The following is a 57671-nucleotide window of genomic DNA, read 5'->3' as shown; positions in this document are numbered from 1 at the left end:
TTAACTCCATGCCCTGGAAATTCGTGCTGTGAAGCTTGGGCATCATGGTATTAATCTGGCCTCCGTAAAGGATTCCCATAAGAATGGTCTCAATCACGTCGTCAAAATGGTGTCCCAGCGCTATCTTATTGCATCCCAGTTCCCTGGCGTGGGCGTACAGATACCCTCTTCTCATTCTGGCGCACAGGTAGCAGGGGGACTGCTCCACATCCACCACAATGTCAAATATATCCGAATCAAAGATACGCACCGGTATATTCATGAGGGCTGCATTATCTTCAATCAGCTTCCTGTTGTCCGGATTGTATCCGGGGTCCATGACAATGAACTCCAGCTCAAAATCCGTCTGGCTCTGCCGCTTTAACTGCTGAAGGCATTTGGCCAGAAGCATGGAATCCTTTCCGCCGGATATGCAGACAGCCACCTTGTCGCCGTCTTTTATCATCTCATAATCCTGAAGCCCCTTCACAAAGGGGCGCCATATTTCCCTGCGGAACTGTTTTATGATGCTCCGCTCTATATTTACATGGGGTGCTTCCTGTTTCATGTGCCGTGTGTCTTCTCCTGGGTAGGTTATTTTTCCGGATTGGGCCGTCAGCCGGGCTCATGTCCGGGCATCTTTTAAGGCGCCCTTAAGGAATTCAATCTCCTTCTCCATCTGCTCCATCCGCCGTTTCATTGTCTCGTATTCCTCCAGCGTCAGGCTTTTCTTTACCTTTGGTATGGTAACGCCATCCTTTTTGATTGGACGGGCAGGTATGCCCACAGCGGTCACATTATCCTCCAGCGGCTTCAGCAGAACGGCATTGGCCGCAATGGAGCAGTTATCGCCCACCTCAAAAGCGCCCAGAATCTTGGCGCCCGCGCCTACCATCACATTATTGCCCAGAGTGGGATGGCGTTTGCCTTTCTTGGTTCCCACGCCGCCCAGGGTAACTCCCTGGTAAATGGTACAGTTATCTCCCACAACCGTGGTCTCGCCGATAACCACTCCGCATCCATGGTCAATCAGGATGCCGTGGCCCAGCTGGGCGCCGGGGTGAATCTCGATGAGGGTGAAAAACCTGGCAATCTGGGAAATCAGCCTGGCAACAAAAAACATCCTGTGCTTATAGAACCAGTGGGCAAACCGGTGCCATATAAGGGCATGGACTCCCTGGTACAGAAGAAGTACCTCCAGGGCATTGCGGGCAGCGGGGTCACGTTCCTGTACGGCCTTTATGTCAAGCCATATGTCCTTGAATATCATATTTACTCCAGCCTTTCTTTAACAAGTTAACACAATGCTACGGTAATACGACATTTTCCTAAAAAGGTTAAATATCGTATAGTATAGCATATGATATTCAAATTAAAAAGAGCTTTTTACACTTTGGGGCCTGTTTCATAACTCTTTTCAGGCTTTTGCCTCCCCCTTGCCCCGCCCATGCTACTGGAATACCACAGGATTTTCCAGATACTCTGTCCTGATTACAATATATGGAAATGACTGTTCCGTACCGGCATTCTCCCCCTTTTCGGGGCCCTTTAACTCTGTATTGACCACAATGGAGTTGTCAGTCAGATAGAGCTCATTGACGCTGATGCTGTAGCCGCCTGTGGGCTGTACGCCGTATCCCACCGCTATGTACAGATTCTGCTCATCGCTGTATGTGAGCTTAAACGACTGCTGCTGTTTCTCGGCAATCAGATTCTTAAGCTCATCCGGCACATCCATATCACCCACCACTGAGAAATCCAGGTCCCTGACCTTATCCCCGCTGTCCTTAGACGCGGAGCAGCCGGCCAGCCACAGAGTCATGGCAAACAGCATCATGAGCCCAAGGTACACTTTACCCTTAATAGTTCCTTTCATGTTAAAACCTCCCGGAATATATGATACAATTACTATCAATATATTCCGGGAGGCCCTGATTATGCGTTTAAACGCATGTTTGCGCATATTCAGACCTTATAATACCCAAACCGCTGTTATACGATTTTCCGAATCCATCCCTCAGGCGCTTCGATGGTTCCCATCTGAATGCCTGTAAGAGTATCATACAGCTTCTTTGTAACAGGTCCCATGGCGTCCATGCCGCTTGGGAAGCAGATTTCCCTTCCATGGTCCACAATCTTGCCCACAGGGGAGATAACGGCTGCTGTTCCGCACAGTCCGCACTCTGCGAAATCGCCCAGTTCAGAAAGCTTCACAGGCCTCTGGGTCACCTTAAGGCCCAGATAATGCTCTGCCACGTGCACAAGGGAGCGCCTGGTAATGGATGGGAGGATGGAATCAGACTTAGGCGTCACCACCTCGCCGTCCTTTGTGACAAACAGGAAATTGGCTCCCCCCGTCTCCTCAATATAGGTCCTGGTACCGGGATCCAGGAACACGTTCTCGTCATATCCCGCTGCATGGGCTGTGACAGAAGCGTGAAGGCTCATGGCGTAGTTCAGTCCGGCCTTTACGTGGCCGGTGCCGTTGGGCGCCGCCCGGTCAAAGTCGCTGACGCAAAGGGTCAGAGGTTTTGCTCCTCCCTTAAAGTAAGGCCCTACAGGCGTTCCAAAAAGCCTGAACTGATACTCCTGGGAAGGCTTAACACCGATGACAGGACCTGAGGCAAACATATAGGGCCTGAGGTAAAGGGTGGCTCCGCTTCCGTACGGAGGTACCCATGCTGCGTTGGCCTTCACCACCTGGTCCACTGCCTCCAGAAATCTCTCCTTGGGGAAGGGCGGCATCTCCAGCCTCCTGGCGGAATCCATCATACGCTCCGCATTCAGGTCAGGACGGAATGTGACAATGCTTCCATCCTCAGTGGTATAAGCCTTAAGTCCCTCAAAAATCTCCTGGCAGTACTGAAGGATGCCCGCGCATTCATTAATCACCACATTGGGGTCAGAGGTCATCGCTCCCCCGTCCCATGCTCCGTCTTTATAATTCGCCACATAGCGCTTGTCCGTCGGCATATAGGAAAATCCGATATTTCCCCAGTCCAGGTCTTTCTTTTCCATAGTCTGTTCCTCCATTCGGGTAGATATAAGATGTATTTTGAACACAATTATAATCGTATTAATCCTCAAAATCAATGGGTTCCCTGCAAATATACTATACAATTCCTGCATATCAGCCATAACCTCGGCCGGAATTCATACATGCATAAACGCCCTCAGGCCGCATTGCGAAACCAGCAAAACTGTGTTAAGTTATAAAATAGGAATAAACGAACACAAGGAGATGTGCATACATGGCCAAGAAAAATGCCCGCAACACCCGGGGGAAGATTGTAAACGCAGCATGGAAGCTGTTTTATGAACAGGGATATGAAGATACCACGGTGGAGGAAATCATTGAGCTCTCCCAGACATCCAAGGGCTCATTTTACCACTATTTCGACGGAAAGGATGCTCTCCTCAGTACCCTGAGCCTGCTCTTTGATGAAAAATACGAAGAACTCATGGATACTCTTACGCCCAAGATGTCAGCCATGGACAAACTTCTCTTTCTAAACAGCGAGCTCTTCGGCATGATTGAGAACAGCATATCCCTGGACCTTCTGGCCCGCCTGCTCTCCACTCAGCTGGTCACCACCGGTGAAAAGCACCTGCTGGATCACAACCGCACCTACTATAAACTGCTCCGCAGGATCATCGCCCATGGCCAGGAATCCGGGGAGCTGAACGCAGAAACCAGCGTCAATGAAATGGTCAAGCTTTACGCCCTGTCCGAACGCGCCCTGTTATACGACTGGTGTCTGTGCGCCGGCGAATATTCCCTGCGCAGGTACAGCGCCTCAGTCATGCCCGTGTTCCTAAGCCATTTCCTGCCCGGGCGGGGATGATTGCGGCAGTACCCTACTGCCATACTGCCACTGCTATACTGCCGCTGCCATCACCATATTCAGTCCCATCTCCGGCCCCGGCCTTAAACGGCCGGGACCGCGTTCTCTATATGTCTAAATATTTCTTCTCATATATATTCCAATTATCGTCTAGAATTTTTTTCTTATAAATACGTTGTTTTATTCATATTTTATAATAATTATTCTAGTATGTAGTCTATACTTCGTTCTGTATTGCGTTCTCCTCATCCTCATGCTATAATGTCAGCATTATGTCGGTTTTCCGCAAAGGAACACATAACAGGAGGGTAAAATGAGTACTGGACAAATAGGAATCCTGGCAGCCATCACCGTGTATCTGGCGGCCATGGTATATGTAGGTTTTTATTTCAGCAAAAAGGGCGGCGGTGATTCTGCCGACGAATTCTATCTGGGAGGCCGCAAACTGGGCGCACTGGTAACTGCCATGAGCGCCGAGGCTTCGGATATGAGCAGCTGGCTTCTCATGGGCCTGCCGGGAGTTGCATACCTGACCGGCATCGCGGATGCGGGCTGGACCGCCATTGGTCTGGCCGTGGGTACATATCTCAACTGGCTGATTGTTGCCAGGCGCCTGCGCCGTTATTCCGTTGCATGCGGGGCCATCACCATACCCGACTTTTTCTCCCGCCGCTACCGGGATGACAGGAACATACTGATGTGCATTGCCGCCATCGTAATCCTGATTTTCTTTATTCCCTATACCGCGTCGGGCTTTAAGGCGGTGGGAACCCTGTTCAACAGCCTGTTCGGCGTAAATTACCATGTGGCAATGATCGCAGGCGCTGTGGTCATCATCGGATACACAGTCATGGGAGGGTTTATGGCAGTGTCCACCACGGACCTGATTCAGAGTATTGTCATGAGCATTGCGCTGGTTATCATTGTATTCTTTGGCATCCAAGTTGCAGGCGGCTGGAATGCCGTGGCTGACAACGCCCGTTCCCTGGCAGGATACCTTAGCATGACCCATGTCCACAACATGGCTGACAACACAGCGTCCCCTTATGGTATTATAACCATACTGTCTACCATGGCATGGGGATTGGGGTATTTTGGAATGCCCCATATCCTTCTTCGCTTCATGGCCATCAGCCATGAGGATAAGCTTAAGACGTCACGGCGTATTGCCTCCATTTGGGTTGTCATCTCCATGTTTGTAGCCATCCTGATCGGCATCATCGGAAACGGCGCCTCTGTGGCAGGAGGGATTCCCATGTTCTCATCCAGCTCTGAATCCGAGACCGTAATCATCCGTCTGGCGGATTTGCTGGGACGCCACGGAATCCTGCTGTCCGTTGTGGCAGGAGTGGTGCTGGCAGGAATCCTGGCCTGTACCATGTCCACGGCCGACTCCCAGCTGCTGACAGCCGCGTCAGGCGTGTCCCAGAACCTGCTCCAGGATTTCCTGAAGATTAAAATGGATACAAAAGCGTCCATGACAGCGGCCCGTATCACCGTGGTTGGCATTGCCCTGGTAGCCATCCTTCTGGCCTGGAATCCCGACAGCTCCGTATTTACCATTGTCTCCTTTGCCTGGGCCGGTTTCGGCGCGTCCTTCGGGCCGGTGATGCTCTTTGCCCTGTTCTGGAAGCGCAGCAATCTGAAGGGCGCCCTGGCAGGCATGATTTCCGGAGGCGTCATGGTGTTTGTATGGAAATACGGCGTGCGCCCCTTAGGCGGCGCCTGGAACATCTATGAACTGCTTCCCGCCTTCATCGTGGCCTGCATTGCCATTGTGGCCGTGTCGCTTATGACAGAAGCTCCATCCGTGGAAATCTGCGATGAGTATGATTCCGTGGGAAGATAGGGCTGAATCAAATACCAAAACCGCAATTTTCAGATAAGACTGTTTCCATCTGAAAACTGCGGTTTTTCATTTTCCTATTGGCTTCTCATTTGCGGCTTATCCGCCTGGTACAGGCTTCTCTCCCGTACGTTCTTACTCCTCCTGCTTGCTGCAGATTGCCAGCCTGTGCTGGTACTTCTCCCTGGTAGCCAGCCCTCCCCGGATATGGCGCTCTGACTTATTCACATCCAGCACGATTCTGGCCTGGGCCGCCAAGGTCGGATTGATGTGCTCAAGCCTGTCAGTTACATCCTTATGTACCGTGGATTTGCTTATTCCAAACTTCTTCGCCGTCTGCCTTACCGTGGCATTGTGGTCTATGATGTAATTGGCGATGGCTACCGCACGTTCTTCAATATACTCCTTCAAAATGAGTCTCCTGAGGATTTTTTTACATCATATGCAGAAAATCCCGGGATTAGCACACCCTGTACGGCTATTGAGGGAAATATTTTATCTTGTTCCTGAATATTTTTTATTTATCTGCGCCAAGCTCCTGTCCCAATGATATTGTCCAGCCCGTCTTCATCCATACCGGAAAAATACGCTTCTACCTCTTTCTCATATTTCTTCATGGCCTGGGACACTCCTTTCTCTGCCTTCTTGTTCCCGCTTACCTTGTAGAGCAGTTCCGCCGCCATATAGACAATATCATTCTCATCTGTACAGGCTCCGTCCTCCGATATGTACTGCCTCACGATCTGCTCCGCTCCCTCAAAATCGCCCACGCCGGTCCTGGCATAAATCAGTGCCGTAGCCCCCATAATATTGCCGCTCTCCTTTTTATACCAATCCTCACAAAACTCCAGGGCCTCTTTCTTTTTTCCTTCCGCCCCAAAAGATGATGCTATATAAAAGCGGAAATCAGACGGCTTTTCCTCTTCCCACGAAAACATGCTTATAAGCTCCCCGCAGATTCTGCGAATCTTCTCGTACTGTTTTCCCGTATCCAGATAATCCAGATAGTCCTGCAGCCAGCCGCATACATCGTACTCATAATCCGTCCCGTCATCCAGCAGGTACAATTCCTTCGCGTAATTGCTGTTTTGGCTTCTGCCTTCACGGACAATCTCAACCAATACTTCATATGCCTTGTCCCAGGCATCCTCATTTGTTACATCTCCCGCCAGATAAGTATAACACTTCGATGTCAGGCGTTCAAATTTTTCCATAAGCCTTTCATAAATAAAGTCCTCCTTAGCATAAGTACTGAAATCACAGTTTTCTTCATCATACCATATCTTGTCTCTTTCTCCTACTCCCAACTTTATTATGTCCATATCCTTCCAACAGAAAAATGCTGTTTCTGCCGCGAAAACGCGAAGAAACAGCATATCCCGATTCTCCTTTGCCCTTATTCCCTGCCTTTATTTCTTACTCCTACCCCTTACTTCCCATCAATATCTCAACCGTTTCCTTAAGTGTCTCCGCTTCCCCCACATTACCCGGGAATATGACATAGGGTATCCCCGGGAAACGGCTCTCAGCACCCGTACGCCACACCGGTATACCAGGGCGTACCTGCCCCAAAACAGTGGCCTTTTTTACCTTAAGGGCCTTTGTTCCCACATCGCTGGATGTGATTCCCCCTTTTGCCACCACAAACCCCGGCGTCACCTTAAGTCCGCCCACCAGGGACTGGACTGCGTCAGATATCTTTACAGACCGCGTAAGGGCTGCCTCCGGGCTGTCATTTTCCAGAGACAAAAGCTTTCTCTTGGTGTATACCGCCACGGTAACGCCCTGCTCCAACAGTTCTTCCTCCCTGCGGACAACCGATTGAATCTCTTCCTGAAATTTTTCCTCATCCAGCACCAGATCCGAATTAAATTCCAGGAACCGGATTCCGGGCACTGCCTTCAATTCCTCCAGCTGGCTGGTTGTCTTTTTAGTATGGGAGCCAACCACAATAATGCCGCCTGTCTTCCTGTCTCCAGCCACCATCTCTTCCCTGGAAAGCAGCGGTCTGTCACTGACCGCCCCAAACTCCTTCACAAAGCCCGCGGCCGTGCGGAACATAAACCTGCGTCCCTGCTTCATGGCATCATAAAGGGCAATGCAGAACACCTTCAGGTCACAGGCATCCACTGCGTTTACCACGATTTTCCCAAAATCATGGAGCGCCAGTAGTTTATCCGTAATGGCGGAATAATCCAGGCTGCGCAGCTCCTCCAGGGAAATATCCAGCACTTCCCGGGCCGGATATCTGCCTCCTGTCTTTTCCTCCACGTAATCCTTTAAATTGGAGCAATGGTATCCAAAGGTCTTATCTTGTGCAAATTCAGTCTCCCCCGCAGGGACAAGCTCATTTCCATACTTCACATAATGCACATTTCCAATGGTAAAGCGCCCGCCCTCCTTAAAATAGGGACAAATGATTTCCCCGTCAACAGCCCTGTTCCTGTGCTTTTCCTCTGCCCGGGCCAGCAGCTCTGTCTCCAGAGGATAATGCCCCCTCAGGGTGGAATCTCCCCTGCTGACAATCACATAATCAATTCCTGTTTCCTCCGACACCTTTGCCGCGGTTTCCCCGATTTCCAGGTGGGCCCTGGTGGTGTGTTCCACGGTAAATCCCCTGGAATTTGTCAGTATGTAAAACAGCTTTCCCTTCTCTTCAAAGCCTCTCTTAATGCTGTCATAGGACCAATCTGTGTACACGGAAATATCATGGACCGTCTGCACTCCGGTGGGGTCATCGTCCAGTACTATGATTTTATGTCTGTCTTCCCGGCATTTTTCTTCCAACAGGGCCTGCACGGCTGCTATATCCACTTTGGGGTACCGGTCTAATACAGATGCATTCAACATGGTCTGTTTCTCCTCTCTCTCTTATCTTCCAATGCCCAGCAGAGCCCTGGCCTCCTCAGGCCGCATGGGCTCTTTATCCATGGCCCGGAGAAGCTTCACAGTCTTTTCCACAAGGGGAGCATTGGAGGTCACCTGGGTCTGTGGGTTCAGATAATTGCTGTCCTCAAATCCAATCCTCACGGTCCTGGCCCCCATGCCCACGGCGCCGGCCAGCAGCGAAAAATCCTTTCTGTGGGCCTGTGTGATGCCCCACATGGCATTGGAAGGAATCATCTGTATCATGGCTGCCAGCGCCTGAGGCGTTGCCGGGGCTTCCCCCTCATGGCCCAGCACGATACTGAACAGAACCGGGTCCGCGAAGTCATACTTTTTCATCAGCTGCGTCATGGTCCATGTGTGGCCTATCTCAAAGGTCTCCACCTCCGGAGTCTTTTTCTGCTTCAGGATTTCCTGGATACAGTACTCCACGTCGCCGATGGGATTACAGTACACATCCCTACCCAGATTCGTGGATCCCACATTCAGGGAGCAGGCTTCCACCATCTCAGAATACAGAGGAGCGCAGCGCTCCTGTATATTCAGGTCAGACACTCCGCCCGTGGACACTTCGATGATGATATCCGAATCCCGGCGAATCATGGCCAGCGTCTCCTCCAGCAAGGACATATCCGGCGTCAGACGGCCTTCCCTGTCCCTTACATGGAGGTGCACCATGGCAGCCCCTTCCTTATAACACTCATACACATCCTCCGCTATCTTCTCCGGTATAATGACCTTGTCCGCTGCCGCTACCGGAGCAACGTTTACCAGAACCTTATTATCTGTACATGTCATTTATCTAATCTCCTTTTTTACAATTTCTTATGTCCTGCCATTTACGAAAACAGAACCTGTGCAATCAGCACCAGCGGTTCTTCCCCTGCCTGAGATATTTCATGGGTATCTCCTGGCTGGGCCGCGATGATATCCCCCTCTTCCAGGTATTGCTCCTGCCCGTTAATGGTGTGCAGGGCCTGTCCCTTTACAATGACCATTGTCTCCATCTCATTTTCGTGGGTATGAGTACCGATTGATACTCCCCGGTTCAGGGTATGGCGCACATAGGCCCTTCCCTTTCCCCGCATTTCCTCTGGTCCCAGAAGAAGCTTCTCCATCCAGACCGTTCCCTTTCCGCCCATACAGCCCTCTATAGGCGTTTTCTCCAAATCACATTTTCTTCTATATATCATAATCATCCTCCTTCCAATCCCAAAGAACCGGGGACCGCGCCCCTGGATAGTCTGTTGTAACAAAAAATGGCTGCCGCATCCTTGCCCCGGACATATGATCTGTCCTGTACAAAACGTCATGCAGCAACCACCTTCATGTGCCGCGCCGTTGTCTGCCAGGCGCGGCACATCGCTATTCATCTTTTTACTTTTGCCCAATACTGGTAATGTTCCTCTACAATCGCATATATGCCGGCCGAATCCCTGTCCTGCAAAAGCTTTACGATTCTGCGGTGAAGGTCCAGGAAGTTTTCCACTTCCCCGTCCAGGAATATCCGGTCTATGGTTGCCATACGGGAACGGCGGGTGATTTTGTCCACATAGCTGCAGATGGACTGAAGCATCACATTTTCTGTGATTCCCACAATGGCCATATGGAACTGCACATCCGCCTCATAGAGGCTGCGCGCCTGGGGCTTCTCCATATATGCCTGGTATTCCAGCTCCTCCATGGCCTTCTCTATGGCTTCCATCTGAGTCTGCTCCAGGGATTTGGACTTCAGTTTATCCACAGCCAGCTGAAGAAGGCCCACGTCAATCACCTTTCTCAGCTCCACAATCTGGCTGGTGGAGTCCTTCTGCAAAATAATACCGTAAAGCACCGGATAAATCATCCTGCTGTCATATTCCTGGCTAACAAAGGTGCCCTCCGCCCGCTTGATATGTACCACGCCATATGCCTCTAACACCTTAATGGCTTCCCGGACCGAATTTCTTCCAACCCCCATTGACTCCGACAATTCTGCTTCTGTAGGGATCTTATCCCCTGGGTTTAGCTCTCCATTTATGATAGCGTTGGTAATGTTGTCTACAATTTTATTAACTACTGACTGTCCTCCGACAGGTTCCTTTAAAAAACTGGTCTTTTCCATGCTGAACCTCCTTGCTGTGAACACTTATCTATAAGTATACATCATATGTTGGTTCAGCGCAATCTTCTGTTCCCTGCCTATGAAGGAATCAGGCACAGGGACAAGGCCGGTATGTATGTGATGCACAGCAGAGCCAGAAGGGACATTAGAAGCAGCGGCACCATTCTCCGGCATATTTCCTCAAACTTAACCTTTCCGATATCAGCCGCGACATACAGATTGGGTCCTACAGGAGGCGTTACCTGGCCAATGGACAGGTTCAATACCAGGATGACACCCAGCTGAATCATGTTGATATCCAGGGCCTTGGCAATGGGCATGATAATGGGAACCAGGATATAGAGAGCGCTGGTGTTATCCATGACGCAGCCGGCGCACAGGAATACGATGTTGATGATAAACAGCATGATGTACCTGTTGTCTGTAAGGGCCAGGGCCATTTCCGTAAGGGAGGCCGCAATCCCCTGCTGGGTCAGAACCCAGGAGAAAATGCCTGCGTTCATGATGATGAGAAGAATCATGCCCGTTGTCTTGGCAGTGGAGAACAGTGTCTCCTTAAGCTCTGTCAGACGCAGCTCCTTATAGATGAAGATTCCCACAATCAGGCTGTAAACAACGGCAACCGCCGCTGCCTCCGTAGGTGTAAAAAGTCCCGAATAAATACCTCCCAGAACGATGACCGGGCTTAAAAGTCCCCATATTGTATCCAGGAACAGCCTGCCGATTTCCTTTAAGGACGCCCTCTGGGTATCCCCCTTCCATCCGTTCTTCTTAGACTTTATGAACACCATAATACAGAGCATGAAGCCAAATATAAGTCCCGGTACAATACCTGACAGGAACAAATCGCCGATGGATTCCCCTGTAATCATGCCATAGATAATGAATGTAATACTGGGAGGAATAACCGTTCCCAGAGAGCCCGATATCGCGGAAAGGGCGCTGGAAAATCCTGCGTCGTATCCCTGGGCCGCCATGGCCGGAATCAGAATGGATCCCATGGCTGCAACGGTTGCTGTGCCGGATCCGGAGATGGCCGCAAAGAACAGGGCTGCCACCACTGCCACATAACCCAGTCCGCCGTGGACCGGTCCGATGATGCTGTCCGCCAGGTTGATAAGGCGTTTGGAAATACCTCCCTTGTCCATAATTGCGCCTGCAAGGACGAAAAGCGGTATGGTCAGAAGGGAAAACTTCTGAACGGTGGCCTGCATCATGGATGGAATAACACCCAGCGGAGCGCCTGAAAATATCAGGGTCAGCGCGCTGGACACGCCCAGGACAATGGCAATGGGAATGCCGAATCCAATCATCACTGCCATGGAACCAAATAAAATCGCTGCCGGCATATTAGTTTCCCTCCTTTGCTAATCTGATTTCATACTGTACCATACGGGCGATGGAGAAAACCGCTGACAAAGGAATGGCGATTCCGATGGTCCACTGAGGCATCTCCAGAACACCTGTAAGCAAATGGTAGTGATACTGCCTGTAAACCATCTGCGCCCCCCATATAATCCAGATTCCATAGTTGGCAGAGCATAAAAGAAGCCTGCAGATACGGTAAACCTTACGCCCCGTTCCGGTGAATTTATCAGTCAGGTAATTAAAGCCCATGTGGGAATCGGTCTTAAACACACTGGCCGCGGCCAGGCAGCAGACCCACACAAACATAGTGGTCACCAGCTCCTGAGTAAATGACATGTTGAACCATGTAATCTTTCTTGAGAACACATTCATAAATGTGACAAAGGTCATAACAAGCAATGCCGCTGAACAGAGATATTCCTCAAGATTCTCCCAGAAATCCTTTAAAAATCCTTTTTCCTTCATAACACCCCTCCTAATTCTTATAACCGCCGGTAAACAAGTCGATTACATCCTGTCCCACAGACTTGGCATAATCATCATAGATTCCGGCGCAGGCCTTCTGGAACTCAGCCTTCTGCTCCTCTGTCAGCTCCGTGATGACGGTGCCGCCATCCTTCAGCTTCTGGATGATGACAGCCTCGTTGTCAGCCAGATAATCATTTCCCCAGTCCAGGGCTTCTGCCGCGCACTCCTTTACCAGTTCCCGGTCCTCAGGGGACAGCCTGTCCATGGTCTTACGGCTCATGACCCAGATGGTGGTATCCCTTACCCCGTCCCACAGGGTAACGTACTGCTGGACCTCCGCGAATTTGGAAGAGTCAAATACCGCGATGGGATTCTCCTGCCCGTCTATGGTCTTCTGCTGGAGGGAGGTGTACACCTCTGAGAAATCCATGGCAGTGGGATTGGCCCCAAAGTAATTCCTGTACAGGTCAATGAAAATATTGGCGCCCGGCACACGGATATTCATGCCCTTTAAATCCTCAGGCTTTGTGATCTCCTTTTTGCTGTTGGATATCTGCCTGGAACCGGCGTTATTGATACCCAGCATTTCCATCTCCAGGTCATTGCACCAGCCGTTTACCACCTCATGGACCTTATCGCTGTGGCAGAACGCCAGCAGGTCGTCTGAATTAGGGAACAGAAACGGAAGCCAGAAGGAATAAAACTTCTTATCATAATTGGCAATGTTTGGCGGTGCGCAGGAATGGATGTCAATGTTGCCGGCCTGTACCAGCTCAATGGCCTTAGTCAAGTCTCCCCCTGACAGTCCGCAGTTGGAATAAATATTGACTTCAATCCTTCCGCCGCTTTTCTCCTCCACCAGCTTCTTAAACTCCTGGGCAGTCAGGTCACTGATGGACCCAGGACTCTGTGTATGGGTAAAATGAAGCACGACCTTCTTATCCCCGGCAGAACCGCAGGCCGTCATGGACAATACCATGGCCGCAGCGCATATGACGGCTGCCGCCTTTCTTAACCTTTTAAACATACTTCCCTCTCCCTTCGTTGCGTGCACCCGGCCTATGTGCTTCAAGTGCCTGTGCGCCATATGTTCTTTATTACATTAGTCCCTTCTTAACAAGTGCGTCCTTCAGTGCAGCAGCGCCGAATCTCGGGCTGGATAATACTGCTTTACCATACTTTTCATGAATATACTCCTCACAGTAGGCCATGGAGCCCTGGGCAAAGAGAATCACATCCACCTTGTCCGCAATGGTTCCCGCGTACTCACTCATAAGGTCCTTAAACTGTTCCTGGTCCAGGCCAAAGCCGCCGTCCACCAGCGCGTCCACCAGCTCCACCTGGCGGTTCATCTCCCTGGCAACCCTTAAGATGGTGTTCTTCGTGGGATTCAGTGTGGTGGGAAGAGTTGCCATGACCCCGATTCTCTTTCCCTGTCTCACTGCTTCCCGGCACATCTCCTCATCCACACGCACAATGGGAATTCCCGTGTATCTGGCTATATCCTGGGCAGCGTCCGCCACCTCGCCTACGGAGGAACAAAGATTTAAAATAGCGTCCGCTCCTTCTGAAACAGCTGTCATATACATGCCCACCAGCCTGGCCGCCAAAGGAGCCGTCACATAACCTGCGTCCCTGACCTCTGCCAGAATGGAAGGATCCTGGTAACTGGCCACCTCAGTCTCCCGGGGAAGGACATCCCCCACTTCCTTTTCTACTAATTCAATCAACTCTGGTGTGGTGCTTGTGTAAACCAATGCTACTTTCATGAATTATCCTCCTGTTATACTTCCATTATAACCAACGTTCAACATCCTATGTTTTATGTTTAAAATATACTACATCCTACGTTGGTTGTAAATTGTGAAAATGCACATGATTATAACACCTCTTTTATGCAGTTTTACTTATTAAAAATGCAAAAAACATGGAAAGAACCTGCAAATCAGGATCTCTTCCATGTTTTTTCAACCTACAATGTGTTTGCCAATCATGCATTAAGATATTTTTTAAGCACTGCTCTCACTGCTCCCGGCCCTGCGGCCTCCTCCCTGAACATTTCCTCTACCGTCTCTCCGATTCCTGCCTCATAAAGGTCGATTCCAAAAATATTAGCATTGGACAGGATACTCTTTAACTGTCCCCTGTATGTTTCCGGCCGGCCTACCACAATTCCCTCCAGAGCTTTTGTCAGCTCCGGCACCATGGGATCCGCCGAGAGTTCAAATTTCTTTCCCTCATCATCCACAGCCAGAAGGTACCTGCACCAGCCGGCAATGGCAAGCGGAATAGCCGTAAGCTTCCCGGCATCTCCATACTTCGACACATAAGCCTTGATGGTCTCTCCATAGCGAATTCCTACCTTCTGGGACGTGTCTGTGGCAATCCTTTGCGGCGTGTCAGGCATGAAGGGGTTCGGTATCCTCACATCTATAACCTCGTTCACAAAATTCTCCGGGGATAGTATACCCGGATCAGTCACAACCGGCATCCCCTCTCCGGGACCAATCAGGCGCACCAGTTTATTCAGCAGCGGATCCTTCATTTCATCCGCAATCAGGGTATATCCCAATACACATCCATATACTGCCAGGGCGGTATGAAGCGGATTCAGACATGTGGTAACCTTCATTCGTTCCACCTTATTGACCGTATCCCGATCCGTCATATAGACCCCTGCCTTCTCCAGAGCCGGCCTTCCATTGGGGAAACAGTCTTCTATGACAAGGTACTGGGGACCCTCTGCATTTACAAAGGGCGCAATATACGTGTTTCTGGAAGTAATGACCGGAGTCATATCTTCCACTCCTGAGTTCTCCAATTCAGCCAGAACGGAGTCAGCCGGGCGCGGCGTGATTTTATCAATCATGGACCACGGAAAGGATACCTGCTCGCGATCGGACAAATATGCGATAAACCCGTCCTCCACATACTCTCTCCTGTTCCATTCCTTTGCCATGGTGGTAACGGATTCCTGAAGCTTTTCTCCGTTGTGGGAACAATTGTCCATGGATACCACTGCCAGAGGCGCTTTTCCGGCTTTATATCTTTCGTATAAAAGGCTGCACATGACAGCCATGGCCGATATGGCATTTTCCGGCCCATTGTCAATATCCGCCTGGATAAATGGAAAATATGCTCCATCCGCCCTCTTTAAAGCGTATCCCTTTTCCGTAATGGTAAAAGAAGCAATCTGAAGCCCCGGATCAGCAAAAATATCCTTCAGCCGCTTCCAGTCCCGCGTCTCCCCAGCCTGGGCTTTCAGGGCCTCTGTAAGAGAGCCGATGACCTTCTTGTCCGTGGAACCGTCCGCCTTCAACGCAACCCCCAGCACAAGGTTGTCATATGGCTTGTAAATTTTTTCGATGACGTCAAAGTCAAAGGTTTCGGCACATGTAATTCCTTTGCCGCTCACCCCTTCTGAAATCAGCACATCCGCTATGCCGCCGATAAAAATGCGGAAAATGTTGCCCGCACCAAAGTGCACCCACACAGGTTTTTCGCGAGTCGCTTCTGCCACAGCCTCCACATCATAGGAAGGGAGGCTGATGCCGGCCTCCTCCCACACCTTCCTGTCCTTAATTCCTTCCAATGTCAGCTTCATGAGTATATCCTCCTTTCTGTTATTTCCCTAAGAAAAATGCAGCCGGTACTGTTACCAAAGGCGGGAACAGTATCAAAAGAAGAAGGATGATAACCTCCGCCAGCAGAAACGGCCACACTGCCTTTACGATCCTCTCCATATTAATCTTTCCGGCACTGCACGCCACATTCAGCACAGTCCCTACAGGAGGAGTAAGAAGTCCCATAACAGTATTCAATATGAACACCACTCCGAAATATACTACGTCAATGCCTGCTGCCCTAACCGCCGGCAGCAGAACCGGGGTCAATATCATAATAGTGGGTGTCACGTCCATAGATGTGCCTACCAGCAGGACAATTCCTGCAATAACCAACATAAGAAGGGTTGGATGGGCTATAAATGGAGCCAGGATTCCTGTCACGATAGACGGTATATTTCCCACTGTCATAAGCCAGGAGGATACCATGGCTGCAGCGGCCAGGAACATAATCACGGAAGAGGACTTAGCCGCGGATACCAAACAGTCCATCAGCATGGATAACTTCAGTTCCCTGTACACAAACAGTCCTATAATCAGGGCATACACTGCTGTTATGACTCCTGCCTCTGTAGGCGTAAACTTACCGCTCCTCAATCCAACCAAAATGAATACGGGAAGAAGCAGAGCCCAGAATCCGTCTGTCAGGGATTTTACTACCTGCCTCCGGCTCTGCCTGGGAGCTGTTGGCAGTTTATCCTTCTTAGCAACGAAAAACCACAAAATGCACAGTGAAGCAGACAGGTAGACTGCCGGTGCTATGCCTGCCATAAAGAGGCTTGTCACTGATACACTGGCCTGTACACCGAAGATAATCATGGGAACGGAGGGCGGCATGATAGGAGATAAAATATTACCTGCTGCGATAAGCCCGGTGCTCTTATCCCTGTTATACCCGGCCCTTACCATCATAGGGATGAGGATAGCTCCAAGCGCAGCCGTGGATGCCACGGCAGACCCAACCATGCTGGCAAAGAGAAGGATGGCCAGAATGGATACATATCCAAGTCCGCCTCTTACGTGTCCTACCATAGCATTGGCGGCATTGACAATACGTTTGGTAATCCCTCCCCTGTTCATAAATTCTCCTGCCAATATGAAGAAAGGAACTGCCATCATGGAAAATGAATCAGCACCTGAGAACAGGTTCTGGGACAGAATCTGAGAATTAAAGCCGTTCATGAACAGCATCATGCAGACGCCGCTGAACAATAATGAAAAACAAATGGGCAGGCCGATTGCCATGGACCCAACCAGTGATGCCAGAAATACAACCAAAGTCATGTTTATTTACCTCCCTGCTCATTAAGACGCTTCACATATTCTTCATCAGACAGTTCCTCCGCCTGTTCCATTGCCTCGGTGGCAATATCATCGTCATCATTGTGCATGGTAACGATGTCCGTTATCTCCTCAGGATGCTTCAGGGCATACACTATATTAGTGGCCGCCAGGATGGCAATAGAAATACCGGTTATGATGCCTCCAAAGTAAAGTACAGAATAGGGAATACCAAGAGCTGCGGTCCTGGACTGTGTATTCTGGAGAACCATCTTAAATGCCCCATGAACCAGAATGCACATGATAGCAGCAATCAGGAGCCTGGACACAAGATACAAGGCCAGCTGAACCTTTGGGCTGACCCTGGACAGCAGGGTATCCACTCCCAAATGTGCATTGGAATGCATGGCGCTGATAGCGCCAATATATGTAACATATACAAAAAGGTATCTTGCCAGCTCTTCCGACCATGTAAGTCCGGAGTTAAAAAAAGTCCTCAGTACCACGTTCAGGAATACAAACAGCACCATAAGGCCGGTCAGAATCCCTGTAAAGCAGTCAATCGCGTGAAACAGCTTATCAATTAATCGGTTCATAGTCCTCTCCTTACTTGATTTCTTCAATCATTTTTCTAATATCTCCGGCCCATTGGTACTTTTCGTCCAGATAATCATATACAGGCTGTATCTTTACCTTCATGGCCTCCCGGTCCTCATCAGACAGGTCTGTAACTGTCAGACCGTTATCCTCCATAAATTGCTTATCGCCAGCCAGCTGAGCTATGTATAGATCCCATGCGTAGTCCGATGTCTCATCTGCCACCTGACGAAATATCTCCCTGTCAGCCTCATCTATACTGTCCCAGAACTGGTCCCCTGCAAAAAGCTCCAAAGATGCCACTATGTGATTGGTATCATAGATATAATCCTGAACCTCATACCATCCTTCATTCTTAACCGTTGACAGAGGATTGTCCTGACCATCCGCAACTCCTTGTTCCAGAGCCGTAAACACCTCTCCCATATCCATGATGACCACGTTGGCTCCCAGGCTCTCAGCCAGCTTCACATGAATTGGATTATTCGGCATCCTCAGCTTCTGTCCCTTGAAATCATCCAGCCCCGCCAGCTTCTTATTAGAAGAAAATGCCCTTGCTCCGTTTGGGAACCACGACATCAGAGTCACCGGCTGCTCTGCCTCCAGCTCTTCTGCAATATAACTTCCCAGCTGCCCCTGGTAACATCTTCTGGCATGCTCCACATCCCGAAACACAAATGGAAAATCAGGGATAGCCATTACAGGCGTCTCAGACCACATAGGAGTCCCCACCACACACATCTCGATGATTCCGCTTTTGGTATAGTCGTAGGTGACCTTCTCACTTCCCAGTACTCCGGAGTCATATATCTGGATATCATATTTTCCCTCTGTCAGTTCCTCCAGTCTTGGTTTAAATACCTCCCTCATCGCCATGGAAGCCGGTGTCTGGCTGGAAACGCAGACTGCGATTTTCACCAATTTTCCTTTATTCATACTTCCAGCCTGACCGCCGCAGCCCGCCAGGGTACCCATTACTGCTATAGAAGTAAAGATACACAATCCATGCTTCACAAACTTAGCAAGCTTCATAAATGAAACCCTCCTGAATATAATTAATTAAAGTTTCCGCACACGTCATTTGATAATTATACTAGTAATTCTGATTTTGCGGGATACGATATCTTTTGTGTATCGAGTCCTTACTTGTATGGTAGTATATAAGGCAAATTCTTGCAATATGTAAATTTGTCCAATATTTATCTTTAATTATTGTGCATATTTTATATCTTAATTCTATTTCAACAAAGTACTTGACATTTTACCGGCGCTAAACTAGTATACAAGTATGTAAGTTCTTCACACACGTCAATCAAAAAGGAGAATAAGCAGCTATGAAAGCAGTACAGATTTTAAAACCCAAGTCATTACATATAATTGATCTTGAAAAACCATCCGTAACTAAAGATAACAATGTATTAGTACGTATGACAGCCGCCGGTATCTGTGGTTCAGATATGGGCATCTACCACGGCACAAATGCGGCTGCAGCCTACCCCAGAATCATCGGACATGAGATGGTCGGCGTAGTAGAGAATACATTTTCTTCTGTCACCTCTCTGCGTCCGGGTGATCGTGTTATTGTCAATCAGGTTACAAGCTGCGGTCACTGTTATCCCTGCCGCATAGGAAGAGGGAATGTCTGCGACAGCCTGGCTGTAAGGGGCGTGCATATCGACGGAGGATACCAGGAATATATGGCTGTGCCGCAGGAGGACTGCTATCCGCTTCCTGACTCCATCTCAGATACGGACGCCGTGATGATCGAACCTGCCACCATTGCCATCCAGTCCTGCACCAGAGCGGAGCTTAAAAGGGATGATATGCTTCTTATTTTTGGATGCGGCGCTTTAGGGAGCTCCATCTTAAAAATTGCCCGGCTGCTCTGCGACTATATCATAGTAGCAGATGTGGTGGATGAGAAATTAGAAGGAGCGAAATCTGCAGGAGCCGCCCACACCATCAATGTATTAAAAGAGGATTTGGAGGAGAAGGTAAGGGAATACACACACGGGCACGGCGCCACCGTATCCATTGACGCGGTCTGCGGAAGTGATTCCCTGATTCGCCTGCTGAAAGCCACCGGCAACGCAGGCCGGGTCATCACTATGGGCTTTTCCACATCCCCTACTGAAATCAACCAGTTCCTCATCACCTCAAAGGAACTGGATGTACGGGGTTCCCGCCTTCAGAACAAGATGTTTGGCAGAGCCATTGAATTAATCAACGAAGGAAAACTTGACCTGACAGGAAGCGTTTCCCACACCTTCCCCCTGCTAAAAGCCCAGGAGGCCTTTGATTTCGTTGACTCCCACGATCCATCCATCCGCAAGGTGGTTCTGACTTTTGGCTTTTAGCAGTGTCCTGAATAAAAATTAAAATGACAGTTTTCAACTAAATAATGATAGCCTATCCGTTCTTTCGGTAGTATACTAGTACATAATATATAGTTTGCTGGTATATAAGGAGATTTAAGAAACAAGGAGGAACATATGAAAGTACTGGACAGGCTGTCTGCTGAAAATGCCCGCACCTATGCCCTGAGGGTTCTTCAATATAATATCATTAATCTGGAACTGGTACCGGGAAGCGCGGTGAGCGAGAATGAGCTTTCCGCCGTTCTGCATCTCTCCCGCACTCCGGTACGTGAGGCTCTCATTGAACTGAGCAAAGTAGGTTTGGTGGAGATCCAGCCTCAAAGAGGAAGTTATATTGCTAAGATTGACTATGAACTGATTGAAGAATCCCGGTTCATGCGCCTGGTGCTGGAGAACGCCGTGTTAAAGCTGGCCTGCGAAGGTATTTCTCAGGAATACATGGACAAACTGAAAGAAAATCTCAGGATGGAGGATAATATACTGAAAGAGGAGAAAGCAGAACGGCTCTTTGAGCTGGATAACGAGTTCCACAAACTTCTCTTCCATTCCGTTGACAAGGCACGCACTTATGAAATTATCCGTGCCCAGATGGTACACTTCGACCGTCTCAGGGCTCTTTCGCTAAAAACCGTTAAGCCTGATAAGACCGTGGAGGACCACGAAAATATTCTCTATGCCATTGAGCGCCGCGACGCAGAGCTGGCAGAGATGTTAATGACCCGGCATTTGACCCGCCACAGGGTGGAGAAGTCGGAGCTGGTAAAGGCATATCCTGAATACTTTGTAAAATAAAGAAGAATTCTCCCCAGAAGATACGGATGAAATATACCGGTATCTCCTGGGGATATTTTTATTCTCCTGCTCCCTGCTATTACATCCAATCGCTGCAAAGTCTTTATAATGTAATAGAACATTATATTATATTCTTATTGACTATTTTTATATAACGTTATATAATGTATTTATCACACAAATAAAAACTACATATCTCTCAAAGGAGGCCCTATTTTTATGGAACTAAAAAAAATTATCGAGGAAATCAAAGCAGAGCGCCCGGAAATCACCTCAGTCATCTTTGTAGGATGCGGCGCATCTCAGGCAGAGCTTTATCCGGCCAAGTACTTCTTAGAGGGCAATGCAAAAAAGCTGAGGACCAGTCTTTACACAGCCAATGAATTTGTACATGCCACTCCTGCCTGCGTGGGCAAAGAAAGCATTGTCATTACCTGCTCCCTTGGAGGCAATACCCCCGAGACAGTGGAAGCCTCCAAAAAAGCCATGAATACGGGCGCTAAGGTAATTGCCATCACACATACCCCCGGTTCACCACTGGCTAACAGCGCACACTATGTGGTACTGCACGGATTTGAGAAGAATTATGCGGCCAAACTGGAAAAAATGACCTTCTGTCTGCAGCTGGCAGCAGAAATTCTCAACCAGTATGAAGGGTACGAGCATTATGAAGATATGATAACCGGATTCGGCAAGATCTTTGACTTAATAGAAGACGCAGTTTCCTTCGCAGTTCCTTCCGCAAAGAAGTTTGCAGAAAACTACAAGGATGCTCCTGTTATTTACGTTATGAGCTCCGGAGCTACCCATATGGTGGCCTATGCCTTCTCCATCTGCCTCCTAATGGAAATGCAGTGGATCAATTCAGGCTCCTTCCATGACGGTGAATTTTTCCATGGTCCTTTTGAAATCGTAGATAAGGATGCGCCCTTCCTTCTGCTGATGAACGACGGCAGTACCAGAGCATTGGATTCCAGAGCCCTGGACTTCCTGAACCGCTTCCAGGCCAAAACCACCCTGATTGACGCGAAGGATTTTGGATTAGGGTCCGTAATACCATCCACGGTCAAGGATTACTTCAACCCGATGCTGATTACCGCCGTACTGCGGATATATGCAGAGCAGCTGGCAATCCTCAGGAATCATCCTTTGACCCAGAGAAGATACATGTGGAAACTGGAATACTAATTATCTTTCACATCGGATAGGGGAGATTTTAACCTCCCCTTCCACACCACGTAGCGTACCGTTCGGTACTACGCGGTTCAATAGTTTACTCGGACTTTCAGATAGTGGGCAGTCATATCGGGATAACCAAGTCTGTCCACTATGATTCTTTTGGTGAGTGCCGAGTTGAGCATTCCCGCCGCTCTCCACACTCCCTTTCGGCAGTTCGCCATCTCATGCACCTTCCACTCTGGTAAATGTAACGCCCGCAACATTTTATATCTTGTGCGTACCTTCTTCCATTGTTTCCAGTACACCGCTCGGATTCTGTGGCGCAGCCACTCATCCGTCTGTTCCATCAGGCTTTTCATGTCTGCATATCGATAATAGTTAATCCATCCCCTTGCATAGCTTCGGCGTTTTTCTTCCCTCTCCTGATTGCTCCATTTGTTCCCTCTGGTTGTCAGCTCCCGTATCCGGTTCTTCATTTTTGCCACCGACTTCGGGTGTATCCTCATGCGGCATTTCCCTTTATGCCGGTAAAAGCCGTAGCCCAGGTATTTTATCTTGCTGACGTGGCTCACTGTCGTTTTCTGAAGATTGACTTTCAGAAACACTTTTCCTGTGATGAATGGCACAATGTTTTCCATCGTCCTCTCTGCGCTTTTCCTGCTTTTGCACAGAATCAGGCAGTCATCCGCATACCTCACATACTTGTGTCCCCTGCGCTCCAGTTCCTTGTCCAACTCATTCAGCATGACATTTCCACATAAGGGACTTAGCGGGCCTCCCTGCGGCACGCCCTCGGTCGTTGCGTGAAATCCTCCGTCCTCCATTACTCCGGCTTTCAGGTACTTGTGTATCAGCGAGATTACCCTCCCGTCCTTCACCGTCCTCGACAGCACCTCTATCAGCTTGCTGTGGTTCACCGTGTCAAAGTAGGATTGTAAATCCATGCTGACCACGTAGACATATCCTTCGTTGATATATTTCCTACATCTTTCCAGTGCGTCATGCGCCCCTCTGCCGGGACGGAATCCGATGCTGTTGTCAGAGAACTGTTCTTCATATAAGGGCGTCAGTTCCTGTGCGATTGCCTGTTGGATTACCCTGTCTACCACTGTGGGTATCCCCAGTTTCCTTGTTTTTCCTTTCTCCTCTTTGGGTATTTCTACCCTTCGGACTGGGTTTGGCTTGTATTTGCCTTCCCTCACCTGCTCGACCAATTCGGACTGGTGTTCTCTCAGGCAGGGTAGAAGTTCATCCACCTGCATTCCGTCAATCCCACCAACGCCTTTGTTCGTTTTGACCTTCTTATAGGCGGCATTTAGATTGTCGCTTCTAAGAATCGTATCTAGCAGGTTGTCCGTCCGAAAGTCCGTGTTGGTGTCGGGGTTCCCGGTAATCCTTTCATGGGCGTACTCTCCTGTTTCCCTTCCCTGTTCCGCAGGTATCTCTCGCAGGTAGTCCTCAATATGAAGTTGTCTGTACTTAATTCCATGTCCGGTTTCCATTTGGTAACGACACCTCCTACTGTTCAGTCCTTCCCGGTGCGTTTGCGACCGCCCGGTACTATGACCTCTGCTGACTTCTCACGGCAGGCTTTACTCCGTGACTGCGAATGTTTTATCGCCACTTTCACGTCCGTGAGACCTCCCCGGGTACTCACACGTTCTTTCCCACTTATACCTGCCCCGTTTACTGCTGGCGTTCCGTGCAGTTATTGGACTTTAGTTTGTTAGGCAACCTCATCCACGCTTCACAGCCTATCCGGACAACTTTTACAGGCCAGTGGTTTGCCTCCGGCTTCCTTCAGACCCCACCTCACGATGACGCCCTTGCCATTGGCTGCACCCTTCCCACTGCCGGGCGGGTCAGGGACTTTCACCCGTTAGAACGTGCGCCCGCCGGGCGCACCTAAAAGGGCTTCCGTCAGCTGATGCTTTGCCGGAGGCCCTTCTTATGGAGGTAGGACTATGTCTATATGACTGTCATTTCCAAAACGGAACCAATGAGATAGTCAAAGGGCCATTATCTAGCCCTTAACCGCACCAGAGGTAAGACCTCGCACAAACTGTTTCTGCATACATAGATACAGTATGATCATTGGAAGGGATGCAATGGTGATGCCTGCAAGCATTACCACATAATCTGATCTCATATCGCCTTTAAACGTCATCAAACCGATAGGAATGGTCATAATACTCTTACTCTCCAGGAACACATTGGCAAACAGAAACTCGTTCCACACGAAATTCAGGTTCACAATGGCGCAGGATGCAAAAATCGGCTTGCTGATAGGGACTATAATTTTTCTGAATATCTGAAAGCTGTTGTAGCCGTCAATGACTGCCGCTTCCTCCAGTTCCTTTGGTATACACATAAAATAAGCACGCATCAGAAATACAGTAAATGGTATCCTGAATGCCACATACGGCAGGATAACCGCCCAATACGTATTATACAGGTGTGCGGCCTGAAGTATCTTATACAGAGGAACCAGTGCCACCTGCTCCGAGAGGGCCATGCCCCCTAATGTAATCAGGAATATCAGATTTCCGAATCTGCTGTTGAATCTGGTTATGCCATAGGCCAGCAGGGAGCTTAGAAACAGAATGGATATAAGGGAAATGGAGCTTACAATGACAGAATTTCCAAAGTACTTGTAAAGTCCTTTATTCCATGCCGATATATAGTTGGCAAACTGTACCTTCGCAGGCAGCGCCAGAGAATCGGTAAACAGTTCCACATTGGTCTTCAGCGAATTCATAATCAGCCAGGCTGCCGGCAGTATAATCACAAGCACCAACAGTATGAAGAATATATTCAAAAGTACGGTTACTGCTGTTCGTTTCTTCATATGCCGCTCCTTTCTACACTTCGCCAGACCTGGTGATCTTCATCTGAATCAGTGACAGCACCATGGTTATCATAAATATAAATACACCGGTTACAGCCGCCATTCCCAAGTCGTCGTGAAGGAATGCGTTCTGATAAAGGAACACCCCCAATACCTGCGTACTGTTTCCTGGCCCTCCTCCCGTGGTGGAATATACCTCGGTAAACAACTTGAACGCTCCAATTACCGTAATGACTGAGCATACCAGAAGCTGCTCCTTTGCAAGAGGCAGTACGATATGGAGCGCGCGTTTTACAGGCCCCGCGCCATCAATAGACGCTGCCTCAATATAATCATTGGGCACATTCTGTATGGCCACTACCATGAGAAGAGTGATATATCCGGTAAACTGCCACTGACTCATGGCTATGATACAGTATATGGCAATCTTGGAATCCCCCAGCCATGAACGAGCCATATCCCCGTGTCCTATAGCTCTCAAAAATGAGTTCAGCATGCCCAGGTCCGGCTGATATATGAAGGTAAACAGAATACCTACTGCTGTCAGTGAAATCAGGGCCGGTATATAATATATATTCCTGTACACATTACGGAACCGTCCTGTAGCCTTACTCTCAAGAAGAAGCGCAAGCAATGTTCCGAAACCCACCTGAACGACGAGGGAAATAATACAGTACAGTCCGTTGTTCTTCAGCATGATAGGGAGGGTATCCTTAGTAAAAAAACGGATGTAATTACTGATACCCACAAATTTTGCCGAAGATGAGTAGGATGACAAGCTGAAAAAGCTGTATACAATATTCGTTATGACCGGTATGTATACAAATACAAGTACCATAATAAGACCGGGAATCATATACAAATATGGAGTGAATTTCTTCGTTCTCATAGCTTTTACCTACTTTCTTATGTTGCAGGGGGATGTTTCCACATCCCCCTATAGATTACTCTGACTTGGTCTGCCCGGATACAAGACTCTGGGCTTCTTTAGCGACTTTCTGTACTCTTGCCATTGCCTCCGCAGGTGTAATATCTCCATTTGTAAGGTCGGAAGCTGCTGTGAGATATTCATCACATGTTGTTGAATAAAGAGCGTTGTCAAACCATGGTCCCATGATTTTGGCTTCATTTACAACCTTATAGCCGTCCAGCAGTTTCGTATCATTGACTCCTTCTGTCACATTTTTTGATGCGTTGAACCAGCCGATGGTCTGTGCCTGCTCCCTGCCTACTTCCGGTCCCAAGAACCATTTCAGGAACTCGATACATTCGTCCGGATACTGTGTTTTGGACGAAACCACAAATCCTTCCGGAACGCCGGTTAATATATCAGGATTGCCTGGACCTTCCACTACAGGAAATTTGAACATACCGTAATCCAGGTCGGCGTTCAGGTCTGTAATATATGGAATCTCAATGAGTTCTGCATAGTACATTGCTGACTTGCCCATTGCAAAATTGGTTCTGGCCATGTCTGCTGCTGTACCATTCACTGCATCGTTGCAATAAGGAATCAGCTGCTGATAGCATTTTAATGCTTCTTCATAACCAGGATCGGTGAACTCTCCCTGGGCAGGATCAAAATCTTTCTCTCTCACCTCATCGCTTACAAGCATCTGGTTCAAGCTGCCAATATAGTGCGCTGCCGGCCACTTTTCCTGGTTTCCATAAGATATGGGAGTGATACCGGCCGCTTTCAGCTTATCACACACTTCAATGAGCTCATTCCATGTAGCCGGTGCCTTCAGGCCGTTCTGTTCAAATATTTGTGTATTGTAGAAGAAAAGCTTGCAGTCAAGTCTGAATGGAATACCGTATGTAACACCGTCCTTCGTATAGTTTACCAGCTGGGACTCCATGAGAGAATCCTTCCACTCCTTATCTGCTTCAAGGTACGGGGTAAGATCCATAATCAGGTTTTCTCTTAAAAACCGTTCCGAAAACTCGCCGCACCAGCTAAAGAAAATATCAGGAGCATCATTACCGCCAACCACTACCTTAATTTTTTCTTTGTATGGATCATTCTGGGCACTCTCAACTACGATGTCGATATCGGGACGCGCCTCCGCATACTCAGCAATCTTGCTTTCGATAAAGCCATTGAACGGCTCATCAGGAAACCTGTGGAAAAACTTTATGGTTTTTCTCTCTCCTGGTGTCTGAGCAGCCTGAGCAACACCTGTGTCAGCTCCTGCCTCCGACGAAGCCGGCGCGTCCTTCTTGCTGTCACCGCCGCTGGGGGTAAATCCCGCACAAGCTGTAAGTGACATTGCCATGGTTCCTGCCAACAGGGCAGCCGCCGCTTTCTTAACAAACTTTCTCATAATAAACTCCTTTCGCCTCTTCATAATACTTTTTGTATAATGCTTTACTCATCCTGAAACACTTTGCCAAATCCGAATGATCCATCCTTCTGGCAGTTGCCTGCCGAGTAAACGGCTGCGCGGTACAGACTGGTTCTGACTGCCAAATCCTGATAGTCTGCAGCTGTCACTGTTCCTCTGGCTCCCGATGCTGCCGGGAAGTCCCTGGAGTCCTTCATGGCATCCACATAATTTATCAGGAAACAGGTAATGAAGGAATCTCCCGCTCCCATGGTATCCACCGCCTCTACCAAACATGGGGACTGTTCGTAGAGACGCCCGTCTACCATTACCAGCGCTCCCTTGGACCCCCTGGTAGCAATAACAATATGTCTGCATCCGAATTTCCGAATCAGAGCCATCTTTTTCTCAATCTCATTTCTGGGCATATCGCCGCAGGAGATACTGGCACAGTCAATATATGGCGCGCATTGTCTCAAATACTCCTTGTCTGCACTGTCCGAAAAATCCATGGATACAAAGGATGATGCCTGACGGATTAACGGAAGTTCATCTTCCACATAACTGAAGATACTGGTATGTACAATGTCATAGCCGGCTATATAAGCCCTGTCCATTCCAGTCAGCTCCAGAGGATGTTCCTTTGATACCCCGCCTTTGTTGGAGCCGATGAACACCCGGTCCCCGTCGTCCAGACGCACCTTAGCGTATCCGTTCTCTCCCGGATAAAAACGGCAGTGGGAGAGATCCAGCCCAAGACCACGGATCGTATCATATACATGGGCGGCAGCCTCATCATCTCCGAACACTCCCAGATAGCCGGCTTCAATTCCGAACATCTTTGCATAGACTGCAAAATTCAATGCGTTTCCGCCGGGGTACATGGTACGGATATGCATATACTTATCCACCACGTTATCGCCCAATCCCAGTACTCTTAACATGTCCTCACCTCTTTGTCAATGTGTTTTAATTATCATGTAATCATTATATGACGTTATGTATATTTTGTAAACATAAAATGTGGCCGCAATCTGATTTTCGTATAATTTTCACATCTATCTCATGCCGTTTTTGTGCCTTTTGCCAAAAAAGCGAATTCCAGTTGCCTATACGCAGGGAATCCGCTTTATTAGTATATTTGCCGCTCGCTGTTTACATCAAATCAACACGTCATATAACCTCTTAACACTTTGTAAAACAGAGAATGTAGGGTCCACTCTGTATCTTCCATCTGTTATCTCCAGGGACAGGCCCCTTTCCTCAATCTGTTTCCTGACACGGCACACATCTGTGTACGTCATATCTTCCAAATGAAAATGTGGAGCTGCTCTCCACAGCTCCACATGCTCTACGCCAGCCCTGGCAGCGTCATCTAAGAATTTCTCCAGTGGATAATAGCCATATTGGATATTCATTACCGTCACCTGGGATTTACTGATTGTTATCACTCTCTGTCCGCCTTTTCTCAAGCATTAACCATGACCGTCATTTTATAGCGGTCCGGATTAATCACACTTTTACAGTTGTGGACAGGATTTCCCTCCCGATCATAGCTGACATCCTTCACATAGAGCAGGGGTTTGTCAAGATCCACGCCCAAATACTTGTGTTCAATCTCATTGGCCTGGCATATTCCAATCCTCTTAATGCCATTCTCCATAATTGTCCCATTCTCCGCCAATATCTGATAGAGGGATCCTGTGAGATCATGGCCCAAAAGGTATGCGAAACGGGCCGGAAAATGATTTTCCTCCAGCATAACGGGAATCCCGTCACAGGTTCGCACCCGCACAATCCTAATGATTTTCTCATGCTCCTGAATCTTCAGTTCCTCTGCGTCCACCATGGTGGCCTCTGCCAGTTCCGCAGACACCAACTGTGCCCCGGCCGTGTTTCCCTCCGCCAGACAGCTCTGAGTAAATCCCATGAAACCATTGATATTGCGGCAAAGCTTTTTCTGCGACACAAAGGTTCCTATGCCCTGGCGCTTTACCAGTATCTCCTCCTCCACCAATAATTCCACGGCTTTACGCACTGTTATCCTGCTGACGTCATACTCCCTGCTCAGCTCTATCTCAGTAGGTATCCTGTCATTTTCTTTTAATTCTCCGTTGAGTATCTGATTCTGGATTACCTCCATCAGCTGCTGATACAAAGGGACGCTTGATTCCTTGTTCAGTTTTCCCATGATTCCGCCTCCATTGATTATGTCTGTATCATTATTATACGATACATGACCATACATAGCTTAAGTATACCATTGGGAAAGTATTCGCGCAACCGTTTCAAACATCCCTTTTCTCCTTGATTTCAATGCATCTTTGGAACTGCCGGCATGCTTTCCGAAGGACCTGGTATGTTTAGTAATCCAGTCTCCTATAATATCTCCTGATGGCCAAAGGATGCCGTCTGTTATGCTCCAGATGGGTGGATACCCTCTGGAAGGCAGAACGCATGATGATTGGGCAGAGCATTCCCCTGAACTCATCGCTAATCCCCTTAAGCTCAAAATCCTTGCTGTCAAACACAGTCACCTTAGCGCTGATCTTGTGGACAAAATTTTCCACCCTGTCCATAAGCGGACGTGTCTTATCCTCACCCTTGATTAAAATTACAGAGGTATCCTTGTCAATAACCTCCAATGTCCCGTGGAAGAAATTAGAGGCCGATATGGGTCTTGTACGCATCCACTGCATCTCTTCCATGATACACATACCATAGCAGACAGCCCAGTCCTCCAGATTGCCGGAACCAACCAGATACTGAATAGGTTCATCCTGATATGCTTTCGCGTATTCCGCCGCTTTGACATCTGCCTTCTTATAAATCTCCACCACATTTTCAGGCATATTCTTAAGCTCCTCAAAAAACTTCCCGTACCGTGGGAACTGGCCTGCATGATACATGAAGCGCAGGGTCACGGTGTACCAGAAATAGTATCCGCCGCCTGTGGTGGTTATGAGATAATCTGATTTTTCATAGAGCGGACTGCCTTCCTTCTCCACATACCCTATAACCGTTGCTCCGATTTCATGGGTCTTATCCACCGCAGCCACCACTTCCTTCGTATCACCGGAAATACTCTCAATGACTACCACCGAATCTTTGGAAAAATGGGGATTGTCCACCACACAGAAGTCCGCTGCGTTTTCGATGAACAGCGGAATGGTAGAACCTTCTTCCCTTACTATGTGGGCCATCTGGTTGGCATAAAGCACGGTTCCCCCAATTCCGATGTAGAAAATATTTTTATATCCTCTCCTCACTACCTCATCTACTGCTTTCTCTGTTGCTCCCACAATGCCGAGTCCGTTTTTGTGCTCCTGCAGAACCTTTGCCTCATCAAAATTAAACATAACAGCTCCTCCTTGACGTCATATATTGTTATGTATAACATATCATAACATTATGCAAAATACAAGATGAATTTGCTCATTATGCGTAAAATAATATTTCAACAGGGCATAAAAACATCCCCGCCTGGACATCAAAAAAAGAGCTGCCCGTCCGGACACGTCATCACATGACCCGCCGGAACAAAAACAGCTCTCTTATTTCAAACCTACTCTAACGCAAACATCCCCATAGCATTCAGCACATCCTGCTCCATCGCATCCACTGCCGCATTAGCCAAATCATGGAAATATTTGACTTCCTTCTCCTCCAGCAGTTTCTTCACTGCCTTCACGCCCGCGTTAGACATGTAGGAGAAATAGTTGATTTTACGGATACCGCAGCGGATCGCCCTCTGGGTATCCGCCGCGCTGATGCCGGATCCCCCGTGCATTACCAGCGGAAGCCCTGTCAATTCCTTAATTTTCACAATCCGGTCAAAATCCAGCTTTGGCTTGGTGGCATAGAATCCGTGGACGGTTCCCACCGATGCAGCCAGGGCGTCTATTCCCGTATCCTTTACATATCTGGCCGCCAGCTCAGGGTCCGTATAAGCGTCGCTCACATCGTTGATGGCAAAGATTTTTCCCTCATGGCCTGTGACAATGCCAATCTCAGCCTCCACGTCCGCATTGCAGGCCTTTGCCATGACCACTACTTCCCTGGTCATAGCCACATTTTCCTCGTAAGCAAGGGATGAGCCATCATACATAACAGCGGAAAAGCCTAAATCCAGGGCTTTTCTCACATAGTCCAGGTCCTCGCCGTGGTCCAGCATGACGCAGACAGGAACCCTGGCCTCCTTCGCCATACGCACCATGATGGGGCCGATGATATGAATAGGCATCTCGCACTCGTGAAGCTGTGCGTGCTGGATAATAACTGGTTCCTCACGTTTCTCTGCCGCCCGTATGACCGCCATAAGAATTTCCAGATTCGGCGTGTCAAAGGCGCCTATACAGCATTGCTTCTCTTGCGCATACCGCAGAACATGGTTCATATTTACTAACATCCGGCATTCTCCTTACTTTTCCTCATAGAGTTCAACGATAGCATCATCCCAGATTACAAATGCCAGGCGCACGCCAGGGCCGCAGTCAGCCGGCCCGAATATGATTCTCTGAGCCTGGGCGGCATAGTGGTCCAGATCGTCCACCTTGTAAGCCACATGGGGCTGCTTGGAGAGAATCTCCGGGAAGGGCGTCCCCTCCTCGAATTTCAGGTACTCTATCTTAAAATCATAGTCATCCACATTGCTTACCCAGAACTTCATGTCCTCGTTATATGTCATGCCCTCTTTTTTGTTCAGGACCGGGATTCCTATATGCATATATTCTGTCGCCATGACCGATATCCTCCTCATCTTTCTCTCAAACTGATTTTTCCTTGTGCCATCAGAACGTTCTTAAACACCCTCTTATTTCTTCATATACGGCGTATTGCACGGCGCGTTCCAGTAGTGCAGAAGCTCATCGTCCATCTTTGCCATGAACATCTGGAAGCCGGCCTGCTCCTGTACGGTAAGAAGCTCTCCCACATAATTGGCCACAATCTCGACGTTCTTCTCCTTCAGGCAGGATACGCACCTGCGGTAAATGATGAACAGCTCCATCAGTGTAGTGGCGCCGGTTCCGTTGAGAATCAGCATGATTTTCTCGCCTTCCTTGATATCCAGGTCAGCCAGAAGGCCGTCCAGCATGATCTTAGCTGTTTCATCGGCTGACTTCATGGTCTGGCGTCCGCCGCCCCCTTCTCCATGCTGTCCCATGCCGATTTCCATTTCATCCTCGCCCAAGTCGGCAAGCAGGCTTCCTGTTGCGGGATGGGTCGCTCCAGATACGGCTACGGCCAGGGTAGCCATGTTATCTGCAAACCGCCGCGCAATGGCAGCCACTTCCTCCAGGCTCTTTCCCTCGGCAGCCGCTGCTCCCGCTATCTTATAGGTGGGAATACATCCCACCAGTCCCCTCCTGTCGTCGGCGTTGGAGCGGGGCGCATTGGCGATATCCTCCTGGGTCACTACTTTGATGACATTTAATCCTTCCTTTGCGCATTTCTTCATGGTCAGGTTGCCGGTAAGCATGTCGCCTGCATGGTTTAAGACTATGTAGAGAACGCCCTTGCCCTTGTCTGCCAGCTTTATGGCGTCCAGGCAGGCCTGCGGTCCGGGAGCCGCGAAGACATCTCCCACCACGGAGATATCCACCATTCCCTCTCCCACAAATCCGCTGATAGCCGGCTCATGGCCGGATCCGCCCTGGGTCACAATGGTAACCCTGTCGGCTTCAGCCAGCTTATTGTTAATGATCATGCGGTTTTCGCCCAGGGTCACCAGCTCCTTGTGCGCCTCGGCAAAGCCTTCTAACAGCTCAGGCGTCAGATTCTCAGGATTGTTTATAAATTTCTTCATCTTCATAATTTTTACCTCTCCCATTTTATTTTATTGACCGCATCCGTATGCCGTCTACTTCCGTATGCCGTCTACTTTCGTATGCCGTCTACTTCAGTCCGTCGCAAAGTCCCGCAAAAAACAGGGATGTGCTCACTGCCCCCGCGTCCGGGGTGCCGATGGTCTTCTCCTTATAGCTTCTGGCCCTGCCATACTTGGACACATACTGCTCGCTTTCCTTTGCGCCCTTGGCCGCTGCCTCCTTCGCAGCCTCCAGGACAGCCATCACATCGTCTTCTGCGCTTTGAGCCGCTTCCACAGCAGGAATCAGGGCGTCCATCATAGTCTTATCCCCCACGCCCGCGTTGGTGATGTCTTCCATGGCCGACAAGCATTCCGTAAACATTTCCTTCAGAGTCCCTGCATCAATGGGCTTATTTCCTTCCAGGGGACCTGACAGTCCTCCTATCATGGTTCCGTATAATGGACCTGCGCTTCCGCCTCCGATTTCCATGGTATTATCTCCCAGGTCCTCCAAAAAAGTCTCCACGTCATCATCATCCCAGCCATCAAGGCTCTTCTCAATCAGACCGGCAATCTTGCCAATGGCGACGCCGTGGTCCCCGTCACCGAATCTGGAATCAATCTCGCTGAGATAATCCTTGTTCTCATTCCAGACCTGGGCAGCTTTTCTGAGCATCTTTGTAATTTCCGCTTTTGAAAGTAACATATGTAACCTCCTCTCATGCATTTTCCCAAAATTATCCATGATTTTAGATTAACATTTGTTAGTTTATTTGTCAATTATTCATCGTGCCTTTCTCTGTTTTTTGCCCTAATGCACAAAAAATGCGCAGTTTCTTTAGCAAACCGCGCATTTATGGTTACGTATGTAACCTATGTTTCATTGGCCCGCACTGTGCAATCATACATTCTCATTGTACAATCATCAGCTCTTGCCGCGCACCAGGTCTGACCTCACATGTCCCGGCCTTTTTATCGCTCTTCATCCCCGCTCATCATTCCAGCGCTTCCCTGACCACATGCTCCGGTGCAATAAAATGTTTCAGGTAACCGGTCTTTAAGGCTCCCCGGAATGCCTTTGGGCTGGTATTGGCAGAACAGATACCCACCACATGCCTAGTCCCGGACAGAAGCTCCAGTGGAATCTGAATGGCGTAATCCGTATCTGACCGGATAATATGCCCCTGGCTGTCCATAAAGTAGTTTAGGATGCGTCCCACTGCCTTCTGCCGTATAAGCTGGTCTCCATATCTGGCCTCCGACGCAAAATCCGGTACAGAAGGAAAATTCCCGATATTGACCAGCGCCACATCCAGTTTTTCCCAGACATGATATATCTCGTGGTAGCTGTCCAGCTCCCTGGTCAGTTTCAGCTCCTGCTCAGAAAGCACGCAGGCCGGTGAATAGATAAATCTGGGCTGGGCCCCGCTGTGCTCCGCAATGGAACGAACCAGCTCATTGGAGTGGTAATTTTTAAGTCCCACACCGCCGTTTCCTATGAGCGGGCAGACAAATGTTCCTATGGGAACCAGCGTCTCCCTCTGTTCCATATGCTTTACCACATCACCGATAATGTGGCCCCATCCAATGCCCAGGCCGGTGCCTCCCAGCCCTGACAGATAAGAGATGGCCGCCTCTGCCACAGCCTCATTGGTGGTCTGATCATTTGGTCCGTCGGGCACAGCCACACCGTCATAAATCCCGAAACAGCGTCCCACCAGTTCCATGAGGGACAGCGCACCGCCGGACTCCTCCTGCGGTGCGCTTATCCGTATAGTGACGATTCCCTTATCCCGCGCCTCCTTCAAAAGCTTGCTGACCATGGGGCGGGATATACCGTATTGGTCCGCAATCTCACTCTGGGTCCTGTCCTGCTCGTAATACATTCTGGCCACATCGACCAGACGCTCTGTTTTCTTATCCATACTGCCTCTTATTCATATCGCTGGTGCCGCTTTGGCATGTCACAGAAGCGTATACTCCAGCATCTCATACGCCAGCCCGCTGCCCTCATTGATATCAGCAGGCAGAAGATCCCTGGCCACGCATTTCTCATCGTCATCCGGAACATCCACGCGTTTCAGATAAGCATAATCCCCGTCAATCCGTTCCACTCTGTAATCCACACGTTCAAACATGGCTGCATTCCACCTCCGCTTCCCTACTTACGGCCGCAGCACTGGCGGTAACGCTTGCCGCTGCCGCAGGGACAGGGCGCATCCGGGTCAATGCGGGCTGTCTTGGCATCCAGCTCCACCCGGTTATAACCACAGTTTCCAACCGTCCTGGTTTCCTTCCATACCTGTTCCATGATTTCATCGAATCCGTTCATCTTTTCCTGGGAATCCAGGTTCAGTCCAAAATGCTCCATGATGTCTTCCACTGCTTTCGGCGTTGTCCCCAGCCTTACGTGATGATGGATGGAGGAAGCTGCCTCCCGAGCAGTCTCCTCATCGCAGCCAACCATGGCCAGGAAAAATGCCTTCAGCGGGCGGATATGCTTCTTAAGCTCCACTGCTCCGGTTCTGGCAATCTCCTTCACCTGCAGGGCGGAAGGTATATAAAACTCCTTGCCCTTCTGATAATTCAATACATCTTTATAGGCATCTGCCTGAATCAGATTCCAGTCAATAAACCGGCCGTCCCAATAAGCAAAGTCTGTCCAGACACCTTTCATCTCACGGCAAAGGCGGGTGATTTCCCCTGCATCCGCCTCGCAGCCAACTGCCCTGCAGATTGTCTCCACCTGCCCCGCGTCAGCGGCGCCGTAAAGGTAAACCGCTGCCTTGCAACAAGCCCATACCTGGCTGCGGTAATGACGATCAGACCGGAATTTCTCTGTATTCATCTCATCATATGCCTTTGCCACATCTGCGGGAACAACTGCTGTACCCAGGCTGGTAAACCCGCAGTAACCGCCATAGTGCAGGAAGTTCAGAGCTTCCAGGTCTCCCTGGTATTCTATACCTCCGGCTGCTGCGGCCTTCTCAAACTCTGCTGTGGTCTCATCGCTTAAGGTGCCGAAGAACCGCCCCATGCGCTGGGAATCCAGCAGGGCGGCGGCCAGAGCCGGAGCCAGCTTATTCTTACCCAGCTCATCGCATCCCCCAATATGATGAACCTTGGCAATGCGCAGCAGCTCAGTCTTATCAAATCTGGAAAATAATTCCTCCAGAGTATGGATTACCCTTGGAGCCGGCTTTTGTGTTTCCGGCTTTTCAGCATCCTGGATACCGGTTTTCTGTTTGCCGGCGGCATGTTCCTGTACCGCAGGTTCCCGGACCGCATCCTCCTGGGCGTTTTCCGCTCTGCCTTGTCCAAATGCCGGATGTGCCTTTAGATTGGCGTTTACTTCATCCAGGTCATACTCTCCCATTCCCTGCTGGCAGGCCCATTCCTCCATCAAGTCATGGTCCTCAGCCTCAGGGTCATCCAGCTTATCCAACAGGTCATAGTAACCGCCTATACCGCCGCAGTCCTCCGGAATATTGTCTCCCTTATACTTTAACACCTGGGGATAGCTGTATTCATACTCCACTTCCTTCTCCATAAGAATCTGGTGTTCCCATGTATCCCCGAAGTCGTAGGTATATATAAAACGAGGGTTCTCTGTTATTAGAGTTCCAATCTGTGTGCCTTCCTCCAGCACATCGCAGCCGCAGGATTCCGCCAGATCGTCTTCCTCCCACGTTTCCCTTATAAGCAGCCCCGGTTTCTTAAACTCAAACTTGTGCAAATGGTAATCACACCAGCCAAAGGCCCCCTGAATCACCTGATGGAGCTGGCAAAATGTAAACTGCTCCGGCACCACCACGCGTCTCCATATAGGCGGTTTACTGCCTTTTATGGTAATTTTCAACTGATAACCTTTCATAAGGCCCTCCTTCGAATTTCAAATATTTGTATAAGCAGGCATCCCGCGCCGTAACAGGCTATATCCTTCCAGTCAAAGACAGAACCCAGGATAATCCTGGCCGCGGCGTTCCCCTGCAGCCCCAGTATCTCTGCCAGACGGAAATACTGCATCACCTCCACACAAACCGCAAAGAGAAACACATATAACGGCAGCCGCTTCATTCCCACTGGTACGAACACCCTGACAAAACAGTACACCAGTACCACCACCAGCATGTCCCCTATATAAGGTCTAATGATGCGATCATGAACATACAGGGCGATAATTAACTCAATTATAAAAACAATGATACTTGCGGCCAGATATCCCCACCTGGCCCTGTATTTTCTCCCGCTATCCATCGGGCCTCCCTTTGGCCGTCTACCGTATACCATTGAGTTCCTGATACATATCCTTGGCAAATGTATCTGTCATGCCGCAGATATAATCCGTCACCAGCAGCAAACGAAGATACAGCCGTTCCGCATCATCCCTGTCCCGGGCGCACATGGAATATATCATCTTATAATTATCAGATATAAGGGAAACCAGCTTTTTCTGCACCTGGGTCATGGGCAGATCCGTATCGTAGGGAATCACAGCGTCCACAAACCGGTCCAAAAGAAAGTCAAATATTGTCTGGGCCGCTATCTCCAGCTTCAGGATGGGTCTGGTGCTGAACGCATACCGCAAGGCAATATCCCCCAGTGCTTCCATCAGCAGTTCCACATCCGTACCCGCAAAAAGGTCGCTGGTATAGGTACCTTCCATAATAGATTCATAGTTGCCGGCAAAACATTCCGTAACGCCCGAAATCATCTGGCCCTGGACGCTGATAATCCAGTTCTGCACCGCATACTGGTCCGGTCTGTCATATCCCTTTCCCACGGCCTTTCCATACTTTTCCTCCAGCCATGATACAATCTGGATATAGTGGTTTGTCTGGCTGCCGGCCTTATACGCTTTTAACTCAGCCAAAAGGCGTTCATAAGAAATGCAGCCCTTCTTGACCGCGTCCTCGATGTCTGCCGTCTTATAGGCAATGTCATCTGCTGCTTCTAATATGAATGCCAACGGATGTCTTTTTCCCAATGTGCCGGTTGACACCTGCACATCCTGGAAATTCTCCCTGTCGCCATGGAAATATCCCATCTTCTTGGTTCGGATATCGCCGCTGTCCTTATCAATCTCCAGGGAAGATACCGGATACTTGATAATAGTTCCCAAGAGAGCTTTTGTCAAGTTCATGCCATGCTCATCCACCAGAAAATGAAGCCTTGTCACCACCCTGAACGCCTGGGTATTTCCCTCAAAATGACAAAAATCTTGCACCATCTGGGGCTCCAGAATTTCCGCAAGGGTTCTCCCTCTAAACGTAAGCCTCTCCAGGTTCTTCTTAAACCAGTCCTGAATAGCTGTCTCACCAAAGTGGCCAAAGGGAGGATTCCCGATATCGTGAATCAATCCGGCGCACTGAAGAATGTCACATACCGCCGCCTTATGTTCTGGCGTAAAAGTTTCATCCTTGATAATAGTGCGGATGCTCTCTGATATATTCTGTCCCAGTGATTTGGCCAGGGATGAAACCTCCAGAGAATGAGTCAGCCTGGTACGGATGAAATCACTCCTGTCCAGCGGAAACACCTGGGTTTTATCCTGGAGGCGCCGAAAGGATGCACTGCCGATAATCCGGTGATAATCTTTCTCAAACTCTGTCCGCAGGTCCGTGGAGGACTGTTTCTTGTAGCTGCGGATGCGGTCGTCGCAAAGCAGTGTCTGCCAATCCATACATACCTCCTTACTGCTTTCCCGCCGGAGTCCTGTCCATTATAATCCATCAATCACGGCTGATTACACTGGCCGCGGACAGGACAAAACACGGGATACGTTTCATTCTAGTATATCGGAAGTCGATTCGCCTGTCAAATCTGCCTTTCATATGCGTTTCAATCCAAGCTTGGCCATTTAACAGAGCGCGACCACATCTTATACAAATGCGTATTTTGACCTCATGTCAGTGGGGGACACTGTTTTTTCTCCGCCCGCCGCTGACGTTACGTTTGTTTCCGGCAATTTATCCCTCCACCTGTGGAGGCGGAGGATTCTTTTGCTTTTTTGCTAAACATGCATCTATATCTATTATCAACAAAATCGTGAAAAAAGCAACAAAAAACTGCATCTTTTGCAGTTGACAGCCATTGTTATTTGTGATAATTTAAAATGAGATAAGCAAATGAATAGGTTCTTCGGGGCAGGGTGTGATTCCCTACCGGCGGTATAGTCCGCGACCCGCTGCATGCGGCTGATTTGGTGCGATTCCAAAACCGACAGTATAGTCTGGATGAGAGAAGACAATTTTGTTCATATAAATATTGAGTATCCTCCCTTATTTATATTGACTATGAAGTTAATCTCAGGTTCCCCGGAACCTGAGATTTTTTGTTTCCTGGAACTTCATTCATTGCTGAATCACCGTATCGAAAGCATTTATCAAGGAGGTTTTGCTATGAAAACAAAATGGAGTATTCAGAAACTTATTTACACCGGTATGCTGGCCGCAGTTGCCGGCGCCCTCATGTCCCTGGAATTTTCCGTTCCAATGATGCCGCCCTTTTACAAGATTGACTTCAGCGATGTGCCGTCCATTATTGCCCTGTTCCTCATGGGGCCAGCGTCCGCCGCCTGGGTGGAAATCATCAAAATCATCATCAAGCTTCTCACGGTCGGCACCAATTCCATGTATGTAGGGGAATTTGCCAATCTTATCGGGGTTGTATTATTCGTAATCCCCATGTGGGCAGTTTACAAAAAAGGCGGAAAGACCCGCCGGGCAGCAATCGCGTCATTGGCAGTCAGCGTCCCCATCAGGACCTTGTTTGCCTGTTTCTGCAATGCATTTATCACCCTTCCCCTGTATGCAGCGGCCATGGGGCTCCCTCTGAACCAGGTGATTACCATGGTGGCTGCGGTAAATCCGGCCATCAGCGATCTGACCACCTTCATCTTTATGGCCACCATCCCCTTCAACCTGATTAAGCTGGGGCTCAACTGCTTTGTGGGGTATCTGCTGTACACCAGACTGCTGGCAGTTTATCCGGCTGTGAGAACCGCGTGAGGAAATACATGAGGAAACGCTGTAAGGAACGAGGGCTGAAAAATCCAGTCAGGAGGTTATATACACATGATTCAAAATTATAGCGATTTAACCCGGTTAGAGATGGAACAGGTCAACAAGGATGAAACCATTGTACTGATTCCCCTGGGTGCGCTGGAGCAGCACGGAAACCAGGCTCCGCTGGGTACGGACGATATCATCGCAGAGGCCATGACAGACTATATACGCAGGGAGTTGGAAGTGGAAAATTCAGATTTTCCCATGCTGATATTTCCGGTCATCCCCGTAGGCTTGAGCACGGAGCACAGGAATTTCTGCGGCTCCATCACATTTAAACCGGATACCTACTACCATATGTTATATGATATCAGCACCAGCCTGGTCCGCCACGGTTTTAAGAAGCTGGCTTTTCTGGTGTGTCATGGAGGAAATGCTCCCATTGTACAGGTCTTAAGCAGGGAGCTTCGCAGCGAGTTCGGCATCTCCCCTTTCATTCTTTCATCCGGGGCCTTTAGCCATCCGGATGTGACGGCCACGATTTCAGAAGGAAATATCTGGGACTTCCATGGAGGTGAAATGGAAACCTCCATGGTCATGGCCGTGGACCCGTCCCTGGTAAAGTCAGAGACCTCAGAGGCGGGAATTCCCACTGCATTTAAAGACAATCAGGCGCTGAAACCTTACGGAAATGTATCCATTGGCTGGGTATCCGAGGATTGGAAAACAGAAGACGGCAAACCCATCGGAATCGGCGGGGACCCCTCAGGCGCCACAGCTGAAAAGGGACGGATCATTCTGGAAACCAGCGCTAAGGTGCTGGTGCCGGGGCTTAAAGAGATTCGGGCATGGAAGGGATAATGGAAGTATGCATTCTTTGTACATTCTAACAAGATTATGAAAGGGATGGGGCATGCCCCATCTTTTTTGTTGTACGGAATTAGTTTTACCTAACCTTTTTGCAGTTCAAAAGGGATTGCGGCGTTTGCGAAAAGGGCAGAGGAGAGGGCAACTGGATGTAATTCTGTAATTGGCGGATTTTTAACTTGCTCCGACGCGAGAGCGGAGACGCTATTATGTGAACGGCTATGAGACTACCCCGGAATTTCAATCCACTCCACCGCGAGGGTGGAGACCTGTTAACTGTGCATTATCTGCCTTTAACTGCTATTTCAATCCACTCCACCGCGAGGGTGGAGACTTATAAAACAATCGCCCATATCGCAGACTGCGGATTTCAATCCACTCCACCGCGAGGGTGGAGACGGAAACAAGATGGCAGCTCCTTTTGTTGCCCCAAATTTCAATCCACTCCACCGCGAGGGTGGAGACCGGTATATACTCCGGACGCAAAGTGGACAACCACGATTTCAATCCACTCCACCGCGAGGGTGGAGACATCAGTTCATCATTGACTGGATTGCTGCGAATGAATTTCAATCCACTCCACCGCGAGGGTGGAGACCATACACATGCGCGTATACGCGCGCGAGAATCGATTTCAATCCACTCCACCGCGAGGGTGGAGACACAATAGTACCGCCGGTTACTGGTGTATTATGTCCTTATTTCAATCCACTCCACCGCGAGGGTGGAGACTAATCCTCCACGGGCACATCATTGTTATAGGTATGATTTCAATCCACTCCACCGCGAGGGTGGAGACATCCATGGCCGATGTATCAAGTTCGCCCATGTCATTTCAATCCACTCCACCGCGAGGGTGGAGACCATTTTGAGGAGGGACTGGGATGAAAGCGGTAATATTTCAATCCACTCCACCGCGAGGGTGGAGACCTGGGAGAAATCATAAAGGAGATGTTGCAGGATATTTCAATCCACTCCACCGCGAGGGTGGAGACCGGGCAAAACCGGACGAGAAGCAGAGAGACATCTTATTTCAATCCACTCCACCGCGAGGGTGGAGACTCAGAGAGCTGCACATTTTTGGGTAGTAATCAGAATTTCAATCCACTCCACCGCGAGGGTGGAGACGCCGAGCATATGAGCCTGGGAACCGCAGGACAACAATTTCAATCCACTCCACCGCGAGGGTGGAGACTATGGTTAAGCATCCGCTCCGGGAGTGGGAGGTATTTCAATCCACTCCACCGCGAGGGTGGAGACTTTGCGGAGCTGTATTTTTTATACCTATTTTTAGATTTCAATCCACTCCACCGCGAGGGTGGAGACCTTTCAAAATCATATTTATATTCTATCGATACCGATTTCAATCCACTCCACCGCGAGGGTGGAGATGGAGCAAGACTTTGTATGGATTTAGAAGCAGATGAAAAATTTCAATCCACTCCACCGCGAGGGTGGAGACATAACACTGAATGAATATAATCAATGTACTACTGATTTCAATCCACTCCACCGCGAGGGTGGAGACTATTTTGGAGTGTCGGTAAATGATTTAATGCCCGATTTCAATCCACTCCACCGCGAGGGTGGAGACGGGATACCACTTCTGTTTCACGGTTGTTATCTCCCAATTTCAATCCACTCCACCGCGAGGGTGGAGACCCCTTTGTAGTACGCTCCTCCTTTGCGCCCAAAGATTTCAATCCACTCCACCGCGAGGGTGGAGACTGTAGCGGCGGCAATGTCTGCTAAACTATAGCCTATTTCAATCCACTCCACCGCGAGGGTGGAGACCTTTACGCGGTGTGCGTTGGTTTGGAATGAGCCAGATTTCAATCCACTCCACCGCGAGGGTGGAGACGTGGATACTGATATGCCTATCATATTTGACGTGACATTTCAATCCACTCCACCGCGAGGGTGGAGACATGAGGGGGACCTGGAGGTGGCCCTGCTGCCGGATTTCAATCCACTCCACCGCGAGGGTGGAGACATTGTGGCTTTAAGGCTGTCAAATTGCAGTTTCAATTTCAATCCACTCCACCGCGAGGGTGGAGACCCAATCATGGCCAGCTGCGGGGTGTTGGCGCGGACATTTCAATCCACTCCACCGCGAGGGTGGAGACGGAAGGACTTGAATAATGCCAGCGATGCAGCGGATATTTCAATCCACTCCACCGCGAGGGTGGAGACGACCAAACGGATGATACCTACCTGGAGGCTTTGGGATTTCAATCCACTCCACCGCGAGGGTGGAGACGCATCCATCCCCTTCATAAGCCGTTCCATATCCTATTTCAATCCACTCCACCGCGAGGGTGGAGACGACATAGAAGAGCCAAAAAAGAATCTAATTGAGTTATTTCAATCCACTCCACCGCGAGGGTGGAGACCCGGACAGGAAACAGCCGAAGGACAGGCTTCACAGATTTCAATCCACTCCACCGCGAGGGTGGAGACGTACACAGGCCAGTTCCGCTCCTACAACCAGAGCATTTCAATCCACTCCACCGCGAGGGTGGAGACAGAAATACTACACAATAACCACTACTATTCTTCATCACATTTCCACAAACAAATCATATCCCACCCCCCTCAAATCACGGCCAACCATCCCTGCACACTCGCAAATCCGTTCTCATTGTGCAAATTTTCCGGTGCGAATCCCCCCGTAAATCCATGTTTGCTTCAGGTTCGCACCAAAATACTTTATACCGCTTTACCGCCCGCGGCCAGGTCAGAATATCAGCGGTTCTTCCACATTAATCCCCTTATTCATCCCAACATGGTTCACTTTTGTAGTGTGTTTATTCCCAAGGTTGTAAAACCTAAGGCTGTCCGTCTGTTCATCAATTATATCTGTCAGTATCGCCTTTAGCTTTATCAGCTGGGCATTATCCAAAATACATTCAAATACGGAGTTCTGGACGCGGGTGCCATAATTGACACATTGCTTTGCAACCTTTCTCAACCTGGCCCTGCCTGCGGCGGTTTCCGTATTCACATCATATGTAATCAGTACCAGCATATACCTTCCTCCTCCGGCCCATCTGTCAGGTGTCTTTCTATTTCCAGAAAAACGGCGGGTATTCATCTATATCGCCTCGCAGATATCTGGACAGAAGCATGGCCTGAACAAATGGAATCATTCCCCACTCCACCTTCTCATTCAGATATGGATGGGTAATCATCTCCTTTTTCTTGTTCTGCCATTCTGACAGCAACAGCTTCCGTGCCTCATCCCCCATAATGACAGCGCCGTCTTCTTTCCGGGAAAAATCCTTTTTGTTTACCATCTTCCGGTTAATCAGGGTAAGCACAAAACGGTCTGCCAGAACCGGCCGCAGCTCCTCCATTAAATCCAATGCCAGGGAAAGGCGGCCCGGCCGGTCCGTATGCATGAATCCCACGTAAGGGTCCAGGCCAACTGTTTCCAATGCTGACGCAACTGTATTGGCCAGCAGCGTGTACACAAATGACAGCATGGCATTCACATTATCCAAAGGCGGCCGCCTGTTCCTTCCCTTGAAATAGAAATCATTTTTCTGCTGTAATATGAGCTGGTCGAAAACCCCAAAGTAAATACTGGCATCCTCCCCTTCATACCCCCGCAGCTGAGCCATGTCCCGGCTTTCCTCTATGCGCCTGAGGGATTGTTTCAGGAATCCGGCCGCATCCTTCACCTTCTCTGTGTCAATCTGAAGTCCATGGTCTCTCACAGCTCTCTCCAGAACCCATCTGGCATTGTATACTTTTCCAAGGATACAGTTTCTGGCTATCATCAGACTTGCGTCCTGATTCATGGAAACCTGGTACTGTTTCCTGCGCAGAAGTACGTTTCCCCGCACACGTCCGGTCACACGGGCCAGAAATCTTCCCTGAGGCGAAAGGACGCAAAGTGATATGTCCCGCTCCGCGCATCCCCCCATGAGGGCCGGGCTCATTCCCCTGTATCCAAAGGACACTATTCCCTCCAGATTATGGAGCGGTATCCGTCCCAGTTCCGTATCGTTGTCATAGATTACCACATTTTCCCCGTCCAGCGACAGATAACTGTCAGGAGAAGTAACATACAGGGTGTTTAATAACTTCCTCATACATCCTCCTCAATCTTCCCACGGATATAATCCCTGACAGGTGATGCTTTTCCCAGTTTCGGCATACATATATCTTTCATGGAGCAGGCATTACAGCTCTTTGACCATCTGACCTTTGGTGTATATCCCTTGTCATAAAGTTCATGCATCTCCTGAAATATATCCCTTACCCGTTTTCGCAGTTCATCTGTAATCTCCACCACATTCCTGCGGTGAATCTCTCCGTAATACAGCGCCCCCGCTTCAATCCTGGCTGACAGCATTTCCTCCAGGCACATGGCCTGGGCCGCCAGCTGCAGTATATCTGCTTCTGATTCCTTTGGGCTCCCCTTTTTATATTCCACCGGAAATACCCGGAACAGTCCCCTGTGCCCATGGAGTCCGATTCCATCCTCCGCCCTGTGAAACTCTACAATATCGCATTCCCCGCTGACACCCATACTCCTGGAATACACAGGCAATGCCCTGCTTATCATCACATCGCCCCGCCTTTCTGCCAAATATGGATCATGGGCCTTTTTGTGGAGCAGCTCTCCTTCTATGGTATGCTCATTCTCTTTCCACTGCTGTTCAATATGTATAAGGGCCCACTGGCGCCTGCAAAAGGTGAAATGCTGGATACCGGACACCATGAGGAAGTCATCCTCCCTGTATTCCATTATATCTTCTCCGAAACTTCAACCGTTTCCGGAATCTGGTCCCTATGGACGGCAACCGTGTAATCCCCGTATTTTCTGGGATACTCCACTTCCTCATTCTTTTTTACTTCCACGGCATCAAAGAGTTTGTATGCAGGGCAATCTCCCAGTTCCTTACTATGTTTAAACACGATGAGCCGGCGGACCGCCATTTTTCCCCTGGCTGCGGAATGGTCGATTTCAAACATATTGATGATGGCATCCCACAAAAGTTCCAGATCCTCATCTGAAAAGCCCGTGGATTTTCTGGCCAGATTAGCTGATATGTAACCCTCCGCGCGGTACAGGGCGTAGGGAACGATATTCTTTCTTCCCATTTCCGTACTCTTATTTTCCGCGTCCTTTTCTGTGGTGATAGCCACACGGGTAATGGTCACTTCCTGACTCACAATGGGGTCAATGCTTCTGGCAAATCCCAGCTGTACAGGCCCACGCACCTGGCCGCAGTTTAACGCAGCCTTTACAAAGGTTGTCATGACCGCGCCAAAGGTTCGGATATCGAAAAAGTTACGGCACATAAAATCCCGGATTTTCTGGTCTACCTGAGGGTCTTTCTTTTTGAGTTCCTTGATTCCCTTTTCATCTGTCTTAAGCTCAATGTACGCGGTATTGTCACTTCTGTTTAAAGGTACATCCTCCCGGATATATATTTTATACCCGGGCTCGTCTTCCTTCAGTGTCTCCACATAATTGCGTATCTTACGTTTTAAGCACACATCCGTCACGATACCGTATCCGCTCTCCGGATCAATCCTCGGCAGATTGCCTGCATCCGGGTCGCCGTTTGGATTTCCGTTCTCCACATCAAATAACACCACAAATTCATACCTGTTCTTAATCACCTCTGCCATTTTAATCCTCCTCCTTTATCTTCTTCTCATATCTCTTCTGAGTCTGATGGTAATATCCCAATATGAACATTCCCTGCTCCTCCAGGGTAAGCCGCCTTGGGCAGGCTGCCTTCTGCCCCTCTGCGACAGTCAGCCTTCCCTGTAAATCACCCAGTATTTTTTCATAATATATCTCCTTCGCCCCATTGTTCATCTTCTTCATGTGGCTGTTTTTCAGCTTAAATAAAATGGGAAAGATTGCCGCCGGCGTCGCGCATGCAGAGTTAAAATACTTATCCTTTATGGTGGCGTTAATCCCCGGATTGGCGTCCTCCTGGATTGCCTCCAGAACCGCAAACTCCCTTCCCAGGACGTACGCGGTATTATTACTGTCTTCATTCAGCGCCATGGTTATTTCCTCCTTTTCATTTCCATTTTTCAGCAGATATGCTTTGATAATGGCTGCCCTTCCCCTGGTTATCTTATAAATCCGGCTGTCCCCGTCGTCCTGCTCTGCCCGTATCCTGCCAAGCACGGCCTGATACAGGGACGCCGGATACCGGCTGCCGGATATGATTGCCCTGTACACTGCCCCGGACATACTGGGAACCGGCTTTTTATCCCTGGACTTTTTATTGACGGTCTCCTGCAGCATACGCCACATTCCCAGATACTCCACGGCGTCGGCTGCCGGACGCACTATTTCCATTCTGTCATAATGTTCTTTTATATGCTTTAATATATTTCCAAAGCTGTCCTGATAGAAAAAACGCACTGCCAGCCTGGCTGCATTAGGCGCCAGACCTAATATATAAAATTTCCTGTCCATATCAAGACTGTCCTGGACATCCTGAGCCGCAACCGCTTTTCCCTCTGCCAGGTTCTTGAATACCCCATCCACTATTTCCTGGTTCTCCATCGTTGGCTCCGATACGCACGCAAATATATTCTGGTATCGTTCGTCGCCTTCCTCGGACCAGTAAACCACTGCCGTGTCACCGATGGTTGTCCTATGAGTCCGGTCCCCAAGGAGATAATTGAGCGCCGTGGTATAGGCATAGGCCGCGTATGTTCCCACCGGTGCGTTAAAGCTCTGTTCCTTGCCGTATGATTCAAAGGCAGGTGCATTAAAGGAAACCAGCGCAGCACCGCTGGACTGGGCCCCCTGGACGCCTTTTATGGTGCCGTGAATCCTGGCTATTTCCTCCCTGCGCCCTGTCACCAGGCAGACGCCCACAGGTCCTGTGCCTGACTGACGGCTGTATTCTTCCCAGCACTGCCTTATATCCGGGTCCTCATGGACATATTCCCCATCCACCATGAACACCAGATTAGAACCGGATATAATCTCCTCCAGTTCCGGTATCAGGCATGGGTTTTCCGCTGCCTGATCCGGCGCCCAGCGGTCAAAAAACCGGCACACCGCCCCGGCCGCGGGGCTGCTGATATGCTCTAAAATGTCCTTATGCTTCTTTTTGGCGCACTCAAAACATTCCCTGGACCGCTCCGGTTTCCCCTTATTATCAATTCCCAGCATATAACCGGAATGGTCGCACAGGAAATTGGCGGATACACCGGAAGAACGGGAAACCATCTGGGGTACCGTAAGGCTTTGCGGTACCGTGACTGTCTTTTTACCTTTCTGCCGCTCCTGCTTAAGGGGAATGACGCTCTTAAGCTCCCCCTGCTCTGAAATATCCAGCCCGTACGCTACCCTGGCCCTGCACCAGCCCGGACTGGTTATCTTTCCCTTCCGCTCAAGGGCTTCATAATATTCAACAAGCGCCTGGAGAATCATCGCACCACCTCACAATTCCTTACATCCAGAACACCATCCTTCATGACGGCCCTGAAAAACATGGGTTTAATGTCCTCTGTATCTGAGTAATCAAAGTCAAACAGCATATACCCCAAATCCCTCTCCGTTCCGGCATATGCAGTGTCTACCTCCTCCTCTTCATAAAGGGCAAACTGGGCAGGAAATTCCCGGCATCCAAAATACGGTCTGTGATAGCACTCACCCCTGCGGAGCCGGCGCATAATAATGTCCTTAAACTTACCCTCATTATCCCCTGGGACTGCCTTGGGGGTCATCTCAAAGTGAGCCTCAACCACATATTCCACATCCCGCAGAAGAATGGCCGCTCTCTGTACGATTTCCTCCCTGCTGCTTATATACAGCGGTTTTCCTCCCCCGTTTATAGCAGACAATACATTTCCTGCCAATACCTTGCTCTTTACCTCATTTCTTCGGATGCTGGTAAACTGGATGGGTTTTCTCACATAGATTTTGTCAATCACCCACCGCATCCCCGGATGCCAGTAGACGGCCTCCAGCATACCCCTTGCGGCGGAGGGAGTCATAACATCATAGCTGCACCGTTCCACCTTCATCTCAGGGCGGCTGAAAAGGGCATAATCCCCCCACATCCGGACCCGTACTCCTCGGCTCATCACTTCACTCCTTTCCGGCATACGCCATTTTCATGAAGGGGACTCAAAACATGACGGCATCGCCGCGGCTTACGTCAATCACAAGTCCTCTCTCCCTTGTATACTGCTCCTTATTCCTCAGAACATAAAATTCCTGGTCTATCTGTTCAAGGCGGCCAGCGCCGTTTAACGCTTCAAAATCATGTTCAAAAACATTTACACAGTACTGTCCCGCCTGCCTGATAAGCTCCCTGTTATGCTCTCCCCGCCGGATTTGCATGGCAATCTGCGCTGCTTCCGGCTCTGTATCAATTAAAATGGTCCTGGTATTACTCTCAATCAGGCGGAACCCGGAAGCCACTGATGCAAATGGAAACATGAAGGAACGGCTTCCCTGCTCAAACTGCTCCACCACATCCTTTGCGTCCAATCCCTCCCCTTTATACCGGTACAGCCTGGTGAAATATTCTCCAATGGCCTCCGGCGATGATATATCTTCATACTTTCCCACAATCTGCCCCGCAACTGAAATAGGCAGTTTTAATTCCTGTGGTATATGGATATCCTCCTCTTCCTCCAAAGTAAATACCTGAGTAATGCATTCTTCCGGATCCCTCTTTCCCTCCCTGTTGCACCTTCCGGCAGCCTGGATCACGCTGTCAATTCCGGCCAGCTCCCTGTATACGGCCGGAAAGTCAAAATCCACGCCTGCTTCCACCAGGCTGGTGGAAATAAGCCGGCACGGTTCTCCTGATGACAGACGGCCGCGAATCTCCTTCAAAAGCTCCTTCCTGTGCTTTGGATACATCAATGTGGATAAATGATACGTTCCCCGGTCCTCAATGGACTCGTAGATACGCTGTACACGCTTTCTGCTGTTCAGGATACAAAGGACCTGATGCCGGCCTTCCAGCTCCTTCACCAGATGCTCCTGGGATATCCGTCCTGCCAGGTGTATCCTTGTTCTTTTGAAAAAATCATATTGTCCTTTTACAACCGGACATAGTTCCGCCGCCTCCAGTTCCTGTATCTTTGCAGGAAAGAAGGGCTGCAGGGACGGCTGGGTAGCCGTACAGATAACAGCCGTGCAGTGATAATTACATATAAGCTCGCTGACAGCCCGAATACATGGCATCAGATATTTCACCGGCAGCATTTGTGCCTCATCAAATATGATCACACTGTTGGCAATGTTATGCAGTTTGCGGCATACCGAAGTCCTGGAGGCAAAGAGTGATTCAAAAAATTGGACATTTGTAGTGACCACCACCGGCTTATCCCAATTCTCGGCGGCCAACTGTTCCAATTTTAACTCCCGGGCGCTCTCATTGTCCTCATACGTCACATTACAATGGTTTTCCAGAACATTTTTCTTTCCCAGGATTTCCTTAAATACCTGGGCGTTCTGTTCGATGATACTCGTATACGGGATCACATAAATAATCCGGTCAAGACCATGTTCCACTGCGTGGCGCAGGGCAAACCCAAGGGAGGATATGGTCTTGCCTCCGCCGGTAGGTACCGTGAGCTGGTACAGTCCCTGCTTCCTTCTGCCTGCCTGCAGACATGCCTTCAGTATAGCCGTCCTTCTTCCATTTACAGATATCAAATCATCATTGGAAAGCCAGGATTCCACATGGCTTTCCAGACGCCTGAGAAGGACGTCCATACAATCATGGTCCCCCCTTCCCGCATCGTGTCCCAGCATAAATTGCTCCGTATCCAGATAATCTCCGTCCACAAGGCATGAAAACAGCATTCTGATGAAAAATGACAGGCTGAATCCTCCCTTGCCTATTTGTCTCAAAGGCAGCCCGGGAAAATCCGGCATCTCAACTTCATCCTTGTATGGGCTGTAATCCTCTAACTGCTTCTTAAGCCTTCCCTGAAGCGTGGCCTCCCCTGCCGTGTCGCCGTTCCTTCCCCCGTCCAGAAGTCCCGAATGGTGGCCGCTGATACAGTAAGCGGCGCAATAAGCAGCCAGCGGGTTGGTCCTGGCATACAGCCCCATCATCTCCTGGGCCCCCGCCGTGGCATGGTCTGTAATGGAACCGCCTTCCAGACGCTTTATGAATCCCTGGGTATATTTTCCAATGTCGTGCAGAATTCCGCATCCATACCCCCATGCTCCGCACCGGAAAGCCTCTGCGAACAGTTCAGAACGCCTGGCCGTCCCTGTCAGATGCTCCTTCACTGTCTGCCTTCGCATCTTGTCGTCGCTGATGTGCGCGTAGTATTGCATATGTTCCCCCCTTCCCTTTACATTGTACAAATTATAACATATTTTTATCTTAAATTAAATAACCTTGTCAAATATCACCATGTCCGTTTTTGTATAAAGATAAATATTTCTTTTATTCCGCCATAACCCCAGATACACCTACTCTTCCCCCGCAAACAGCGGAAATCCATCCTCGGCCCTGCACTCCCCGGCCTGTACCATCTGAGTCTCCTCATCCGGATACCCAATACAGCACCCCTTCCCTCTGGCCCGCGCGCACCTGGGGTATTCGGGACAGTCATTATAGCGTGACTTTCCCTTTATATCAATTTATAATAACTGAAAATTTGTCAAAGTAAAAACTATTATGAAAACAATTTAACAAATAATGCTTTTTTACATGAAAATGATATGGTAGTTAATGTAATCGGAAGCAAGGCTTTTATAAGCCTTATTTATAGGAGTGCAACAACACAAAACAAGGAGGTATTACATGAACAAACCAGAACTTCAGAACAGGTATCAGCTTTTTATAGGGGGACAGTGGCGTGACGCTTCTGATGGTGAATTCTTTAGTGCCCTGCCAATGGAGAAAAGCTGGCTGAGTGTGCTCAGGCTGCCAAGGAAGACGTGGATGATGCTGTCAGGGAAGCATGGAAAGCATTTGAGACATGGAAGAAGGTTCCTACCAGTGAACGCGCTGCCATCCTGAATAAAATTGCTGACATCATCGACGCGAATACAGAGCACCTGGCTATGGTAGAATCCCTGGACAACGGCAAGCCAATCCGCGAAACCATGGCCATCGATATTCCGCTGAGCGCAAAACACTTCCGCTACTTTGCGGGCTGCATCACGGCAGAGGAAGGCAGCGCCAATATACTGGATGAGCAGTTCCTTTCCCTGATATTACGTGAACCGATTGGCGTTGTAGGACAGATTGTTCCCCGGAACTTCCCGTTCCTTATGGCAGCGTGGAAGCTGGCTCCGGTCCCGGCAGCCGGATGCTGCAGCGTATCTAAACCATCCAGCGACACATCCCTTTCCGTCCTTGAATTTGCCCGCCTGGTACAGGATGTCATTCCTAAAGGCGTATTCAACGTGATAACCGGTTCCGGATCCAAGTCAGGCCAGTATATGCTTGACCACAAGGGCTTCAGAAAGCTGGCATTTACCGGCTCCACCGAGGCAGGACGTCAGGTAGCCCTGGCCGCAGCCGGCCGTCTTATCCCGGCCCCCCTGGAATTAGGAGGAAAATCCGCCAACATCTTCTTCCTGGACTGCAACTGGGAGCAGGCCATTGACGGTCTCCAGTTAGGCATCCTGTTCAATCAGGGCCAGGTATGCTGCGCGGGCTCCCGTGTATTCGTACATGAGGGTATTTATGATAAGTTCCTTGAGGACGCTGTAAAGGCATTTAACAATGTTAAGGTAGGCGTATCATGGGATCCTGAGACCCAGATGGGCAGCCAGATCAACGAACGCCAGCCGGAAAAGATTTTAAGCTATGTGGAAATCGGCAGGCAGGAAGGCGCCCGCCTGATCTGCGGCGGGGAACGCTTAACAGAAGGCGAACTGGCAAAGGGCTGCTTCATGCGTCCCACCCTGCTGGCTGACGTGACCAATGATATGCGTGTTGCCCAGGAGGAGATCTTCGGACCGGTGGCCTGTATCCTTAAATTCAAGGACGAGGACGAGGTCATCCGCATGGCCAACGACAATGCTTACGGCCTTGGCGGCGCTGTCTGGACCCGCGACTTAAACCGCGCCATCCGCGTATCCCGCGGCATTGAGACAGGACGTATGTGGGTCAATACATACAATCAGATTCCGGAGGGCTCACCCTTCGGCGGCTACAAGGAGTCCGGTATTGGCCGTGAGACCCATAAGGTTATTCTGGAGCACTACACACAGATGAAGAATATCATGATTAATCTGTCCGAGGCTCCCAGCGGATTCTATCCTGCAAAGTAATACCTTATATCCGGTTTGCTGCGCAGACCGCTGAATTCATAAAACATATTGTCCTCTCACCTGACGTCCGATTTTCCAACATTTATATTTCTAGTTCCATTCATTCCAAACCCTCTATATTGCATCAATCCATAAATATGGCGCATTCTAAAAACATCCAAAAAGGCATTCAAAAAATTATCCCGTAAAATAGTACCAAATATCACTTGACATATAGTACTGTAACTTTTATAATTACAGATAGCAACTGATGTTTATTTGATTACAGTTTGCTCAGAAAGGAATTGCCATGAACAACAGCCTCACCGGATTTCTCGGTACCTATGCCTCGCCTGAAAGCCTGGGCATTTACCGTTTTACCATTGATTTAAGAAACGGTGCAATGTCTTATCCCGAATTATATTATGAAGCCCCTGATTGTAAGTTTCTTTCCCTGAAGGATTCTCTGCTGGCTTCCCCATTAAAAAGAGAGGGCCGGTCCGGGATATGTCTTTTAGATACGGCCCATAATAAAGATAATGCCTCTGCCTCACCGGCAGCGGAAGTCTTTGAGGAGTCCTCGCCGGCCTGCTACGTGGTCCGGGATGACCGTTATATATACACGGCTAACTACCATGAAGGTACCATACTGATATACGGGATAAAATATGAGGCAGGTTCTCATGGACATGAAAAGCGGCCCGCCCGCCCGTACCTTGAACTGGCCAAAAGAATCCTCATTGCGCCCAAGGCCGGATGCCATCAGATTTTATTTCACAGCCACTATATGATGGTTCCCTGCCTGCTACTGGATAAAGTGATGGTGTTTGACTGTCAGAAGGATTTTTCCCTTGTATCTGAGCTGGCCTTTGACACGGGAACCGGTCCCCGCCACGGAATTTTTGACAGGGACCATAAGCAGTTGTTCCTTGTCAGTGAGCTGAGCAATCAGGTCTTTGTCTACAGTCTGACAGAAGATGCTGCCGCAGGGACGGACAGCAGCCATAACAGTATATCCCTTCCTGACTTTTCCATGAGGCTCCTGCATATCTGTTCCATCCTGCCTTCGGACGCAGTATATGAGGAACCGCCTGCATCGGCTGCCATACGTTTATCGCCGGACGAACGCTTTTTGTATGTGTCCACCCGATTTGCCGAGGTCATAACGGTTTTTAAGATTGACCATGGCTGTCTTGCGCAAATCCAGCAAACAGGATGCGGCGGCATCCATCCCCGCGACATGGTTCTTACGCCGGACGGCCGGTATCTATTGGTTGCCAACCGCACACGGGGCGGCCTTGTAAGCTTTCAGATTAACCAGGAAACAGGTCGGCTCATGGACATATGTTCCCGCGTACCTGCGCCGGAAGCTGTTTCCATTGTTCTTTCCCAACATACTATCTAACCCGGATTTCACCTGATAGGAGGTAACAGAATGACAAAACTTGATATTGGAATCGTAGGACTTTCCGTTATGGGCAGAAGCCTTGCCCTGAATATGGCTGACCACGGATTTAAGGTGGGCGGTTATAACCGCAGCGCCGCTGTCACACAGCAGGTCATGAGAGACCATCCTCATGAGAACCTGACTCCCTTTTATGACCTGAACAGACTGACAGACGCCCTCTCACGTCCCCGTAAGGTAATGCTGATGATCCAGGCCGGCAAACCGGTGGACGCCGTCATAGAACAGCTGGTTCCCCTTCTGGAAGAGGGGGACATGATACTGGACGGAGGGAATTCATTTTTTGAGGATACCAGAAGGCGGGCAGCCCTGCTGGCAGAGAAGGGAATCCACTACCTGGGGGTAGGCATCTCCGGAGGGGAGGAAGGCGCACGGTTCGGTCCCTCCATCATGCCCGGAGGCAATGCCGGTGCTTACGAATCAGTGCGCCCCATACTGGAAGCCATTGCCGCCAGGGCCATGGACGAGCCCTGCTGCTCCTACATTGGCCCGGACGGGGCAGGACATTATGTAAAAATGGTCCATAACGGGATTGAGTACGCGGATATGCAGCTGATTGCAGAATCCTATCTGCTGTTAAAATATGTGGGCGGGTTCACCAATCAGGATCTGGCTCATATCTTTAAATCCTGGAACGACGGGGAGCTTCACAGCTACCTGATTGGCATTACTGCCGGTATCTTCCGGGAGGCTGACGACCTGGCGGACGGAGAGCTCATTGACCGCATCAAAGACAGCGCCAAACAGAAAGGAACCGGAAGGTGGGCCAGCATAGAAGCCCTGAAGCAAGGCGTGGATATCTCCATGATTACCTCTGCCTGCACGGCCCGCATCATGTCCAACCATCTGGATGAAAGAGAAAAAGCATGGGAGCTTATCCATTCCCCGGCTGTCAGCCTCTCCCCTGATAAAGAGGCATTTGCGGCCATGGTCCGCGAAGCCCTGTATACAGGGAAGATCATCGCTTATGCCCAGGGTTTCTCCCTGATGCAGGATGCATCCAGGCTGTACGGCTGGAATCTGGACCTGGGGAAAATTGCTTCCATATTCCGCGCGGGATGCATCATCCAGGCTGTTTTCTTAAATGACATCACCCACGCATTTGAAGCTGAGCCAAAGCCGGAAAGCCTCATATTCGACCGCTTCTTCCTGTCCCGCATCAATGAGCATCAGGACAGCCTGCGCCAGGCTGTCTCCACAGGCGTCATGAACGGCCTTCCCATTCCCGCCCTCTGCAACGCTGTGTCCTACCTGGACGAATTCCGGGCAAAGGCAGCAGGCGCCAATTTAATCCAGGCCCAGCGCGACTGCTTTGGAGCCCACACCTATGAGAGAACAGACCGCGAAGGCGTATTCCACCATGAATGGAGGTGGGCAAATGATAATCAGCACTAACCTTACCATCTTCGGAGGCACCGGGGATCTCACCTTCCGCAAGCTTCTTCCCGCTCTTTACACCATGGATATCACCGGAAAGCTTCCCCAAGACAGCCGCATCACCATCATTGGCCGCCGCGACTACGACAGCAGCCATTACCGTCGGATTTCCAGGGACTGGGTGGAGAAATTCACCCGGCTCTCCTTTGAGGAAAAAGCATTTGACCGTTTCTCAGAAAAAATAGATTATTACCGGATGGATTTTTCCCGTTTGGAAGCATATCATGGGCTGAATCATTATTACAGGGAAAATGATATCAGCTCCCACATCTTTTACTTTGCTGTGGCTCCCCGTTTTTTCAGCGCCATCACAGAGGGACTTAAACTGGTCCATGGTTCCTCCTCCGGCAAAGTGATACTGGAAAAGCCCTTTGGAGAGAATCTGGCCGCGGCCACAGCCCTTAACACAGAGCTGGAGGCATTCTTTGGCCCGGAGCATATTTACCGCATCGATCACTACCTCGGAAAGGAAATGGTCCGCAATATCCAGGCAATCCGGTTTTCCAATCCTATTTTTACAGACGTGTGGAATTCCCGCTATATTGAATCTGTGCAGATTTCCGCCCTGGAGGACATGGGCGTGGAAACCCGCGGCGGTTACTATGATGCCAGCGGCGCCCTGAAAGATATGGTACAGAACCATCTGTTCCAGATTCTGTCCATCATGGCCATGGAGCGGCCGGAGGAATTTAGTCCCAGAGGGCTGCACGATGCCCAGCTGGATGTCTTCCGCTGTTTGCGGCCGGCGGATGAAACGTCCATAGAAAGCACTCTGGTCCTGGGACAATACGAGGGCTACCGCGGCGAACCTCTTGTAAAACCGGATTCACAGACAGAAACCTATGGAGCCCTGCGCCTTTTCATTGACAATGAACGCTGGAAAGGAACCCCCTTTTACATCCGGACCGGAAAAAAGACAGGGAAACGCGAGATTGAACTGGCTGTCATTTTCCGCCGGCCTTATCCGGACGTGGAGCCCAACATACTAATCATTAAGATTCAGCCGACGGAAGGCGTTTATCTGCAGTTTAATATTAAACGTCCCGGTGATTCTGAGGATATCATTCCGGCCAAGATGGATTTCTGCCAGAACTGCAGTCTCATTCATCAGCTCAACACCCCGGAGGCCTATGAACGTCTTATCACTGCCTGTATGGCGGGGGAGCGCTCCTGGTTCTCACAATGGGACCAGATAGAGCTGAGCTGGAATTACATCAGCCATCTGAAGAAACTCCATGCGGGAAAGCAGCTTCCGGTGTATCCTTATAAGCCCGGAACCCATGGACCGGCTGAAGCGAACCGTATGCTGGAACAGTACGGGCATAGCTGGCTGTAG

Annotated in this window: 53 protein-coding genes, 1 pseudogene, 1 CRISPR repeat array and 1 riboswitch (1 of these 56 only partly in view); of the genes and pseudogenes, 12 read left to right on the top strand and 42 right to left on the bottom strand. The window is 49.5% G+C overall.

Translation table 11 applies throughout. The features are described 5' to 3' along the window. The 4 genes from LA360_RS20850 to LA360_RS20835 all read right to left on the bottom strand — a co-directional run. On the bottom strand, window positions 1-547 hold the 5' portion of the coding sequence (locus LA360_RS20850; RefSeq protein ID WP_022200598.1) for a tRNA 2-thiocytidine biosynthesis TtcA family protein. 326 nt of this gene lie to the left of the window's left edge; 547 of the gene's 873 nt are visible here — the first part of the coding sequence; it begins with the start codon at window positions 545-547; its stop codon lies beyond the left edge, outside the window. 57 nt (window positions 548-604) lie between these two features. Continuing rightward, entirely contained in the window at window positions 605-1249 is a 645-nt protein-coding gene (gene cysE, locus LA360_RS20845) for a serine O-acetyltransferase (protein WP_065548806.1), read from the bottom strand. 180 nt (window positions 1250-1429) lie between these two features. Further along, window positions 1430-1855, bottom strand: a complete 426-nt coding sequence (locus LA360_RS20840) for a protease complex subunit PrcB family protein (protein ID WP_112481541.1) — start codon at window positions 1853-1855, stop codon at window positions 1430-1432. 116 nt (window positions 1856-1971) lie between these two features. Further along, window positions 1972-3012 (bottom strand): branched-chain amino acid aminotransferase, encoded by a 1041-nt coding sequence (locus LA360_RS20835; protein ID WP_089775663.1) that lies wholly within the window; start codon window positions 3010-3012, stop codon window positions 1972-1974. Between the two features lie 218 nt (window positions 3013-3230). On the opposite strand from LA360_RS20835, the gene LA360_RS20830 reads away from it, so the two are divergent. Next, on the top strand, window positions 3231-3824 hold the full coding sequence (locus tag LA360_RS20830; protein WP_112481540.1) for a TetR/AcrR family transcriptional regulator: 594 nt from the start codon (window positions 3231-3233) through the stop codon (window positions 3822-3824). A 313-nt stretch (window positions 3825-4137) separates the two neighbouring features. Continuing rightward, window positions 4138-5673: a sodium/proline symporter gene (locus LA360_RS20825; RefSeq protein ID WP_022200603.1), complete on the top strand. Its 1536-nt coding sequence runs from the start codon at window positions 4138-4140 to the stop codon at window positions 5671-5673. Window positions 5674-5805: 132 nt separating this feature from the next. On the opposite strand, the gene spoIIID is transcribed toward LA360_RS20825, so the two are convergent. The 14 genes from spoIIID to LA360_RS20755 form a co-directional block, all read right to left on the bottom strand. Next, window positions 5806-6081: a sporulation transcriptional regulator SpoIIID gene (gene spoIIID, locus LA360_RS20820; protein ID WP_002585683.1), complete on the bottom strand. Its 276-nt coding sequence runs from the start codon at window positions 6079-6081 to the stop codon at window positions 5806-5808. Between the two features lie 110 nt (window positions 6082-6191). After that, on the bottom strand, window positions 6192-6992 hold the full coding sequence (locus tag LA360_RS20815) for a hypothetical protein (RefSeq protein ID WP_225537639.1): 801 nt from the start codon (window positions 6990-6992) through the stop codon (window positions 6192-6194). Between the two features lie 100 nt (window positions 6993-7092). Then, the gene (locus tag LA360_RS20810; RefSeq protein WP_089775658.1) at window positions 7093-8520 is read right to left on the bottom strand and encodes a four-carbon acid sugar kinase family protein; all 1428 of its coding nucleotides are present in this window, start codon (window positions 8518-8520) and stop codon (window positions 7093-7095) included. 21 nt (window positions 8521-8541) lie between these two features. Continuing rightward, window positions 8542-9354: a beta-keto acid cleavage family enzyme gene (locus tag LA360_RS20805; protein WP_022200606.1), complete on the bottom strand. Its 813-nt coding sequence runs from the start codon at window positions 9352-9354 to the stop codon at window positions 8542-8544. 41 nt (window positions 9355-9395) lie between these two features. Next, the gene (locus tag LA360_RS20800; protein ID WP_022200607.1) at window positions 9396-9749 is read right to left on the bottom strand and encodes a cupin domain-containing protein; all 354 of its coding nucleotides are present in this window, start codon (window positions 9747-9749) and stop codon (window positions 9396-9398) included. A gap of 176 nt (window positions 9750-9925) precedes the next feature. After that, a complete protein-coding gene (locus LA360_RS20795; RefSeq protein ID WP_022200608.1) occupies window positions 9926-10660 on the bottom strand; it encodes a FadR/GntR family transcriptional regulator in 735 nt (244 codons plus the stop codon). 77 nt (window positions 10661-10737) lie between these two features. Continuing rightward, window positions 10738-12009, bottom strand: a complete 1272-nt coding sequence (locus LA360_RS20790) for a TRAP transporter large permease (protein WP_022200609.1) — start codon at window positions 12007-12009, stop codon at window positions 10738-10740. 1 nt (window position 12010) lies between these two features. Further along, the gene (locus LA360_RS20785; RefSeq protein WP_022200610.1) at window positions 12011-12493 is read right to left on the bottom strand and encodes a TRAP transporter small permease; all 483 of its coding nucleotides are present in this window, start codon (window positions 12491-12493) and stop codon (window positions 12011-12013) included. A gap of 10 nt (window positions 12494-12503) precedes the next feature. Then, complete coding sequence (locus LA360_RS20780) at window positions 12504-13523, bottom strand: DctP family TRAP transporter solute-binding subunit (protein ID WP_022200611.1); 1020 nt, start codon at window positions 13521-13523, stop codon at window positions 12504-12506. 70 nt (window positions 13524-13593) lie between these two features. Continuing rightward, the gene (locus LA360_RS20775) at window positions 13594-14265 is read right to left on the bottom strand and encodes an aspartate/glutamate racemase family protein (protein ID WP_112481539.1); all 672 of its coding nucleotides are present in this window, start codon (window positions 14263-14265) and stop codon (window positions 13594-13596) included. A gap of 221 nt (window positions 14266-14486) precedes the next feature. Continuing rightward, on the bottom strand, window positions 14487-16100 hold the full coding sequence (locus LA360_RS20770; protein WP_112481538.1) for a mannitol dehydrogenase family protein: 1614 nt from the start codon (window positions 16098-16100) through the stop codon (window positions 14487-14489). Between the two features lie 19 nt (window positions 16101-16119). Continuing rightward, window positions 16120-17403, bottom strand: a complete 1284-nt coding sequence (locus LA360_RS20765; protein ID WP_002585670.1) for a TRAP transporter large permease — start codon at window positions 17401-17403, stop codon at window positions 16120-16122. Window positions 17404-17405: 2 nt separating this feature from the next. Continuing rightward, complete coding sequence (locus LA360_RS20760) at window positions 17406-17996, bottom strand: TRAP transporter small permease (protein WP_002585669.1); 591 nt, start codon at window positions 17994-17996, stop codon at window positions 17406-17408. Between the two features lie 10 nt (window positions 17997-18006). Continuing rightward, a complete protein-coding gene (locus LA360_RS20755) occupies window positions 18007-19029 on the bottom strand; it encodes a TRAP transporter substrate-binding protein (protein WP_022200613.1) in 1023 nt (340 codons plus the stop codon). 302 nt (window positions 19030-19331) lie between these two features. On the opposite strand from LA360_RS20755, the gene LA360_RS20750 reads away from it, so the two are divergent. From LA360_RS20750 to LA360_RS20740, 3 genes are all read left to right on the top strand, one after another. Beyond that, entirely contained in the window at window positions 19332-20354 is a 1023-nt protein-coding gene (locus tag LA360_RS20750) for a zinc-binding alcohol dehydrogenase family protein (RefSeq protein WP_089775652.1), read from the top strand. A gap of 135 nt (window positions 20355-20489) precedes the next feature. Next, complete coding sequence (locus tag LA360_RS20745) at window positions 20490-21167, top strand: GntR family transcriptional regulator (protein WP_089775649.1); 678 nt, start codon at window positions 20490-20492, stop codon at window positions 21165-21167. A 219-nt stretch (window positions 21168-21386) separates the two neighbouring features. After that, window positions 21387-22355: an SIS domain-containing protein gene (locus LA360_RS20740; protein WP_022202988.1), complete on the top strand. Its 969-nt coding sequence runs from the start codon at window positions 21387-21389 to the stop codon at window positions 22353-22355. 77 nt (window positions 22356-22432) lie between these two features. On the opposite strand, the gene ltrA is transcribed toward LA360_RS20740, so the two are convergent. Then, complete coding sequence (gene ltrA / locus LA360_RS20735; protein WP_112481449.1) at window positions 22433-23848, bottom strand: group II intron reverse transcriptase/maturase; 1416 nt, start codon at window positions 23846-23848, stop codon at window positions 22433-22435. 221 nt (window positions 23849-24069) lie between these two features. On the opposite strand from ltrA, the gene LA360_RS20730 reads away from it, so the two are divergent. Then, complete coding sequence (locus LA360_RS20730) at window positions 24070-24255, top strand: hypothetical protein (RefSeq protein WP_146774919.1); 186 nt, start codon at window positions 24070-24072, stop codon at window positions 24253-24255. A 114-nt stretch (window positions 24256-24369) separates the two neighbouring features. Here LA360_RS20730 and LA360_RS20725 read toward each other — a convergent pair whose 3' ends face one another. The 16 genes from LA360_RS20725 to LA360_RS20650 all read right to left on the bottom strand — a co-directional run bounded on the left by LA360_RS20725 (window position 24370) and on the right by LA360_RS20650 (window position 39010). Further along, window positions 24370-25194: a carbohydrate ABC transporter permease gene (locus LA360_RS20725; protein WP_089774627.1), complete on the bottom strand. Its 825-nt coding sequence runs from the start codon at window positions 25192-25194 to the stop codon at window positions 24370-24372. Window positions 25195-25207: 13 nt separating this feature from the next. Next, a complete protein-coding gene (locus LA360_RS20720; protein WP_022202402.1) occupies window positions 25208-26083 on the bottom strand; it encodes a carbohydrate ABC transporter permease in 876 nt (291 codons plus the stop codon). Window positions 26084-26138: 55 nt separating this feature from the next. Beyond that, window positions 26139-27518: an ABC transporter substrate-binding protein gene (locus tag LA360_RS20715; RefSeq protein ID WP_022202401.1), complete on the bottom strand. Its 1380-nt coding sequence runs from the start codon at window positions 27516-27518 to the stop codon at window positions 26139-26141. Between the two features lie 44 nt (window positions 27519-27562). Beyond that, window positions 27563-28462 (bottom strand): PfkB family carbohydrate kinase, encoded by a 900-nt coding sequence (locus tag LA360_RS20710; RefSeq protein WP_022202400.1) that lies wholly within the window; start codon window positions 28460-28462, stop codon window positions 27563-27565. 216 nt (window positions 28463-28678) lie between these two features. Further along, window positions 28679-28969, bottom strand: a complete 291-nt coding sequence (locus tag LA360_RS20705; RefSeq protein WP_225537638.1) for a hypothetical protein — start codon at window positions 28967-28969, stop codon at window positions 28679-28681. A 17-nt stretch (window positions 28970-28986) separates the two neighbouring features. Further along, the gene (locus LA360_RS20700; RefSeq protein WP_022202398.1) at window positions 28987-29709 is read right to left on the bottom strand and encodes a GntR family transcriptional regulator; all 723 of its coding nucleotides are present in this window, start codon (window positions 29707-29709) and stop codon (window positions 28987-28989) included. Between the two features lie 172 nt (window positions 29710-29881). Continuing rightward, window positions 29882-30877 (bottom strand): SIS domain-containing protein, encoded by a 996-nt coding sequence (locus LA360_RS20695; protein WP_022202397.1) that lies wholly within the window; start codon window positions 30875-30877, stop codon window positions 29882-29884. Window positions 30878-31083: 206 nt separating this feature from the next. After that, window positions 31084-31926 (bottom strand): class II fructose-bisphosphate aldolase, encoded by an 843-nt coding sequence (locus tag LA360_RS20690; protein ID WP_022202396.1) that lies wholly within the window; start codon window positions 31924-31926, stop codon window positions 31084-31086. 12 nt (window positions 31927-31938) lie between these two features. Next, window positions 31939-32259, bottom strand: coding sequence for a hypothetical protein (locus tag LA360_RS20685; RefSeq protein ID WP_022202395.1), 321 nt, complete (start codon window positions 32257-32259; stop codon window positions 31939-31941). 72 nt (window positions 32260-32331) lie between these two features. Next, window positions 32332-33330, bottom strand: a complete 999-nt coding sequence (locus tag LA360_RS20680; protein WP_022202394.1) for a dihydroxyacetone kinase subunit DhaK — start codon at window positions 33328-33330, stop codon at window positions 32332-32334. 82 nt (window positions 33331-33412) lie between these two features. Beyond that, window positions 33413-34033 (bottom strand): DAK2 domain-containing protein, encoded by a 621-nt coding sequence (locus LA360_RS20675; RefSeq protein WP_022202393.1) that lies wholly within the window; start codon window positions 34031-34033, stop codon window positions 33413-33415. A gap of 289 nt (window positions 34034-34322) precedes the next feature. Further along, on the bottom strand, window positions 34323-35252 hold the full coding sequence (locus tag LA360_RS20670) for a sugar-binding domain-containing protein (protein WP_002585656.1): 930 nt from the start codon (window positions 35250-35252) through the stop codon (window positions 34323-34325). Between the two features lie 39 nt (window positions 35253-35291). After that, window positions 35292-35465, bottom strand: a complete 174-nt coding sequence (locus tag LA360_RS20665) for a hypothetical protein (RefSeq protein WP_022202392.1) — start codon at window positions 35463-35465, stop codon at window positions 35292-35294. Between the two features lie 23 nt (window positions 35466-35488). Then, the gene (locus LA360_RS20660; RefSeq protein ID WP_022202391.1) at window positions 35489-37201 is read right to left on the bottom strand and encodes an IS1096 element passenger TnpR family protein; all 1713 of its coding nucleotides are present in this window, start codon (window positions 37199-37201) and stop codon (window positions 35489-35491) included. Then, window positions 37198-37584 carry a ribosomal maturation YjgA family protein gene (locus LA360_RS20655; RefSeq protein WP_166433695.1) on the bottom strand — a complete coding sequence of 129 codons (387 nt, stop codon included), beginning with the start codon at window positions 37582-37584 and terminating at the stop codon, window positions 37198-37200. The genes LA360_RS20660 and LA360_RS20655 overlap by 4 nt, the downstream gene beginning before the upstream one ends. Window positions 37585-37603: 19 nt before the next feature. Beyond that, window positions 37604-39010, bottom strand: coding sequence for a deoxyguanosinetriphosphate triphosphohydrolase (locus tag LA360_RS20650; protein ID WP_022202389.1), 1407 nt, complete (start codon window positions 39008-39010; stop codon window positions 37604-37606). A gap of 450 nt (window positions 39011-39460) precedes the next feature. Beyond that, window positions 39461-39579, top strand: a riboswitch (FMN riboswitch). A 149-nt stretch (window positions 39580-39728) separates the two neighbouring features. Here LA360_RS20650 and LA360_RS20645 point away from each other — a divergent pair. Together LA360_RS20645 and LA360_RS20640 are read left to right on the top strand one after the other, a co-directional pair. Then, on the top strand, window positions 39729-40337 hold the full coding sequence (locus tag LA360_RS20645; RefSeq protein ID WP_022202388.1) for an ECF transporter S component: 609 nt from the start codon (window positions 39729-39731) through the stop codon (window positions 40335-40337). A 66-nt stretch (window positions 40338-40403) separates the two neighbouring features. Next, a complete protein-coding gene (locus tag LA360_RS20640; RefSeq protein ID WP_022202387.1) occupies window positions 40404-41195 on the top strand; it encodes a creatininase family protein in 792 nt (263 codons plus the stop codon). 243 nt (window positions 41196-41438) lie between these two features. Continuing rightward, window positions 41439-43727: a CRISPR direct-repeat array (repeat unit 32 nt; unit sequence ATTTCAATCCACTCCACCGCGAGGGTGGAGAC). 211 nt (window positions 43728-43938) lie between these two features. Here the strand turns inward: LA360_RS20640 and cas2 are convergent. From cas2 to cas3, 7 genes are read right to left on the bottom strand one after another with little or no spacing between them, the layout of a single operon-like run. Beyond that, complete coding sequence (gene cas2 / locus LA360_RS20635; protein WP_002585648.1) at window positions 43939-44229, bottom strand: CRISPR-associated endonuclease Cas2; 291 nt, start codon at window positions 44227-44229, stop codon at window positions 43939-43941. Between the two features lie 37 nt (window positions 44230-44266). Beyond that, on the bottom strand, window positions 44267-45298 hold the full coding sequence (gene cas1c / locus LA360_RS20630; protein ID WP_022202386.1) for a type I-C CRISPR-associated endonuclease Cas1c: 1032 nt from the start codon (window positions 45296-45298) through the stop codon (window positions 44267-44269). Next, a complete protein-coding gene (gene cas4, locus LA360_RS20625) occupies window positions 45295-45957 on the bottom strand; it encodes a CRISPR-associated protein Cas4 (RefSeq protein ID WP_022202385.1) in 663 nt (220 codons plus the stop codon). The genes cas1c and cas4 overlap by 4 nt, the downstream gene beginning before the upstream one ends. Next, entirely contained in the window at window positions 45957-46847 is an 891-nt protein-coding gene (gene cas7c, locus LA360_RS20620) for a type I-C CRISPR-associated protein Cas7/Csd2 (RefSeq protein WP_022202384.1), read from the bottom strand. The genes cas4 and cas7c overlap by 1 nt, the downstream gene beginning before the upstream one ends. 1 nt (window position 46848) lies before the next feature. Beyond that, window positions 46849-48624 carry a type I-C CRISPR-associated protein Cas8c/Csd1 gene (gene cas8c / locus LA360_RS20615; RefSeq protein ID WP_022202383.1) on the bottom strand — a complete coding sequence of 592 codons (1776 nt, stop codon included), beginning with the start codon at window positions 48622-48624 and terminating at the stop codon, window positions 46849-46851. After that, window positions 48621-49280: a type I-C CRISPR-associated protein Cas5c gene (gene cas5c, locus LA360_RS20610; RefSeq protein WP_022202382.1), complete on the bottom strand. Its 660-nt coding sequence runs from the start codon at window positions 49278-49280 to the stop codon at window positions 48621-48623. Before cas5c ends, cas8c begins: the two co-directional genes overlap by 4 nt. 43 nt (window positions 49281-49323) lie before the next feature. Next, the gene (cas3, locus tag LA360_RS20605; protein ID WP_112481537.1) at window positions 49324-51501 is read right to left on the bottom strand and encodes a CRISPR-associated helicase Cas3'; all 2178 of its coding nucleotides are present in this window, start codon (window positions 51499-51501) and stop codon (window positions 49324-49326) included. A 472-nt stretch (window positions 51502-51973) separates the two neighbouring features. On the opposite strand from cas3, the pseudogene LA360_RS20600 reads away from it, so the two are divergent. From LA360_RS20600 to zwf, 4 genes and pseudogenes are all read left to right on the top strand, one after another. Continuing rightward, window positions 51974-53454: pseudogene (locus LA360_RS20600) on the top strand (aldehyde dehydrogenase family protein). A 289-nt stretch (window positions 53455-53743) separates the two neighbouring features. After that, complete coding sequence (locus LA360_RS20595; protein ID WP_022202379.1) at window positions 53744-54838, top strand: lactonase family protein; 1095 nt, start codon at window positions 53744-53746, stop codon at window positions 54836-54838. Between the two features lie 30 nt (window positions 54839-54868). Continuing rightward, window positions 54869-56293: an NADP-dependent phosphogluconate dehydrogenase gene (gndA, locus tag LA360_RS20590; protein ID WP_022202378.1), complete on the top strand. Its 1425-nt coding sequence runs from the start codon at window positions 54869-54871 to the stop codon at window positions 56291-56293. Next, window positions 56277-57671, top strand: coding sequence for a glucose-6-phosphate dehydrogenase (zwf, locus tag LA360_RS20585; protein WP_057572150.1), 1395 nt, complete (start codon window positions 56277-56279; stop codon window positions 57669-57671). Before gndA ends, zwf begins: the two co-directional genes overlap by 17 nt.

Source organism: Enterocloster clostridioformis (genome assembly GCF_020297485.1).
GTDB lineage: Bacteria > Bacillota > Clostridia > Lachnospirales > Lachnospiraceae > Enterocloster > Enterocloster clostridioformis.
The sequence above is the reverse complement of the archived record's forward strand: the minus strand, read 5'-3'. Positions and strand labels throughout refer to the sequence as shown.

Excerpts from the sequence above, each read along its gene's own strand:
- cysE (WP_065548806.1), bottom strand. The coding sequence starts at position 1,249 with ATGATATTCAAGGACATATGGCTTGACATAAAGGCCGTACAGGAACGT.
- LA360_RS20840 (WP_112481541.1), bottom strand. The coding sequence starts at position 1,855 with ATGAAAGGAACTATTAAGGGTAAAGTGTACCTTGGGCTCATGATGCTG.
- LA360_RS20835 (WP_089775663.1), bottom strand. The coding sequence starts at position 3,012 with ATGGAGGAACAGACTATGGAAAAGAAAGACCTGGACTGGGGAAATATC.
- LA360_RS20830 (WP_112481540.1), top strand. The coding sequence starts at position 3,231 with ATGGCCAAGAAAAATGCCCGCAACACCCGGGGGAAGATTGTAAACGCA.
- LA360_RS20825 (WP_022200603.1), top strand. The coding sequence starts at position 4,138 with ATGAGTACTGGACAAATAGGAATCCTGGCAGCCATCACCGTGTATCTG.
- LA360_RS20815 (WP_225537639.1), bottom strand. The coding sequence starts at position 6,992 with ATGGACATAATAAAGTTGGGAGTAGGAGAAAGAGACAAGATATGGTAT.
- LA360_RS20810 (WP_089775658.1), bottom strand. The coding sequence starts at position 8,520 with ATGTTGAATGCATCTGTATTAGACCGGTACCCCAAAGTGGATATAGCA.
- LA360_RS20805 (WP_022200606.1), bottom strand. The coding sequence starts at position 9,354 with ATGACATGTACAGATAATAAGGTTCTGGTAAACGTTGCTCCGGTAGCG.
- LA360_RS20800 (WP_022200607.1), bottom strand. The coding sequence starts at position 9,749 with ATGATATATAGAAGAAAATGTGATTTGGAGAAAACGCCTATAGAGGGC.
- LA360_RS20795 (WP_022200608.1), bottom strand. The coding sequence starts at position 10,660 with ATGGAAAAGACCAGTTTTTTAAAGGAACCTGTCGGAGGACAGTCAGTA.
- LA360_RS20790 (WP_022200609.1), bottom strand. The coding sequence starts at position 12,009 with ATGCCGGCAGCGATTTTATTTGGTTCCATGGCAGTGATGATTGGATTC.
- LA360_RS20785 (WP_022200610.1), bottom strand. The coding sequence starts at position 12,493 with ATGAAGGAAAAAGGATTTTTAAAGGATTTCTGGGAGAATCTTGAGGAA.
- LA360_RS20780 (WP_022200611.1), bottom strand. The coding sequence starts at position 13,523 with ATGTTTAAAAGGTTAAGAAAGGCGGCAGCCGTCATATGCGCTGCGGCC.
- LA360_RS20775 (WP_112481539.1), bottom strand. The coding sequence starts at position 14,265 with ATGAAAGTAGCATTGGTTTACACAAGCACCACACCAGAGTTGATTGAA.
- LA360_RS20770 (WP_112481538.1), bottom strand. The coding sequence starts at position 16,100 with ATGAAGCTGACATTGGAAGGAATTAAGGACAGGAAGGTGTGGGAGGAG.
- LA360_RS20765 (WP_002585670.1), bottom strand. The coding sequence starts at position 17,403 with ATGACTTTGGTTGTATTTCTGGCATCACTGGTTGGGTCCATGGCAATC.
- LA360_RS20760 (WP_002585669.1), bottom strand. The coding sequence starts at position 17,996 with ATGAACCGATTAATTGATAAGCTGTTTCACGCGATTGACTGCTTTACA.
- LA360_RS20755 (WP_022200613.1), bottom strand. The coding sequence starts at position 19,029 with ATGAAGCTTGCTAAGTTTGTGAAGCATGGATTGTGTATCTTTACTTCT.
- LA360_RS20750 (WP_089775652.1), top strand. The coding sequence starts at position 19,332 with ATGAAAGCAGTACAGATTTTAAAACCCAAGTCATTACATATAATTGAT.
- LA360_RS20745 (WP_089775649.1), top strand. The coding sequence starts at position 20,490 with ATGAAAGTACTGGACAGGCTGTCTGCTGAAAATGCCCGCACCTATGCC.
- LA360_RS20740 (WP_022202988.1), top strand. The coding sequence starts at position 21,387 with ATGGAACTAAAAAAAATTATCGAGGAAATCAAAGCAGAGCGCCCGGAA.
- ltrA (WP_112481449.1), bottom strand. The coding sequence starts at position 23,848 with ATGGAAACCGGACATGGAATTAAGTACAGACAACTTCATATTGAGGAC.
- LA360_RS20725 (WP_089774627.1), bottom strand. The coding sequence starts at position 25,194 with ATGAAGAAACGAACAGCAGTAACCGTACTTTTGAATATATTCTTCATA.
- LA360_RS20720 (WP_022202402.1), bottom strand. The coding sequence starts at position 26,083 with ATGAGAACGAAGAAATTCACTCCATATTTGTATATGATTCCCGGTCTT.
- LA360_RS20715 (WP_022202401.1), bottom strand. The coding sequence starts at position 27,518 with ATGAGAAAGTTTGTTAAGAAAGCGGCGGCTGCCCTGTTGGCAGGAACC.
- LA360_RS20710 (WP_022202400.1), bottom strand. The coding sequence starts at position 28,462 with ATGTTAAGAGTACTGGGATTGGGCGATAACGTGGTGGATAAGTATATG.
- LA360_RS20700 (WP_022202398.1), bottom strand. The coding sequence starts at position 29,709 with ATGGGAAAACTGAACAAGGAATCAAGCGTCCCTTTGTATCAGCAGCTG.
- LA360_RS20695 (WP_022202397.1), bottom strand. The coding sequence starts at position 30,877 with ATGTTTAATTTTGATGAGGCAAAGGTTCTGCAGGAGCACAAAAACGGA.
- LA360_RS20690 (WP_022202396.1), bottom strand. The coding sequence starts at position 31,926 with ATGTTAGTAAATATGAACCATGTTCTGCGGTATGCGCAAGAGAAGCAA.
- LA360_RS20685 (WP_022202395.1), bottom strand. The coding sequence starts at position 32,259 with ATGGCGACAGAATATATGCATATAGGAATCCCGGTCCTGAACAAAAAA.
- LA360_RS20680 (WP_022202394.1), bottom strand. The coding sequence starts at position 33,330 with ATGAAGATGAAGAAATTTATAAACAATCCTGAGAATCTGACGCCTGAG.
- LA360_RS20675 (WP_022202393.1), bottom strand. The coding sequence starts at position 34,033 with ATGTTACTTTCAAAAGCGGAAATTACAAAGATGCTCAGAAAAGCTGCC.
- LA360_RS20670 (WP_002585656.1), bottom strand. The coding sequence starts at position 35,252 with ATGGATAAGAAAACAGAGCGTCTGGTCGATGTGGCCAGAATGTATTAC.
- LA360_RS20665 (WP_022202392.1), bottom strand. The coding sequence starts at position 35,465 with ATGTTTGAACGTGTGGATTACAGAGTGGAACGGATTGACGGGGATTAT.
- LA360_RS20660 (WP_022202391.1), bottom strand. The coding sequence starts at position 37,201 with ATGAAAGGTTATCAGTTGAAAATTACCATAAAAGGCAGTAAACCGCCT.
- LA360_RS20655 (WP_166433695.1), bottom strand. The coding sequence starts at position 37,584 with ATGGATAGCGGGAGAAAATACAGGGCCAGGTGGGGATATCTGGCCGCA.
- LA360_RS20650 (WP_022202389.1), bottom strand. The coding sequence starts at position 39,010 with ATGGATTGGCAGACACTGCTTTGCGACGACCGCATCCGCAGCTACAAG.
- LA360_RS20645 (WP_022202388.1), top strand. The coding sequence starts at position 39,729 with ATGAAAACAAAATGGAGTATTCAGAAACTTATTTACACCGGTATGCTG.
- LA360_RS20640 (WP_022202387.1), top strand. The coding sequence starts at position 40,404 with ATGATTCAAAATTATAGCGATTTAACCCGGTTAGAGATGGAACAGGTC.
- cas2 (WP_002585648.1), bottom strand. The coding sequence starts at position 44,229 with ATGCTGGTACTGATTACATATGATGTGAATACGGAAACCGCCGCAGGC.
- cas1c (WP_022202386.1), bottom strand. The coding sequence starts at position 45,298 with ATGAGGAAGTTATTAAACACCCTGTATGTTACTTCTCCTGACAGTTAT.
- cas4 (WP_022202385.1), bottom strand. The coding sequence starts at position 45,957 with ATGGAATACAGGGAGGATGACTTCCTCATGGTGTCCGGTATCCAGCAT.
- cas7c (WP_022202384.1), bottom strand. The coding sequence starts at position 46,847 with ATGGCAGAGGTGATTAAGAACAGGTATGAATTTGTGGTGTTATTTGAT.
- cas8c (WP_022202383.1), bottom strand. The coding sequence starts at position 48,624 with ATGATTCTCCAGGCGCTTGTTGAATATTATGAAGCCCTTGAGCGGAAG.
- cas5c (WP_022202382.1), bottom strand. The coding sequence starts at position 49,280 with ATGAGCCGAGGAGTACGGGTCCGGATGTGGGGGGATTATGCCCTTTTC.
- cas3 (WP_112481537.1), bottom strand. The coding sequence starts at position 51,501 with ATGCAATACTACGCGCACATCAGCGACGACAAGATGCGAAGGCAGACA.
- LA360_RS20595 (WP_022202379.1), top strand. The coding sequence starts at position 53,744 with ATGAACAACAGCCTCACCGGATTTCTCGGTACCTATGCCTCGCCTGAA.
- gndA (WP_022202378.1), top strand. The coding sequence starts at position 54,869 with ATGACAAAACTTGATATTGGAATCGTAGGACTTTCCGTTATGGGCAGA.
- zwf (WP_057572150.1), top strand. The coding sequence starts at position 56,277 with ATGATAATCAGCACTAACCTTACCATCTTCGGAGGCACCGGGGATCTC.